This window comes from Nocardia takedensis NBRC 100417, assembly GCF_000308695.1.
GTDB lineage: Bacteria > Actinomycetota > Actinomycetes > Mycobacteriales > Mycobacteriaceae > Nocardia > Nocardia takedensis.
On sequence record NZ_BAGG01000259.1, the window covers coordinates 1 to 57,138 of the forward strand.

The following is a 57,138-nucleotide window of genomic DNA, read 5'->3' on the forward strand; positions in this document are numbered from 1 at the left end:
TTCGACGGCGACCTGTCCATCTCGGCGGTCAACGGACCGCGCGCGGTCGTCGTCGCCGGACCGCGCGAACCGCTGGCCCGGTTCGAGCGCGTGCTGGCCCGCGCCGGAATCATGCGCTGGAACGTCGACGGCGTCGACTTCGTCGCGCATTCGGCCTCGATGGACGGACTGCGCGAACCGCTCGCGCCCGCGCTGGCCGACCTGCGCCCGCGCACGTCGAGGATCCCGTTCTATTCCACGGTGACCGGCGAGGTGGTCGACACCGCCGAACTCGACGGCGACTACTGGTACCGGAACCTGCGCGAGACCGTCCTGTACGAACCCGCGCTGCGCGCCCTGCTGGCCGCCGACAACGACGTGGTCATCGAGGTCGCCCCGCACCCCCTGCTGACCCTCGGCAGCGAGGAGACGGTGGCCGAGGCGGGCGTCCGCGCGGCCGTCGTGGGCACGCTGCGCCGCGACGACGGCGGTCCGCGCCGCATGGTGCACGCGCTGGCCGAGGCGTTTGTCGCCGGAATCGAGATCGACTGGCGGTCGCTGTTCGCGGGTCGCGCGGTGCGCCGCGTCGCCCTGCCGACCTACGCCTTCGACCACGAGCGGTACTGGGCCGTCGGCGAGAAGATCGGCGACCTCGGCGAACTGGGGCTGGCCCGCACCGGCCACCCGCTGCTGCGCGCAGCGCTGCGTCCCGGCGGGGGAGCGGGCCGCGTGTGGACCGGCGGATGGTCCGCGGCCCGGCAAGGCTGGCTGGCCGACCACGTCGTCTTCGGCGAGGTGGTCGTCTCCGGCACCACGATGGTCGAACTGGCCGCCGCCGCGGGCGCCGAGACGGGGTGCCCGCTGGTGTCCGAACTGATGCTCGAAGCGCCGCTGGTCATCCCGGAGGACGCGACGGTCGGCGTTCAACTGTCCGTCGACGAACCGGACGATGCCGGCGCTCGCGCGTTCACCCTGCACACCAGCCTCGACCACGAGCAGTGGACCCGGCACGCCTCGGGCACACTGAGCCCCGAGACCGCCGCGCCGCCCGAAGAACACCGGGACACCTGGCCGCCGGCGGGCGCGACCGAGATCCCGGCCGCCGGATGGTACGAACCGCTCGCCGAGCGCGGCTTCGGCTACGGCCCCGCCTTCCAGGGGTTGCGGTCGCTGTGGCAGCACGGCGAAGACCTCTACGCCGAGATCCGGACCTCCGCGCCCACCAAGGGATACGCGATTCACCCGGCCTTGTTCGACGCCGCCTTCCACGGGGCCCTGCGCGTCCCGGACCGGGACGAGTCCGATGCCGGTGTGGTGCTGCCGTTCGTCTGGTCGAAGGTGTGGCTGAGCCCCGAATCCGGCGCGCCGGACACACTGCGGGTCCGCCTGCGCCGGACGGGACCGGATTCGGTGTCGATGCTCGGCGTGAGCGAATCCGGGCGCGTGCTGGTGTCGGTGGGCGAGGTGGTCTCGCGGCCGATCTCGGTGGCGCAGTTGACCGCCGGGCGACGCACGGCCGACGGCGCGCTCTACGACGTGCGCTGGGCCCCGGCCGCGCCGACCGGTCAGCCGGTCACCGAATTCGCGGTGGTGACACCGGGTTTCGATACCGCGGAACTCACCGGTCTGTCGCAGTACCCGGACCTGGCCTCGGTCGCCTCCGAGGACGGCGCGCCCGCGCCCGCCACGGTCGTCCTGGCGATCCCGCCGGTCGCCGGGGCGGTGCCCGAGGCCGTGCGGCACACGACCCGCACGACCCTCGGGATCGTCCAGACCTGGCTGGCCGCGGCGGCGTTCGCCGAATCGCGACTGGTCGTGGTCACCTCGCGGGCCGTGGCCGTCGAGGACGGCGAAGCACCCGACCTGTCGACCGCGCCGGTCTGGGGTCTGCTGCGCAGCGCGCAGGCCGAACACCCCGACCGTTTCGTCCTCGTCGACACCGACACCGGCGCGGACGGCGTCGTGGGCTGGGCGGGCGTCACGGCGGCGCTGTCCGTCGGCGAACCGCAGGTGGCGATCCGCGCGGGCCGCCCCTCCGTCCCCAGGCTGACCCGCTCGACCGCGCCCGTCGCACCGCTGACCGCCTTCGACGCCGAGTCGACCGTGCTGATCACCGGCGGCGCGACCGGTCTGGCCGCCCTGCTGGCCCGCCACGTGGTGGTCGAGCACGGCGTGCGGTCGCTGGTGCTGGCCAGTCGCAGCGGTCCCGCCGGGGCGGGCGCGGCGGACCTGGTCGCGGAACTGACCGAACTCGGCGCGCGGGTGCGCGTGGCGGCCTGCGACGTAGGCGACAGGACCGCCGTCGCCGACCTGATCGACGGCATCGACGCGGACCGCCCGCTCCGGGTGGTGATCCACGCGGCGGGCGTGCTGGCCGACGCGACGGTCGAGGCGATGACCCCCGACCACCTCGAGAAGGTGCTGGCCGCCAAGGTCGACGGCGCCTGGAACCTGCACGAGGCGACCCGCTGCATGGACCTGGCCGGTTTCGCGCTGTTCTCCTCGTCCTCCGGACTGCTCGGCGGTCCGGGGCAGGCGAACTACGCCGCGGCCAACGTCTTCCTCGACGCCCTGGCCCAGTGGCGGAACGATCAGGGCCTGCCCGGCGTGTCGATGGCGTGGGGCCTGTGGGCGCAATCGACCTCGATGACCCGCGAACTGAGCGATCTGGACGTCTCCCGCCTGGCCGGAACGGGCATCACCGCCCTGTCGCCGGAGGTCGGCACGGCGCTGTTCGACGCGGCGCTGTCCGGAGCGAGCGCCGTGGTGGCCCCACTGCGTCTGGACACGGCCGCGCTGCGGGCCCGCGGGCGCACCGCGGCGCTGCCCGCGATGCTGCACGGGCTGATCCCCGCCGCGGCGCGCAAGGCCGACAGCGGCGCGGCCGAAGCCCTGCGCGCGCGTCTGGCGGGACTGAACGCCCAGCAGCGCGCGCGTCACGTGCTGCGGTTGGTCTCGGCCGAGGCCGCCGAGGTCCTGCACGCGGGCGCGGAGACCATCGATCCCGACAAGGCGTTCAAGGACTTCGGCTTCGACTCCTTGGCCGCGGTCGAACTGCGCAACCGCCTCGCCCACGTCACCGGCCTGACGCTCTCGGCGACGCTGGTCTTCGACCACCCGACCCCGAGCGCCGTCGCCGAACAACTGCTGCGCCAACTCGAACCGGGCACCGCCGCCCGTCCCGCTCCGCGGCCCATCGACGCCGAACTGGACCGGCTCGCCGAACTCCTGCGCGCCGTCCCCGCCGAGGACCGCGCCCGGGTGGCCGAACGCCTGCGCGCGGCCCAGCGCCTGCTCGACGACGACGACGCGAAAGACGAAGGCGGCGAGCGCATCCGGTCCGCGACGGCCACGGAGATCTTCGATCTCATCGACAACGACCTCGGAGTGCGCTGATCATGACCGTCGAGCACACGACAACGGGCCTCACCGCCGAACTGCACCGACTACACGAGGCGGGCGCGCTCGCCGAGGCCGTCCCGCTGCTGCGCGCGGCCGCGGCCCGGCGCACCACGTTCACCTCGCTCGCCACCCATCCGAACCCGCCGAAACCGCTGCTGGTGAGCGAGGGCGAAGCGCCGGTGCTGATCTGCCTGCCCTCGTTCCTCGCCGGATCGGGACCGCACCAATTCGCCAGGCTGGCCGTCAGTTTCGAGCGAAGACACCGCGCGCTCGCCCTGCTGCTACCCGGATTCGAGCGGGCGGGCGCGGTCCCCGCGGACTGGTCCGCCGCGATCGAGACGCTGACCCACGCCGCCCGCACCGCCGCGAGCGGGCGACGCTGCGTCCTGGTCGGCTATTCGATCGGCGGGGTGCTCGCGCACGCGGTGGCCCAACGCCTGGCCGAGGCGGGCCGACCCGTCGCGGGCGTCGTCATGGTCGACACGGTCGATCCCGGACCCGCCGCGCGGGCGGCCTCGTTCCTGTGGGCGCTGGGCAGCGTCCTGGACCGCAACGCCGACGGCCGCCTGGTCACCGACGAGAACCTGACCGCCATGGGCGCCTACCTGGATCTGCTCGACCAGTGGGAACCCGGCCCCGTCACCGCGCCCGTGCTCATGCTGCGCGCCGAGCGACGCGCGGGCGCGGCGGGCTGGCCGAACTGGGATGTCGCCGAGACCACCGTCGCGATCCCGGCCGACCACTTCTCCATCCTCGATCAGGACGCCGCGCACACCGCGCGCGCCATCGAGACCTGGCTGCGCCGCTGATCGTTCGGCGCCGTCAGTCGTTCCAGCGCCGTCAGTTGTTCCAGCGCACCGCCGCCGCGGCGGCGAAATCGCCGGCGTGCGCGAATCCGGCCATCACCACCAGCGAGCCGTCCGCGATCCGGCCCTCGCGGATCGCCAGATCCAGGGTGACGGGAACGGCCGCGCCGTAGAGATTTCCGCACCGGTCGAAGGTGTCCAGATGCTGATCGGCGCCCAGGCCCAGCGCGCGCCGCCAGTTGCGCAGGAACAGTCGATTGGGTTGGTTGGTCACCAGATAGTCGACCGCGCCGAGATCGAGGTCGATCTCCTTGCACAGTTCGCCGACCACCTCGGGGACCAGTCGGTTGCCCCGGTCGATGATCTCCTTGGACTTGTTTGAGTCGAAGACGATCTCCAGTTCGCCGCTGCCCGCCGCCCAGTATTTGCGGCCGTCGCCGGTCGCGGGCGACATGTCCGGCGCGAAGGACGGCGTGTTGCGCACGTGCACGCCCAGTACGGGGGAGCGGTCGTCGGCGGTCACGTAGGCGACGCCGCAACCGTCACCGGCGATGGCGGCGCTCTGCTTGCGGCTCAACTCCGGTTGGGCGAACAATTGGCCCGCGGTGTTCTGCACATTGGCCAGCAGGATGTTGTTCGCCTCGCCCGCCGCGATCATCGCCCGCGCGATCTTGAGCATGTACGGGAAGGCCCCGCAACCGCCGTTGTGCAGGTCGAGCACCAAGGCCGGATCGCAGCCGAGCAGGTGGGCCGTCTCGGCCCCGCATCCGGTGATGCACTCGTCGGGCAGCAAGGTGTTGGTGATGATCAGGTCGACGCTGCCCGCCGGATCGAGCCCGAGTCGCTCGAACATCGGCCGCGCGGCCGCCTCCACCATCTGCGCGGCCCGCTGCGACGGCGCGATCCGATGCCGCTCGTCGGGCAGTCGGAACAGCGGACTGGTCGCCATCGGATCGTTCTCCGCGGCCAGCGGATCCGGGGTGATCACCTCCGGCGGGAGGTAACTGCCGAACGCCGCGATGCTCATCGGATGCACGTGGACTTCCTCTCCCGTGGACTACCGTATTCGAATCGACTATCCCGCACCCGGTCCGCGCGACACCAGTTTGCCGACGCCCGTGGGCGACCGTATCTTTCGGAGTATGGATGTGGTCGTACAAGAACTGATGAAATGTTCTCCCGACGAATATCTGGATTTCGTCATGGATGTCGAACGATATGCCGAGGTCGACGACAAGATCACCAAGATTTTTTGGATCCGCCGCGAGGGCGATGTCGTCCTGTTCCAATTCCGCCCCGCACTGCCCGGGCTGCCGAGGCCCGCGCCGAAAATGGTGCTCCGCTTGACGTTGACGCCCGGTGAGCGCATCGATCTGGCCTTGGCGCCGCTGCCGATGAACAAATTCGGCAACCGTGTCATGAAATACACGGGCAGTTTCGTCTGCACACCGGCCGACGGCGGCACCCTGGTCATCAGTTCGACCTCGCTGGAGATCGTCCCCGCGCTGCGGTGGCTGCTCGAACCCATCCTGCGACGGTCGCTGCCGCCGAACTTCCAGGCCGAGATCGAGCATGCCAAGACCTACATCGAGGCACGCAGCGCCTACAACAGCTGAGCCGTAGCCGGTGTCGGAGCGGCCTTCTCGGCCGCCCGGCGCACCTGGTTGGCGGCATACAGCGCGCGCACCAGGAAAACCGGGTTCAGGGCGGTGAACATCGAGGCGTTGCGGGTGACGGCCTTGGTCACCCGCACGCCCACCCACGAGTCGTAGACCGCCGCCGAGAGCAGCACCTTCATCACGATCGACAGCTTGGGCCGCAGGCTCAGGTCGACGATCTGCGCCTGGTGCGGCCACAGCCGGAATCGGTGCAGGCGCTGGTACTTGCGCGCTCCCGCGTCGATCCCCGTCGCGTTCCCCGCCAGCAGCGCGGGAGTGACCGCGTCGCTGAGCCATTCGGCGGTCTGCATCGCCCACCCCAGCCCGGCGCCCTCGGCCGGATCCGCCGACATCGCCGCGTCGCCGACCAGCGCCAGCCCCGGCACGGTGATGCGCGGGCGGGTGATGCTCGGGTAGTCGCGGTAACCGATCACATCCGAAACACGTTCGGCGCGGCTCAGATCCGGACCGTCCGACAGTCCGGCGTAAGCGGCCAGCAACGCCGCCTCCTTGTCCTCGGCGGCCTCGTAGGTCGGCTTGTCCAACAGGCCGGCCAGCACCACCTGACCGTCGTCCATGGCGCCGACGGAGACGATCTCGGGCATCGTCAACCAGATCCGCATGGTCTGATCGGCGGGCACCTCGACGTTGCGGTAGTAGGCGAACACGCACGCGCGGCAGTTGCGCGAACGGATCCCGCGCAACCCGGCCAGATCGGCGATCTTCGAATGCCGTCCGTCGGCCCCGATCACCAGTTTCGCCCGCAAGCTCCGTTGCGCGCCGAGCACGGTCGCCTCGACGCCGTCGACGCGACCGTCGGCGTCCTTGCTCAGCTCGCGCACCTTCGCGCCCAGGATCAGATCCACCTGCGGCACTTCGGCGGCGGCGGCGCGGGCCAGCGGGTCCAGCGTCTCGCGGCGGATGTTGTAGCCGTGCGGGGGACGGTCGTTCGTGCGCGGCGTGCGCAGCCAGCCGTACGGGGTCAGATAGCCGTCGTGGGAGGGGACGCCGCCTGCGTCCTCGATGAGTTTGTCCAGCCCCGTGCGGCGCATGATCGGCAGCGCGCTGGACCGGATGGAAGAGGTGCACAGTCGCTTGTAGGTGTCGGGATTGCGATGCGCCTCGAGCAACGCGACCCTCGCGCCCGCGCGGCCCAGCAGGATCGCCGCGGTACAGCCCGCGAGACCGGCGCCCACGATTACCACGTCATAGTCGTCGTTCATAGGAACTCTCTCCGAGTGTGGTGGACGGGATGCCCTGTGCGGCACCTGGTTTCCATCCTCGCACCCGGGAGAGTTCGCCGACAAAGTTTCACCGCGCGCGGCGGCGCCCGATCATGCTCGGGCGCCGCGCTTTTCGATATAGTCCTTGGCCTGCGCGATCTCGGTCACGATGTTGTCCGGCAGGTTGCGGCGCAGGATCGGGTCGATCAGCCAGCGCACCGCCGGGGTGATCTCGGCGGTCATGGTCCGGGTGACGAGGGTGCCGTTCTCGACGGGTTCGCATTCGAATGTCGCGTTGAATTTCATCAGCCGATGCCAGAGTTTGCTGTCCGGCAGCGGGGCGAGCCCGACATCCACCCGCACACCGGGGGTGAGAACGCCTTGCGCCACCATCTTGGGCGCGGGGCCGGGAATTCCCGGCATCGCGGGACGGAATTTGAACTCCACCCGATTGCCTTCGCGGCGGACCCAGTCGAACGGGCCGAGTTTACTGTCCACTTCGGCGTATCGTTCGACATCCATCGCGAATTCGAGGAATTCGTCGGGAGAGCATGCAATGGTCTGTTGTGCCCGTGCTTCCACCATGGTGGCGAGTCTATCGGGATTCGGTGCGTCGACCTACTACATCAGCCCGACACCGCGAGATTTCCCAACGCCAGCAGAATCGCGCCCGCCCAGGCCAGTCGACGGCCGAGCAGCCTGCCCAGCAGGGGATTCCGATCGAGCGCGCCGAGCCGGAACTGGAACAGGCGGGCCACGAAGACCGGGCACAGCAGCACGCCGAGCAGCACCGGCAGCACCCCCGCCGCCACGAGGACGGCCACCACGACGAGGTCGGCCACGGCCAGTACGCCGAGCAGACCGATGTAGCGGCGCTCCCCCGCCAGCGTGGCCAGATTGATCCGCCCCGCCCCGCGGTCGGTGGCCATGTCGCGCATATTCGAATACATCGAGACCATCATCAGCCAGAAGGCGAACAGCGCCCCTTCGGTGACCAGGCGTCCGGTGACCCCGCCGGTGAGCGCCCAGAACGGGATCAGCACCAACTCCAGCGTCCACAGCAGCAGCACGGCCTCCTGGAAGCCGATGTGGCTGAACTTCATTCCGTAGGAGTACTGCACCGACACGGCCGCGCCCAGCACCGCGAGGGCGATCAGCACCGGGGGATGATGCGGGGCGACGAACAGTCCCGCGAGCAGCAGCGCACCGCCGACGCCCACACACGCCCAAGCGAAGCGCAGCGCCCGCGGCAGCGTCAGTTCGCCGGTCACCAGCGGCTTCCACTTCGCGCGCCGCAGCGCGCTGGGATCGTCCTGATAGTTCTTGGCGTCGGTGCCGTCGCGGAACCCGGTGATGTCGTCGAAGGCGATCACGGCGCTGTGGATCAGGAAGTAGCCGACCACGATCAGCGCCAGCGCGAGCCAGGTGCCGCCGTCGCGGGCGACCGTCGTCGGCAGCAGCGTGGCCACCAGCAGATACCCCAGGTTGTAGTCCAGGAAGTAGACGTTGGCGAGGTGGCCGTAGGCGCGCAGGGATTTCGTGGTGGGGGTCAGGAGATCGACCAACGCAGTGTTCCTATCCTGAGACGTGTTCCGCTCTCGCGGAGGCGGCGTGATTCCGCTGTCGCGGGGTTGTTCGCGATCGTCAGATGATCTGGATTCGCTGCATGTGACGCTCGGTCGCGCCGGTGAAACGGTTGCGGCCGTGCAGCAGTCCGTGGTTCTCGGCGATGACGATGTCGCCGGTCCGCCAGGCGTGTTCGTAGCAGTAGCGCGGATCGTGCAGGCGCTGGGACAATTCGGTCATCACCTGCACGGCCTCCTCGGAGGACGGCCCTTCGACGGTGAGGAACAACGGATTCCGATACTTCGCGGGGTCCAGCGGTTCGGCGTAGCGGATCGTGGTCTCGCCGGTGGTGGGGTGGGTGGCCAGCACCGGATGGGTCATCGTGCCGCCGTAGTGGGCCAGTCGGTCGGTGCGGTAGGTGACCGAGGTCCGGGACCACAGGTCGCGCAGATCCTCGGGCGCGTCGCGGTAGACGCGGGTCGCGTCGGAGAACACGGTCTCCCCGCCCGCCCCCGGTTCGCAGCCGCGCACACACTGGAACAGGAAGAACCGGGGAGCCCGCTCGGACCACGCGCCGTCCCAGTGGAACGGCACGTCGCCGGAGTCGAAGAGGTAGTTCTTCGGGTCCTCCTGCACCACCAGGTCCAGGATCGTGCCGAATTCCCACTCGACCAGTTCACCGGCCGCCAGGCAGTAGCGCTCGAGGTCGGGGGTGTCGAGCAGGCCGTAGCCGCGCAGGACCAGCACCTTGGCCGACAGCGCCGTGGCGAGCAGACTGTCGACGGGCACGTCGGCGAGGGTCTGCCCGGGCTCGGGCGCCGTCACCAGTCGGCCGAACGGTGCCAGGTCGACGCCCTCGAGCAGCGCCTGCCGCAACTGATTGCTCACGATTCTCCTTCCGGCGCGGCCGGGACCGGCACGACCGGTTCGATCGGTTCCGCGCTGACGAAATGGCTGGGCCTGCTGTTGCGCCACACCAGTCGGGCCCCCGCGCTCTCGGCCTGCGCGCGCTTGACCAGCAAGTGACGTCGCCCGTCGTCGAGCACCACGCCGTGCCACGGCGTCAGCCAACTGTCGGCGGTGCGCAGCAGGTGGAACCCGATCTTGGGGCCGTGATGGGCTTGCGGATGGATCGACAGACGCACCGCGTCGGGGAAGACCTGCTCGACCACCCGACTCCACGCCTGACTGCGCTGCACCACGCCGTAGGCGGTCGCCTTGGCGCGGTTGCGCAGTTGGGTGGTGCTCAGGTCGGGCAGCAGCGCCGCGTCGTCCTCGGTGACGAACCGGTGGATGCCGTTGAACATCTGGCGCACCACCGGATCCGCGCGCACCGAATCGCGGATCTGCTCGACGGATTCGGCGTAGTCGTCGAGCAGTCGGGCGCGGCGTCGATCCCAGGTCAGTCCCGGCATGACGTCGGCCAGCGCGTAGAGCCCGATCGCGCCGCCGCCGATCGCGCGGATCACCCGCAGCAGTTCGGCCGCGTAGTCGTCGACGTGGTCGTCCTCGATGCCGAGGACGTCACTGAACACGTGTCCGTCCGAGCAGACCGTGACCACCGCGCCCGGCCTATACACGGCCGACACGCGTTCACAGAAGCCCTGGATCGATTCGAGCGCGAGTTGTTCGCCCAGATCGGGCAGCCGTCCGATGGTCTTGCGCCGATTGCGCGACTTGGCCGGGAAGGCGGGGATGACGAAATGCACCGGTTTGCCCGCCGCGACGTAGCGGCCGACCTTGTCCAGGTGCGGCGCGAAGCATTCGGCGCACGGTTCGCTCGCGCACGGATCGGTGGGGGCGAGGGTGCGGCGGCGCTGGAACACCAAGCGCAGAACCCGCTCGGCCACCAGTTGGTCGGGGGAGCCGTGCACCGGACGGCGCGCGTCGCCGACGCGGTGCTGCCGGGCGGCCATGGTCCTGGTCACGACACACCTCCGCGGTAGGTCGGAGCCGAAGCGGTCATCAGGACCGGCCCGCTCGCTCGAGATAATCCTTCTCGAACGCTCCCATCATGAACGAGACCGCCTCTACCAGAGGCTGTTCCACCTTGCTCGGCGTCCCGGAGTCGAACGGCGGCTGTGGGTCGTATTCCAGCGCCAGTTGGATGCCCTGCGCCACCTCGGGGGCGACCAGTTCGGCCACCAGCGTCAGCGCCAGATCGATGCCCGCCGAGGACCCCGCCCCGGTGGCGATGCGGTCGCCGAGCACGACGCGCTGATCGGTGGGCTGCGCGCCGTATTCGGCCAGTTCCTTGTGGAAATTCCAGTGTGTCGCGGCGGGCAGACCCGCCAGGACGCCCGCGGCAGCGAGGATGTGCGCCCCCGTGCACACCGAGGTCGTCCACGTGGTGTGCGGATGCGCTTCGCGCACCCACTCCACGATCGGCGCGTTCTCCTTCGCCAGGGTGAGCGAAGCCGGACCGCCCGGAACCACCAGCACGTCCGGCCGCGGCAGTTCGGCGAAGGTCTTGTCGACCTGTAACCGCAGCAGGCCGTGATCGTCTGCCACCGTGTCCTTCTCGGCGGCGCACAGCACCACCTCCACGTTCGGCACGGTCGTGAAGACCTGGTACGGACCGATGGCGTCCAGCGCGGTGAAACCCTGGAACAGGCCGAGAGCGACGATCACGGAAATCCTCCTGGTGGGGACGAACGACTCAGTGGTTCAACACGAGCGGCAGTTCTGCGGGGCCGCGCAACACCAGCGACGGCTTGAACCGGATCTCGGCGCGCGGCACGGCCATCGACACCTCGGAAAAGCGCTCGAGCAGCATCTCCAACAGGATCCGGCTCTCCAGTCGGGCCAGCGCCGCGCCGAGGCAGCGGTGGATGCCGTGGCCGAAGGCCAAGTGCCGCTTGTCCTCCCGGCCGATGTCGTAGACGTCCGGGTTCGGGTACTGCCGCTCGTCGCGATGTGCCGCGCCGACCAGCAGCAGCACCGGTTCGTGGGCGGGAATCGTGGTGCCCGCGATCTCCAGGTCCTCGGTCGCGAAGCGCCACAGCGAACTCGGCTGCGGCCCGTCGTAGCGCATCGTCTCCTCGATGGACTCCGAGACGGTGTACTTGCCCGCGCGGACCTCGGCCAACTGCTCGGGGTGCGCGAGCAGCGCCACCAGCATGTCGCCCATCAGGCGGATGCTGCTCTCGTACCCGGCGACCACCAAGGCCACCGCGGTGCCGACCAATTCGTCCGAGCTCAGCGCCTGGGTCTCGTCGCTGGCCTTGACCAGATCCGAGAGCAGATCGTCGCCCGGATGCGCCCGCTTGTGCGCGACCAGCTCCTCCGCGAACCGCATCAGCGACGACGTCGCCTCGGGAACGTCGCCCAGTTCGGCGGGATCGGCGGTGAACACCAGATCGCCCCACCGCCGCAGATCGTCCTCGTCGCCCGGTTCGGCGCCGATCACCGAGCAGATCGAGCGGATCGACAGCGGCGCGGCCACCCGCGACATCACGTCGACGGGTTCGCCGAGCGGTAGCGGGGTGAGCAGATCATCGACGGTCTTCCTGATGCCGCTCTCCCACTGGGCGATGCGCGCGGCGGTGAAGGTGCCCTGCGCCAGGCGTCGCAGTCGGGTGTGATCCGGCAGGTCGAGGTTGAGCATGGTGCGCTCGGCGACCGTCCCCGCGCCGAAGGCCAGGCCCGCCGCGCGGAAGTCCGGGAGCGCGGTGTTGTAGTCGCTGCTCAACCGCGCGTCGGTGAACCCCGCACGGACATCGGCGAATCGGCTGACCAACCACACCCTGATGTTCACGAACGGGATGGTCACCGGATACACCGGCGCGTTGTCGCGCAGCCAGGCGTAGAAGGGGTACGGATCCTGGAAGAACTCCGGTGTGAACATCGCCGGAACGGAGAGATCCGGTGTGAGGATGTCATCGGGCATCTGACGAAACTCCCTCGTCGATTAGAAGCTGCGCAACGTTAACCAGCGCCGGAGACGAGCGTCAAAGGCCGCCTCGACACCGTCGTCGCAAGCTTTCGCGGCGAACGTGGGATGACTAGCTGAGGTCCTTTCGGATCTCCCGGCGTCGGGAGATCCGGGACCACCGGAGGCCATTCGGTCAGCGAGGTTTTCCCTTGTCGCCCTTGAAGGTTCCGCGATTCGGGCCGATTCGGCGGATCGGTCGGCGCGGCATCCTAGTGCCACGGTATCGTCCGGTCGAGTGAACCTCCACCGCGCGGTCTTCGGGATAATGGGACCAACGGCGACAGTGAGGTGGCACGGTGGGACGTGAGAAGGCAGGCGCGGGCACCCGCGCGGCGATCGCGGCGGTCCGAGCCCTGCTGCGTCTGCCGCCGCCGGTGAAGCGCCGGATGGCGGGCCCGGTCGTCCGTCGTGACGGCCTGGAACTCGACCTGGACGCGCAACTGCTGCTGCGGATCACCGGCGCGTTGCCGCGCGCCCGGCTCGATCCGGTCACCTCGCCGCCGCGGATGCGGGTCGCGGCGCGCCGGATGGCCGCCATCGGCCGCGGCCCCCGCGAATTCCTCCCGGTGCGCGAGACGACCGTGGCGGGCGGGGCGGGCCGCCTGCGCGCCCGCGTGTACCGGCCCGCCGACGCCGACACCGTCCTGGTCTGGTTCCACGGCGGCGGATGGGTCATCGGGGATCTCGACACCCACGACGGCCTGTGCCGCACGCTCGCCGCCACCGCGGGCGTCACCGTGATATCCGTCGACTACCGTCTCGCGCCCGAACATCCCTATCCCGCGGCCGTGGACGACGCGGCGGCCGCGTTCACCGACATCGTCTCGCGCGCCACGGAATTCGGCGCGACGGCGGATCGCGTCGCGATCGGCGGCGACAGCGCGGGCGGCCATCTCGCCGCACTCCTGGCCCTGCGCGACCCGGATGCGCCGCTCGCCCAACTGCTCGTCTATCCGCCCACCGATCTCACCGGAAGCTCGCAGTCGCGTACCACCTTCGCGCACGGATTCGCCCTCACCCGCGCCGACATCGACTTCTACGACGCCTGCTTCCTCCCACCCGATCTCGACCGCGCGAGCCCCGAGGTCTCCCCGCTGTTCGCGCAGACGACCGTCGGCCTGCCGCCCACGGTGATCATCACCGCCGGATTCGATCCGCTGCGCGACGAGGGCGAGTCCTACGCCGAGCGCCTGCGCGCCGACGGCGTAGCGGTCCGCGTGCGCCGCTTCGACGGGTACCTGCACGGATTCGTCAACAACGCCTTGGCGTTCGGCCCCGCCGTCGAGGAGATCGCCGCTCTGTTCGCCGAGACGCTCGCGAAACACCGCGCCCGCCCGGCGCGGGATCCGGAGCTACGCGCCGCCGACTGAAGTCGGGGCTGCACCCCGATTCGGATCAGCCCGAGCGCTATGGGTCACCGCGGTCGCCGGCCTGGCTACCGTGTCCCGGGTGGATCTGAAACTGGACGGTAAACGCGCCCTGGTCACCGGCGGCAGCAAAGGCATCGGCTACGCGGTCGCCCGCGCGCTGGCCGGCGAGGGCGTCGACGTGGTCATCGCCGCACCCCCGAGCCCCTGGAAGCAGCGGCCCGCACCCTCGGCGCGGAAACCGGCCGCCGCGTACTGGCCGTTCCCACCGACACCGGCGACGACGCGCAGGTCCGTGCGCTGGTCGAACGCACCGTCGCCGAACTCGGCGGCATCGACATCCTGGTGAACTCCGCCGCCACCCCGTGGAGCGCGGGCGCGACCGCCGACCTCGCGGTCGCCGACGTCGTCACCTTCCTCGCCTCGCCCCGCAGCATCGCCATCACCGGCGACACCATCGCCGCCGGCGGCGGCGTCCCCGGCCCGATCTACTACTGAACGCCGTTCCCGCTCAACGGAGGTCGTGACGTGCGCGGCGTCGAACGATCGGTGTCAGGCCGGGGGTTGGACGAGGGTCGCCTGGGAGCGTTTGCGGAGGGTGAAGCCGAGGGTTTCGTAGAGGCTGATGGCGGTGGTGTTGGCGGCGACCGCGTGCAGGAACGGGGTTTCGCCGCGGGCGCGGATGCCCGCGCCGACGGCGCGGATGAGGCGGGTGCCGTAGCCGCGGCCGCGGTGGTCGTGGTGGGTGCAGACGGCGCTGATCTCGGTCCAGCCCGGGGGATGCATGCGTTCGCCGGCCATGGCGACCAGTTCTCCGTCGATTCGCAGACCGAGATAGGTCCCCATCTCGATGGTGCGGGGCAGGTAGGGGCCGGTTGGGTGCGGGCGATCAGGTCGAGGATCTCGGGGACGTCGGCGGCGGTGAGACGGACGAGGTCCGGGTCGCCGGCCACGCGGAGTTCAGAGCCGTCCATCTGGACGGAGTCGAAGACGCGCAGCACCGTCCAGCCTTCGGGCGGGACGTGCCCGTACCCGCGTAGGCCCGCGACGCCGGTCGGGCCGAGGATTTCGGCGAGATCGCGCCAGTCCTGATCGTCGAGGACCGGGGGATGGCCGACGAAGGAGGCGACGTCGGGATCGTAGCGGCCGATCCGGCCGACCCATCTGGCGAACCGGCGGTGTTCCCCGCGCAGCGAGGAACGCACCGGGTCGTCGAGCGGATGTAGTGCGACCTCGAGGTCGATCGCCGAATCAGTGGTCAACGCACTCTCCTCCGCGCACGGTCCGGACCGGGAAACGTTAGCGAGACATACGAGATCCGGTCACCGGTTCCGATCACCGCGATTCCGAACGAGGAGCCCGCGGGATCGCCGCGGGCTCCTCGATCCGACCGATCGCGCTCAGCGCGCCGCCACGGCCTCTTCCTCGGTGCGCTCGACCGGTGCGTCGAGGCGGCGGGTGAGGGCCTCGCCTTCGATGTCGAAGGTCGGCACCAAGGGGGACAACCACTTCGGCATCCACCAGATCCGCTCGCCCACGATGAGCATGAACGCGGGCACGATGAGCATGCGCACCAGGAAGGCGTCGGCGAGCACGCCGATCGCGAGGGCGAAGCCGATCGTCTTGAGGATGACGTCGTCGGTGAGGGCGAATCCGGCGAACACGCCGATCATGATGATGGCGGCGGCCACGACGACGCGGGCGCTGTGGGCGAACCCGTCGATCACGGCGCGGCGCGCAGGGGTGCCGTGGGCGAAGGCTTCGCGCATGCGGCTGACCAGGAACACCTCGTAGTCCATCGCGAGTCCGAACAGGATGCCGGTCAACAGGATCGGCAGGATGAACAGCACGGGGCTGGTGGTGTCGAGGCCGATGAGCTGGTTGAGCCAGCCCCACTGGAACACCGCGACGGTCGCGCCGAGGGATACGCCGATGGAGAGCATGAAGCCCAGCGCGGCCTTGAGCGGCACCCACAGCGAGCGGAACACGGCGATGAGCAGGAACACGGCGAGTCCGACCACGACCGCGAGGTAGAGCGGGAACACCGAGGCGAGTTCGTTGGCGATGTCGACGCCCACGGCGGTCTGCCCGGTGACCAGGGCGCGCGCCCCGGTGCGGTCGGGCAGGTCGGCGACGGCGGCGCGGATGTCGGCGACCAGATCCTTGGTGGCCTGATCCGAGGGGCCGGAGCCGGGGAGGACGGTGACGGTGGCGAACCGCACGGTCTCGAGTTGCCGGATGAACGCCTGCTGAGCCTGCGGGCCGGCGCCGGTGACGGCGGGAACGACCGCGGCGATGTCGGAGCCGGGCCGCTGGGCCAGCGCTTGCAGATCGGTGGTGACCTGCTGCACGGCGGCCGCCGGATCGGTGGCTTCGGCGGTGTCGACGACGACCACGAGCGGTCCGTTGGCGCCCGGCCCGAAGTTCTCGGCGATCAGGTCGTAGGCGACGCGGGCGTCGCTGCCCGCGGGCTTGCCCGCGTCGTCGGGCAGGGCGAGTTGCATCGAGGCCACGGGGATCGACGCGATGATCGCGATCGCGATGCCGCCGGCCAGCGCGGCCCATCTGCGGCGGGCGATGCCTTCGACCCAGCGGCGGCCGTGGGTGCGGATCGGCGCGTCGTCGGTCGCCTTCGTCAGGTAGCGGGGCTTGCCCTTCATGACCTTCCGGCCGGCGAAGCCCAGGATGGCGGGCAGCAGCGTGAGGGAGATGAGCACCGCGACGGCGACGGTGAACGCGCCGCCGAGTCCCATCTGGGTGAGGAAGCCGATGCCGCAGACCGCGAGGCCGACCAAGGCGATGATGACGGTGAGGCCGGCGAAGACGACGGCCGAACCGGCGGTCCCGACGGCGCGTCCCGCCGCCTCCTCGAGGGAGCGTCCGGCGCGGACCTCGCTCTGGTAGCGGGACATGATGAACAGCGCGTAGTCGATGCCGACGGCCAGACCCAGCATGGTGCCCAGTGCCGGTGTGGTGGAGGAGAGTTCGACGAAGCCGGTCAAAACGGTGATGGCCAGCATGCCGATGCCGACGCCGACGAGCGCGGTCAGCAGCGGCATGCCCGCGGCGACGAGCGAGCCGAAGGTGACGGCCAGTACCAGCAGCGCGACCGCGACGCCGATCACCTCGGCCAGCGGCATCTCGACCTCGTTGAGCGCGTCACCGCCGATGGCGACGTTCACCCCTGCCTTCTCGGCGGTGTGCGCGGCGTCCTCGAGGGCGGTGCGGTCGGTGTCGGTGAGTTCGTTGGAGGTCTTGGCGTAGCTGACGGTGGCGTAGCCGACGCGGCCGTCGGGCGTGAGGCTGCCCGCGGTGAACGGGTCGGCGACCGAGGCCACGTTCTCGGTGGTCAATCCGCGCAGCGCGGCGGTGACCGCGTCGCGGTAGTCCGATTCGGCGAGGGACCGGCCCGCGGGCACTTCGAAGACCACGCGCGCGGTGGCGCCGTCCGGGGAGGACTGCGGCGCGCGTTCCTCGATCAGGTCGAAGGCCCGGGTCGATTCGATTCCGGAGAGTTCGAATTTGTCGCTGGTCTTGCCCGCCAGCGTCGTCGCGCCGATCGCCAGGGCGGCGAGCAGCACGATCCAGACGGCCGCGACCACCCGGCGATGGACGAACGACCACCGGCCCAGTCGGAACAACTGCCACGCCATGCGCGTCCTCCAAGCACTTATGTGGACCAGGTGGCCCGGTTATGCTCCAGGGTAGAAGTATGCGGACCATGGGGTCCACTTCGGAGAGGCGGATGTGGAGCAACTCACGTCGGAAGCACGGGTCGCCGTCCTGAGACCGGGGCCACAACCAGGCCCTCGTTCCCGACGGCGTCCGGCGGCGGCATGATGGGCGGTATGACGACGAAGTCGCGACCCGAGACGGCGGAGGTCGAACCCGTCGATCCCGGCGAGCGGCCCGGACGCCAACGGCGATGGCGCGCCGACGCCCAACACAACCACCAGCGCGTACTGGCCGCGGCGGTGGAGGTGTTCACCGAACGCGGACTCGAGGCCACCATCGCGCAGGTCGCCGAACGGGCCGGGGTCGGCAAGGCGACCGTCTACCGCAGCTATCCGACCAAGGCCGACCTGGTGCGCGCGCTGGCCCGCCCCTACCTGGACTGGTTCCACGAACTCGGCGCGCTCGCCGCCGAGGCAGCACCCACCGACGCCTACCGCGCGCTCGAGACCCTGCTCGAGCGGATCGCGACCCGACTGGCCGAGGACCGCTTGATGGTGGAGATCCTCGGCGGGGCCGACGACGCCGAGGACGAAAGCCTCGACCACCGACTCGACCACATCCTCGCGCTGGGACGCGCGCAGGGCAGTCTGCGCGAGGACGCCACGGTCACCGACATCTACGTCCTCGTGTCCGGCGTCGGCCGCGCCCTCATCGAACTCGGTGTCCAGGACCCCGAGACCTGGCGTCGTTACGCCCGATTGGCCCTGGCCGCGCTGCGTCCCTGATCGAGAACGCCCCTGATCACGAATCCAGCGGCCGGGCCTCGGCCAGGATCCGGTCGACCGTCTGCCCGACGGTCAGCTCCGAGGTGTCCAGCCACAACCCGAGGCGGGGTGTGGTCTCGCGCAGCACGGCGTCGAGCGCGGCGACGGTGAACGCGCCGTAGGCGGATTTGGCGCGCCCCGCCTCGCGGGCGGCCACGGCCTCGGGTCGCGGCGCGAGCACGACGACGAACAGCGGCCTGGTCCTGATCAGATCGACGGTGTAGGGCAGGAATTCGCCGAGCAGGACGTCCTGCGCGACGGCGGTGAACCCGGCCTCGGCGTAGTCGTCGGCGGTGCGGGCGGTCAGGCGGTGCCGCAGGCGCAGTTGGTCGAGGGCCGCGGCCGTCGGTTCGGTCGACATCTCGACGCGTCCGCCGACCACGGAGCGGCGGAACGCGTCGCCGCGCACGTGGGCCGATCGCGGCAGACGTTCGGCCAGCGCCTGCGCCACGGTGGACTTCCCGGCGGCCTGGATGCCGGTGATCAGGTAGACGGCTGCGGACATCGGGCGATCATGTCAGCTCGCCGCCCGCCTCACCAGCGGATTTCGAGGTGCGGGCCAAGGCGGCGGTGATCTCGCGCGCGACCCGATGGCCGGATTCGACCGCGCCATCGATGTAGCCGGGCCAGCGGGTGGCGGTTTCGGCGCCCGCCCAGTGCAGCCCTCCGACGGGACGCCGCAGCGCGGGACCGAATCGGGTGAGCGCGCCGGGCGTGGTGAACGCGCCGTAGCCGCCGCGACTGTATTCCTCGGCGGCCCAGTCGCGTTCGATGTAGTCGATCGGTTCGGCCGCCCGCGGTCCGAAGTAGCCGACCAGATCCGCCACCACGCGGGCACGACGGTCCTCGGGGGTGAGTCGCGCCGCGACGTCGGCGTGCCTGCCCTCGAGGAAGCCGACGAGGACTCCGGGCGAACCCGCCTCGGGCGTGTTGTCGAACACCGTGCCCAACGGCCGGGTGTCGCTGTTGGCCTGCCCGCTCAGACCCGCTGTGCGCCAGAACGGTTCAGCGTAGACGACATTGACCTTGACGACCCGCCCCATCGGCATCCGTTGCAGGAGTTGGTTCCGGTCGCCGGGCAGTCCGGGCGCGTAGCCGATCCTTGCGGCGAGCGGGGGCGGTACCGCGACCACCGCGCGCCGCGCGCGCACCGTCCGGTCCGCGGCACGGACGAGGACGTCGTCCTCGGACCAGTCGATGTGCGTGACAGCGCTGTTGAGCGCCACCCGCGCGCCGAGCGCCTCGGCCAGCGCCAGCGCGATGACCTGCGTCCCGCCCGCGACCCGATCCTGCTGCGCGCCGTCCGTGACGGTGATCATGGCGTCGACACCGCCCGCCGCGCCGATGTAGTGCGCGGCCCACAGCGCGGACATGTCCGCGGGTTGCGCGGAGAACACCGCCTCGGTGACCAGTCGGAAGAACGCCCGTCCGCCCGAGGTGCGCGCGGTGCGCCGCAACCAGGTCTCGAATGTCTGCGAATCCAAGGCGTCGGCGCGCGCGGCCAGCCACGGATCGGCCCGCGCGACCCGCCGCGCCAACCGGTCCAGCCGCCACTGGGTCTGTCCGACGTCGAGCAGCGTCAGCGGGGGAAGTTTCGGGATGCGACCGGTGTATTCCGTGCGCGCCGTGCGGAACTCGACGATATGCCGCCCGGCCGTGTGGGTCGGGTGGGTGCGCAGACCGAGGTCCTCGATCAGGGCCAGGACCCGATGCTGGGTCGGGCCGACCCACTGGCCGCCGACCTCGATCGGCGTCCCGTCCGGCAGCGCGGCGTTGAGCACCCGGCCGCCCACCCGGTCGCGGGCTTCCAGCACCAGCACCTCGGCGCCGTCGCGCACCAGATCGCGGGCCGCCACCAGGCCCGCGATCCCCGCGCCCACGACGACGACGTCCACCGACTCACCCATACCGCACCTCGACTTCTCCGCGCCAGGTCACCGTCACCGGTCTACCACCGGTGCGCGCGCGACGTCGGCGATACGGCCGAGGTGGATGCGCCGAAATCAGAGTCCGCCGACCCGCGTCAACACCTCCAGGGCGGCGTCGACGGCGCGCCACAGCGCGTCGATCTCGGCGGCCGTGGCCGCGGTGAGCGCGGGGTCCTGCAAGGCCAGTCCGTTGCCGAAGATCAGTACATTCGCGCCGGTGTCCGCCAGGCGCAGCAGATATTCGCTGCCCACACCCGCGCCGAAGACCGCGTCGAGACCTTCGCCGAGGAAGTAGAACCGCCACAGCGGACCCAGGTCGCCGCCGTAGACGTCACGGGTCAGAGCGACGATGAGATCCCCGCTGCGGGCGATCGCGTCCACGATGCGGAAATGGTCGGCGGCGTTGGCCGTGGTGGCGCGCACCGCCGCGACCGAATACGCGAGATCGACCGTCAGATGCGCGTTGTAGCCCGCCATCGCGACCCGCGCGGGCGAGATGTCGCACTGTCGGGTCAGCGCGAAATAGGCGGCCCACGGCGGCGGCGTCGGGGCGCCGGTGAACTCGGCGTGCAGGGTGTCCAGGAATCGCGACAGCAGTTCCAGGCTGATCCGGTGCGCGAACTCCGGGTCGTCGAAGGAGGCCGGGTCGCGCTGCAACGGCATGACCGCCGCCTGTTCCACCGCGTCCAGCCCGATCGCGAACACGCCGCGCCGGTCCCGGTGCTCGACCAGGATCGCGACGATCTGCCGGTGCCGCTCGACCGCCGTCTCCAGACGGTCCAGCGACGACCCCGCCAACGTCGAGGTGTCCGACAGTCGCACGATCGAGGCGATCTCGGCGCTGTCCAGCGGCGTCCCGCACGCCCGGTCCGGGATGTCGGCGCGGGCGGGCGTGACGGACCCGAGCCCGAGTGCCGCCGACAGCACGGCGAGCACCAGCACCACCCGCGAGATCCGCCCCGCGGCGGACCGACGGTCACCCATCCCGCTTGCCCCCGATGTCCGTGCCGTCCAACTCCTCCGGTGATTCCGGTTCGGCGCACCCGGAGGCCGGGACAGACCGTGGTCCTCGGCGAAATCCGGTGCGTCGTAAGGTTCCGCTTCGACCTGCTCGGGTGTTCGCCGGTCCTCGGGTGCCCTCACGGTGTCTCCTCTCCTCTGCTCGGTGCGGTGCGGTGCGGTGCGGTGCGGTGCGGTGCGGTGCGGTGCGGTGCGGTGCGGTGCGGTGCGGTGCGGTGCGGTGCGGTGCGGTGCGGTGCGGCCTTACCCATCGATCGCGATATCACACGACGGCCCGCCGGGCGGGGACCGGACGCGCGACGCGCCGGCGTCAGGCCCGCTCCTCGGCGGCGAGCCGATCGTCGCCGTGGTCCTGAATCCACCGCGCCAACACCGTCATCGGGCCGTCCACCAGACTGCGCCCCAGGTCGGTCAACCCGTATTCGACCCGGGGCGGGGCCTGCGCGTAGCGGCGACGGTCGATCAGGCCGCGGTCGAGCAGGCGCCGCAACGCCTCGGTGAGCGCTTTGTCGCTGACCCCGCCGATGCCTGCGCGCAACGCGTGGCGACGCCGCGGGCCCGCGCGCAACGCGGCCGGCACGACCGGGTCCCAGGTATGTGCGAACAGGTCGGTCGCCGCGCGCAACCGACAGTCCGCGACCAGGTGGTATCCGTTCATCCCGCGATGATCCCTCGTCCGTCGCGCACCGATCGGTGCGTATCGAAGTCCCTACCGTAGCCGTCGAATCGACAACCGACGACACGGAGGAACACGATGCGGATCACGATCCTGGGCACGGGCGCCTTGGCCGCGGCGCTGGGCGGGCGATGGGGTGCGGCCGGCCACATGATCGCCGTCGCCGGACGCTCGCCCGAGAAGGCCGCCGCACTGGCCGCGAGTCTGGGCGGGGAGGTCCGTGCGGTCGGTGAAGCCGGACGCGAGGCCGACGCGGTCCTGCTGGCCGTGTCGTGGACCGGCGTCGAGGACATCCTGCGTGTCGCCGGCGATTCGCTGACCGACACGACCCTGATCGATCCGACCAACGCGGTCGCCCACGGAATCGGTGTCCTCACCACGCCGCCCGACACCTCGGGAGCCCACCGGGTGGCCGCCCTCGCTCCCGGCGCACACGTGGTGAAGGCATTCCACCTCTTCCCCGCCGACCGATGGACCGACCCCGCGAATCCCGCCGTGACGGTGGCGATCTGCGGCGACCATCCGCCGGCGCTGCGCGTCACCGAGACACTGGTCCGCGCCACCGGTTCCGACCCGGTCGTCCTCGGCGGCCTGGCCCGAGCCCGCCAACTCGAGGAAGTCGCGGGCTTCGCGATCGCCCTGGCTTTCGCGGGCATCGACCCGCGCACCGCCCTACCCCCGCCGCGAACCCCGCTTGAACGCGATACCGGTGTCCACCCGGTTGGCGGAGGACCCTCAGAAGTCGGTGTCCCGGGGCCGACGACCGGTGGGCCGGTCCCTGGGACAGGGGATCAGCCTCGGTGGAGCGGGCGACCAGCGGTCGCCTCGCCCTCGAGGAAGCGGGCTGGCTGCGCGAAGCCGGGTTCCCGGCCGTGTGGGTCCCACGCGAATTCGGCGGCGACGGCGCGAGCCTGCGTCAGCTCTACCTGCTGATCGTCGAGCTCGCCGCGGCCGAGTCCAATCTGCCGCACGCGCTGCGGGTGCACCTGCGTTTCGTCGAGGACCGGTGGCGCGAGCGGCACACCGAGCGCGGGCGGGAGTGGCTGCGCTCGACGACTGGGCGGGCTTCGGACAGCGCGCCAGCGCGAGCGGCACCACCATCTTCACCGATGTCGAGGTCGAGTGGCCGCGGGCGCTGTTTCCGCCGCCGGGCGGCACCGCGGGCCATCTGGCCCACTTCCAGCTGACACATCTGGCGACCGTCGCGGGCATCGTGCGTCGGGCCACCGACGACATCGCGGAGTTCGTGCGTCGCCGCCACCGCACCTACCCCGCGGCCAAGGCTGCGGTGGCCGCCGCCGACCCGCTGATCCAGCAAGTCGTCGGACGCAACGACGCCGTCGCCTACACCCTGCGCGCGATCGTCCTCGACGCCGCCGCGTCCTTGGATGTGGCGAGCGAACTGGGCTACGCGTTCCGCCTCACCCCCGAGGGGCCGACGCACGCCGGAGGCCGAGGCCGAGCTCGCCGCGGCGGAACTGAAGGCCGAACTCGACGCATTCCGCGCCCAGTCGGTCGTGCTGAACCTCGGCTTGCAGGCCACCACCGACGCCCTCAAGGTCACGCCGAACTGAACCGCATGGGGTGTCCGGCCGGCTCGGGATGCGTCGGTGCACGGGGTGCCGGAAAGGTCGCCGGGGAGGGGGATCCGTCCGGTCCGGAGAGTCCGTTCCGACCCCCTACCTGGGCGGACGCGGGAAGACGCCGGCAGCGGGTGGCTTCGCGGTGCGACTCTGATGTGGCACCGCGAGACACGGTGCGAGTCCCCCAGGAAAGCTCGAACGAGAAGGATCACCCACATGCTCGACGGATTCACCCAGCTGTTCAACAACCTCTCCCTCTTCGGTGGCGACCTCATCAGCCTCGCGCTCAACATCGGCTGAGTTCGACCACGTCCTCCGGCAGACGAAAGCCCGCATGGTGTTCCTCATCCACCATGCGGGCTTTCTCGTGTCCGGGGTCAGTGCGCGCAGGCCCGCGACAATTCGTCGTCCCACCGCTGCCACTGGTCGTCGAGGTCGGTGCCGCGACTCGCGGCGCAGATCCGGTCGGCCGCCGCGTCGGCGTCGGTGCTCAGCCAGCTCAGGACGGCGTTCTCCCCGCCCGCGCCCAGCATCCCCGTCGGGCTGAAGGCGACCCGCCAGCGGACGGTGCCGCGCGGGGTGAGCGAAGTGCCGATGGCCTGCGGCGCGCGGGGGTCACCGAGTGACCACAGTCGCACCGTCTGGTCGTCGGCTCCGGTGGCCAGCAGGCTGGAGGTGGGGTCGAAGCTGACCGAGCGGATGGTGCTCGAATGCCCGCCGAGCGCGGCCAGTTCCTCGGCGGTGTCACCGGTCAGTCGCAAGACGCGGACGGTCTGGTCGTCGCCGCCGGTCGCCAGCAGGGTTCCGTCGGCACTCGGTGAGAGCGCGTTGACCGAGCCGCGCTGTTCGGCCAGAACCGAGGAGGTGCGCCGGTCGGCGCGCAGATCCCAGGCGTGTACCCGGCGATCGGCCGAGGCCGCGTAGAGCCGCGACCCGTCGGGGGCGAACGCGACGGCGTTGACCCAGCCCCGAGGCCCGGTCAACGCGGGGCGCGCGGTCGGGCGGTCGCGATCGGTCAGATCCCACAGTTGGACGGTGTCGTCGTCGGCGGCGGTCGCCAGCAGTCGCGAATCGGGCGAGAAGGCCAGTTCGTGGGCGTAGCGGGCGTCCGGAACGGACAGCGTCGGCAGCGGTCGCGGCGCGGTCGGCGTGGTCGTGTCGAACAGCAGCACGTCGCCGGTGTCGGCGCGGGTCACCGCGAGGGTGCGGCCGTCGGGCGCCAGGGCGACGTTCTCGATGCGCGTGTCCTCGGTGAGCGGCAGGACCGTGGCCAGCGGTCGCGGCGTCGCCGTGCCTGCATCCCACAGCAGCACCTGACCATCCCAGGAACCGGTCGCCATGAGCGCGCCGGTGGCGTCGTAACTGGGGGCCTGGACCAGTCCGGTGTGTCCGGCGAGGACGGCGGGGGACAGGCTCCACAGTTGCAGGGTGCCTGCCTGCCCTCCGGTCATGACCTGGTCGCCGTCGAGGAAGGCGGCCGTCGCGAGCGCCCCCCGACTGCCGTTCATCGGCTGACCGACGGGCACCGGACCGCGCGGATCGATCACACTCCACAACTTGGCGATGCCGTCCCTGGCGGCGCTGACCAGGGTCCGTCCGTCGGGGGCGAAGGCCAGCGACCAGACGGCGGCGGCGTGGGCCTCCACGGGCGGACCGAACGGGACCGGCGCCGCCCGATCGCGCAGCGACCACAGCCGGAAGGTCTGGTCGTCGCTGCCCGTGGCCAGCGTCGTTCCGTCCGGGCTGAAAGTGACCGCGTGCACGGTCTGCGCCTGACCGGTCAGCGGAGCGCCGAGTTCGCGGGCCGCGTCCGGATCGGTGAGGTCCCACAGGCGCGCGGTGCGATCGTCGCTGCCGCTCGCCAAGGTGTTCCCGTCGGGGGCGAAGGCGACCGTGCGAACCGGTCCGGTGTGGCCGGTGAGGGTCCGCGTCCGGCCGGAGACCAGGTCGTGCAGGCGAACCGTTCCGTCGTCGCCCGCGGTCGCGAGCCACCGGCCGTCGGCGCGCACCGCCACCGCGTAGGCCGCCCCGCGATGGCCGAGATCGATATCGGCCGCGCGCACCGGGTGGGCGGCGTCGGCGACGTCCCAGCGCAGCACCCGTCCCGTCGCGGTGCTCGCGAACAGGGTGCGGCCGTCGGGAGCGAACGCCACCGCCGCGACCCACGACCCGGTGGGCAGCGCCGCGCCCACCGCGACCAATCCCCGGTCGGCGTCGCGTCGCCACAATCGCACCGTGTCGTCGTAGCCGGCGGAGGCCACCAGGCCGGAACTCGAAACGGCCGCGCCGTAGATCGCGCCGTCGTGGGCGGGCACGGTGGCCGCCAGCGGCGCGGACTGCGAGGCCAGCACCAGCCCGCGCGCCCGCGGGTCCTCGGGTCGTTCCCCCTTCGCCACCAGCGCGAGCTGGGCGGATTCGGTCGGGTCGGCGGACTGGTCGTGCTGGGCGGCCGCGACCAGCGCGGCGAACTGCGCGTCGGCGCGCTCGCGTTCGGCGCGCTGACTCTGGCGCATCGACACCACCGCCAGCCCCGTCGTCACCAGCGCCCCGACGACCAGGAACAGCGCGAGCCCACGTTCGGCCAGCGTCCGGCGTCGCCGCGCCGTCTCGGCCGCCGCGAGGAATTCGACGCCCTGCGGCGCGAGCGCGTGCGGGGTGCGCGCCCGCAGATCGCTCGCCACGGCCAATCTGCTGCCCTGGTAGAGCAGTGCTCGATCGCGGCCCGCGGCCAGCCACTCCTCGGCGTCGGTCTGGAGTCGATGCCGCACGATCGCGTCCTCGCGGTCCTCCTCCACCCACTCGGCCAGCCGGGGCCACGCGCCGATCACCGCGTCGTGGGCGAGGGAGGTGCCGTAGACGTCCTGGGTGATGATGCGCGCCTCGGCCAAGGCGTTGAGCACGGTGTGCGCGGACGCGGGGTCCGGACAGCGCCGGATCAGGGTGTCGCGGTCGACGTGTCGTCCGACGGCGGTGCCGTCCGCGACGGGCATCACCAGGTGCAGCAGGATCGTGCGGGCGGTGTCGCGTTCGAGCGGGTCGAAGCTCGCCCACCGCCGCTCGGCGCTGGTCGCGATCGCGCCGCGCACCCCGCCCGCCCGCTCGTAGGCGCGCACGCTCATGACGTTGCCCTCGCGGGACTGCCAGGTACTGCGCAACGCGTGGGCGAGCAGGGGAAAGGTGCCCGCGCGGATGGCCCCGCCGGTTCCCGGACCGCGCACGCCCAGGTCGGCGAGGACGAGTTCGACCAGACCGTCGCCGATCGTCAGCCCCTGTGTGCGGGCGGGTTCGACGATCGCGGCGGTCAGTTCCGCCGCGGTGGGCGGGCCCAGCAGCATCTGGTCGGTCTCGAGCCAGGTCGCCAGCGTCGGATAGCGCGCGGCGGCGGTGTAGAAGTCGGCGCGCAGGGCCGCGACCACCCCCGCGCACCGTCCCGGCTCGGCCGGACCGCGCAGTCCGTCGAGTACCTCGAGATACCTGGTCGTGGATTCGTCGTCGAACGGCGGCAGGAACAGGTCCTCGAGTTGGTCGACGGCGAGGACGAACGGTTTCGTCTCCGAGGCGCGTTCGTCCGCCCACGACGCCAGATCCTCGGCCGCGACCGCCCCCGGCGTCACCAGCAGCACGTCGAACTCGTCGCGGACGCGGGCCGCGAATCCCGCCTGCACCAGCGAGGATTTGCCGACTCCGGAATCGCCGACCAGGATCAGCGGGTGGCCGCCGCTCTTGCCGAAGCGGGTCAGCATCGTCTCGATCTGCTCGTCGCGGCCCGCGAAGTGTTCGGCGTCGCTGATGGTGAGCGCCGCGAGCCCGGGGTAGGGGCAGACCGCCGGTGCGCCGTGCTGGGTGTCCGCGCGTTCCCGCTGCGCGCTCGACCACAACTTGTGCCAGACCGCCATGGAGTACAGCCCCGGGGTCGCGGGCTCGGGCCGGTGCTGCCGCGCGGCGGGGATCAGCACGCTCAGCACGGCCGAGAGCCCGTCGAATTTGGCAGGCACGCTGCGCCCGAGTCGCCAGTCCGAGACGCGCTGTGCGCTGACCTCGCGCCCGCGCGGGTTACGGGCTCGCAACTCGCGGGTCGCGCGCGCGCTGATCGCTTTGAGTGGGGGAGTGCCCGCTGCGGCGTAGAGCAGGTCCAGCCGGTGGGCCAGTTCGGCCCTGGTGGTGGTCACCGCTGCGCTCGCTCCCGTCCGAAACACCCCCGGTCCTGTTCACGTCCGGATCGATGCTACGGATTTGCTGAGAGCTCCGGTATGCCGCACCCGTCACAGTGACGCTCGTCTCTCGGTCGTGATCGAGACGATCGCGACGAGGTTGCCGCCGATGTCTGCGGTCGCGCGGCGTTTTCCTCGACTCCGCGCCGCCCGGAGCTGCGATCGACGCCACATCCGATAACGGCCACATAAAGACAGACCGCGCGGTAGGTTACTCGGTAACGGGCCGCCCCACTGTGATAATTCCGCCTGATGAAGCGTCGCGGGCCGTCGTGTCGGAGCATGGACTCGCACGCCGAATTCCACGCTCTCCGAGCATTTCCCGGAGATATCCGACCGGACGGCATAGTATGGACGCCCCGGGTGACCGCTGGTAGCTGGTGAGGGCCGGATCGGGATTCGTGAGCTTTCCCGATGCGGGTATCGCATGCGCTCACGGGAGGTCGGATGAGTCAGCACCCTTCCCATCGCCGCGTGCGCGCGGCCGGGAGGTCACCCGGGACGGCGCTCGCCTCGGTGCTCGTCGTCGAGGACGACCGGGCCACCGCCGAGATGATCGAGATCGTGCTGGGCGGACAGGGGCTGGCGGTGCACGTGTGTCCGCGCGGTGAACCCGCCGTGGCCATGGCCCAGCGCGTCGAGCCGGTCGTGGCACTGGTCGACCTGCTGCTGCCCGACCTCGGCGGCGCGCACGTCTGCCGCGCGATCCGAGCCAACGCCGCCACCCCGATCGTGACGATGTCGGCGGCCCGCGACCCCGAACTGATCGCGGCCGCCGCGGCCGCGGGCGCCGCCGACCACCTGGTCAAACCGTTCACGATGCAGCAACTCGTCGGCTGCGTGAGCGCCCACCTGCCCGACGCCGCGCTGCCCGGGATGGTGCGCGCGCCGAAACTCGACGCGCGCCCGTCCTCGGCTTCGATCGCCGAATCGATCATCCCGCGACACTGAGCGGTCGCGGCCGGGCTCAGCCGCGCCGCAGCGCCAGAACCGGAATGACGCGCACGCCTTCGGTTTTCGTGGCGTACTCGGCGAAACCGGGGTAGCGGCGGGCCTGCTCGACGTAGACGCGGTCGCGCTCCGCTCCGGTGAGCTCCTCGATCGCGACCGGGTAGCGCTCGGTTCCGCGTTCGATCTCGGCGCGGCCCGCGGCCTTGAGGTTGTGGTACCAGTCGGGGTTGGTCGGCGCGCCCGCCTTGCTGGCGAAGATGTAGACCACGTCGGGATCGGATTCGTCGGCCAGGTACATCAGCGGCGCGAGATGTTCCTGCCCCGACTTGCGACCCCGGTGATGCAACACAACCATCGGCGCCCCCTCGAACTGGCCGCCCACCCGGCCCTCGTTGGCGCGGAACTCCTCGACGATCTTGCTGTTCCAGTCCTGGTATTCGCTCATGGGTCCGATCCTGCCACCCACGTCGGATGATCCGACGAACGCGGGCCGCCCGACTCGGTCGGGCGGCCCGCTTCCCCGGGTACTGAACGACGCCGCCACGTCGTGCAGCATGATCATTCTAGGACGCGGCCGGGCGCGGATTCGGTTGCCGCGCCGGTGAAGTTGAGGGTGGCGGTGGATCGGGTCGGTCCAGTGGACCGCGTCGGGTTTCTCGACGGGCTCGATGTCGAGATGGACCCCAAATCCTCCGGCAGTCCGTGATCGAGGCCGAGTGCTCTGGTCAGATCCCAGCGATGCACCAGCATGTCGGCGAAGTGCACCCCCAGAATCCGCCCCGCCGGCGAGGTCGCGCCGAATTTCGGCACCGCGACCTGCTCGTCGGCGGGACGCCCACGGAACGCCTCGATCCACCGATCGACCACCCGCCCGAAACTCCGTCGCGGATCGCCGTCCAGCGACACCTCGGACCCCGACAGCGGCGCGCTGATCGCCTCGTGCTCGGAATTCATGTGCGCCAACAGGTCCCGAACCCGCCACCCCGCGCACGGCGTCCACCTCCCGAGATCCTCGACGCCCACCGATTCGACCAGCCCCGCCAACTCCCGTAGCGCACGCGCGTCCAACTTGTCCATGTCCACACCGCTCAGACTATACGAACGATCGTTCGTTCTTCTGGACTAGCGGGATCTGCCACGCGCGCCTGACGCCCGAACAGGCCATCCGCGAGTAGGTCGAAAAGGTATGCGCCGACGGCGTTCAGGAGTACATCGTCGACAGACGAACGGCGGCCGATGGCCAAGGCGTACGGGGTGATCTCGACCGCGATCGAGGCCGTGACGGCCACCGCCAGGACGCGGTGCGGACGGCGGAACCAGGGGTGGCGCAACGGGAGCAGGAGTCCGAGGCGGCGAAGACCAGTAGGTTGCCGCCGATCTGTTCGAGGGTGCGGTTCTCGGCGAGCACGTCGGCCAGAGGCATACCCGCCAGTCTCCTCCGGTCCTGCGAAGCCCACGATCGGCTCCACCGACCCCGCACAGGATCTCCGCATTCCGCCGATGGTGCGACGGCTTCAGCGAAGCAGGGCCAAGTGGGCGCGGGGCTGCCAGGACATGGGGCCGGTGGGGAAGTCGAAGCGGATCAGGCGGTGCGGCGGGTCGGCTTCGACGTGGGCGACGGGGCGGGAGGAAACCCGCGATCATCTTCTCGAGGACGGAGTTCAGGCCGGACAGGACGTGGCGGCCCAGCGGCGACCGCGTCGGTGGGCTCGCCCGCGACGACCGTCGGACTCGACTCGCCGGAGTCCGCCGCCGGGATCAGCCCGGCCGCATTCGGGCCGCCTGCTCCAGGCTGAACGAGCGCCCCATCTGCATCGACACCAGGTCGATGCCGAGCGTCTTGGTGACCCGCGCGCCGAGTTCGACGGCCACGCCCATCACGACGGCCGATTCCTCGGCCATCTTGCGGGCGACGAACGCGCCGCGCCTGCCCGGATCGGCCGCCCGCAGCACCGTCAGGTGCACGATACGGCCCATCGCCGCCGAATACACCTGCACCAGGCGCTGTTCGGCGGGCCCCGCATCGATCCGCACGATGTGCGAGTACCGGGCGGCCCCGGGGTCGGCGTGCGCGCCGGACGCCACGCCGGACAGGAACAGGAAGGCGGCGAGCAGTATCCCGCCCGTCCGCCGCGGGTGGTGCGACATCGCGACTCCTCGCGCCGGTGAAACGATTCCGACGCTCAGTCAAGGGCATCGGGTTCCGGCGCAGCGTCGATCCCAGAGATATTGTGGCGGTTGATAATTCGGGGCGGGGAAAGTCGATCCGAATCCCAATCGGGCTCGCCCGACGGCGCGGAGCGGGTGATCAGCGCCGCGTTGAGATACCACCACGACCTGGTGTCGGCGATGTCGAGACCGGTCAACTCGCCCACGCGGCGCAGTCGGTAGTCGATCGTGTTGGGATGCACGCCCATGGCCCGCGCGGCCACCCTGCGGTCGCGTCCCGCCGCGAAGTATTCGCGCAGCGTGCGCAGCAGTTCGGGATGTTCGTCGAGCGGGAGGAGTCTGCGTTGCAGCACGGTGCGCCCGATACCGGGACGGGTGAGTTGGTACTCCATCGCCAGATCGGCGAAACGGTGCAGGCCCGGACCGAGCCCGAGTTGTTCGACGGTGTCGAGCAATTCGTGGGTGTGCCGGGTCGCCGTGGCGATCAGCGCCGTCTCGGTCTCCAGAACCGCGGCCGTCAACGGCACTTGCGCGGCGGCCGACAGATCATCGACCAACGCGTCGGTGTCGGCCTCGGCGAAACGGTCGGCGGGCAGCAGGACGGTGCCGCCGTCGGTCGACAGCAGCGACAGCGCCCGATCGCGCGAGGTGGCGGCCAGCGCCGACTGCACGCGACGCAGTTTGCGCCGGGCCACGACCTGACCGTCGAGACCGGGGCGCTGTTCGTCGGGATGGGCGGGCATCGACACGGCGAGCACCAGGTAGCTCGCGGCCACCGGGATGCCGCTGTCGCGCGCGGCGGCCGAGGTCGGATGTCCGCCCAGCAGCGCGGAGGTCAACGTGTGGACCGCGGTGTGGTGTTCGGCGGCGACACTGCGCAGTTCGCGGACATAGGTCTTGCTGACCGTCGAGGTGAACTGGTTGAGCAGGCGCATCGCGACGGCGATACCGGTGGCGATGTCGAATTCCACGCCGGGATCGGTGCGCGGGAACAGCAGGTCCACGGCGGCCTCGAAGCCGCGGTGGGCGGCGTGCAGGACGGTGTCGATGGGGATGCCGCCGCGCGCCCACCCCGCGGCCGTGGACTCCAGGCGCGCGATCCGCTCGGGCACCGGTTCGCCGCGCAGTTCCCGGATCATCCGGTCCACGCAGGTCCTGGCCAGGTTCGTCAGCTCGGTCGCCGGTTCGCCCGTCGTGGCGGCCGCGCACGGAGCGCCCGACCGCGCGAGATGGGCGAGCACCTCGCGGGCGAGGCGGTGGACCTCGGGCGTCGCCGGCCGGGTGCGCGAGTCGGGCGCGATACTGTCGATCATCACGTGACCTCCTTGTCACCGCCGGGGCCGCGCGGGTGGCTCCGGCTGCGCGGTCGCCGAGGCCGCGGCCCGGACGCTCGTTCTGGAGATCCACGCTAATCCGAGCGGACGCTCACCTTCTACTCCGCTTTCCCGTTCTCGCCGCGTACGACAAATCCGGCATCTACCTGCGAGTTCACCCGGCTGGGTGCGATGAGGGCGATATCGGGAGCGGAAATGAGGAGCGACCGCTCACTTTCCCGGGGCGACGCTCACCGCCGCATCTCGGCGTCGATCCACCGGCCGATCATGCGCGCCGTCATGGCGATCGCCTCCCGGCGTTCGGCACCGTCGACATCCTGCGCGGAGGCGCGCAGCACCGCGGCGAACCCGGTGTTGATGAGGACGAAGGTCATGGTGTCGAACTCGCGGTCGTCGCCCGGCCCGAGCATCTGGATCAGCATGACCTTGACCAGTACGCGCAGGCGCGGCTCGAACTCCGGGAGGCCGCTGCTGTAGAACTGCACACCGGCCACCAGCGCGCGCACCAGCGGGGCCTGCGCCACGAGTTCGACGGTGATCGTGTCCAGCACGCCCGCCATCAGTTGTTCCGGCGACTCCGCCGACGAGTCGAACAGTCGATCGGTAAACCGGCGCTCGATGTTCTCCAACAACCGGCGCAGCAGTTCGTCCACGATGACCGCGCGGTCGGCGAAATACCGGTAGACGGTGCCGATACTCACCTCGGCCTCCGCGGCGATCCGGTTGGTCGAGGTGGCGGCGATTCCGCGCTCCCCGAACAGGCGCGCCGCCGTGTCCAGGATGTGCTCGCGGGTCGCCCGCGCGCGGTCCTGGGTGGGGCGCCGACGCTGTCCGGTCTTCGTGGGCACCCGATTCCTCCTGTCCCGCGGCAGTCGTGCCGACGATACGAGGACCGTCCCGGCCACCGGCCCGCAGGGGATGGGCCCTGGACACTTCATCGGTTCCGGTCGCCCGATTCGGGATGCCTCACAAAAAAACCCGGGCCCGCCACCGTTCGCCCTCGCCGCCCCCGTGACCAGGGGTAGCGTGACCGCCGCACGAGCCAGGGAGGTGCGCACGGTGCGGGATCGAGTCCCCCGGAGTCGCGTCGCGCGCGGCACCGCGCTGGGAATGCTGGTCGCGGGCCAAGCGGTGCGCGGGGCCCGGACGCGCGCCGCCGCCCTCGGCCGACCCGAACGCGCGCGGCAGGCGCTGGCCGAACGCTCCGCCCTGCAAGCCGCCCAGCAACTGGTCACCGTCCTGGGCGGCATGAAGGGCGCCGCGATGAAACTCGGCCAGATGCTGTCGGTCCTCGACATCGACCTGGTCCCCGAATCCCACCGCGAACTGTTCCGGCACAAACTCGCCGAACTGCGCGACCGCGCCCCCCACTTCTCCTTCGCCGCCATGCGCGCGGTCATCGAACAGGACCTCGGGCCGCTGACGGGCGTCTTCGCCGACTTCGACGAGACTCCTGTCGCCGCCGCGTCCATCGGACAGGTCTACCGCGCGCGCCTGCGCGACGGCCGCGTGGTCGCCGTCAAGGTCAAATACCCGGGCGTGGACGAGGCCGTGCACGCCGACATGCGCAACCTCGAACTGTTCGGCAAACTCTGGAAATCCGTGCTGCCCAGCGCCTCGGACTCCGACGTGCTCGGCGAGATCGCCCGCAACATCGGCGCCGAACTCGACTACGTGAGCGAAGCCCGCAACCAGCGTCGCGTCGCGAGTCGCTACCGCGGGCATCCGTTCGTCGTCGTGCCCGACAGCATCCCGGAATTCTGCGGGCCGCACGTCCTGGTCACCGAATTCATCGATGGTTCGCCGTTCGAGGCGCTGCGGTCACTGCCCGACGCCGACCGCGCGCGCGTCGGCGAACTGATCTACCGCTTCTACATCACCTCGCTGTTCACCGACTTCGAGTTCTGCGGCGACCCGCACCCCGGCAACATGCTGCTCGCCGCCGACGGCCGGATCGCCTTCCTCGACTTCGGTCTCTACCACCGGATGGACCCCGCGCACGCCGACTTCGAACGCCGCTGCCTGCTCGCGGCGGGCCAAGGACGCGCCGAGGACCTCTACACCGCCTGGGTCGGGCGCGGGATCATCGACCCGCGCTCCGGTGTCACCGCCGAGGAATGCCTCGACTACGTGTGGGCCGCCGCCGGATGGCACCTGCTCGACGAACCCGTCACCATCACCCCCGAACTCGCCACCAGCGCCGTCGTGCTCGCCGTCGACCCCCGCGCCACCGAATTCGGCGGCGTCCACCGCCAGCGCCTACCCCCCGAACACGTCTTCTCCCGCCGCGCCGACCTGCTCACCTTCGCCGCCCTCGGCCAACTCGCCGTCACCAACAACTGGCACACCCTCGCCACCGAATGGCTCGAACACCGCCCCCCGACCACCGACACAGGCCGAGCCATCGCCACCTGGCAAACCCCCACCCCCACCCCTGACCCTCACTCCGCCAGTTTCTCCAGCGCGCTGCGGGCGACCTTGCGAACCGGGGGATGCCGGTCGTCCACCAACGGCTCGATCAACCGCCGCACCCCGGTCGCCTTCATCTGGACCAGCGCCTTGATCGCCGCCCCGCGTGCGGGGGTGTCCAGATAGCGCACCGCCAGATCGCGCGATTCGTCCGTCTTGACCTTGCCGAGATACCCGACCAGCGGGATCACCGCCGTCCCGTCCTTCGGCAGGTCGCCCATGAGCCGGGCGATGGGCGCGAAGTCCTTCGGTCCGGCGATCATCTTCAACGCCTCGGCCGCCCACGTCCGGACATACTCGGGAACGGGCGGGTTCCTGTCGAACTGGGCGAGCAGCGCCTCGATCGCCCGCTGATCGCCGCGAGCGGCCGGGTCGATGAGATTGCGGATCAACCCCATCCTGATGGTGGCGCGATGCTCGGTCTCGGAACCGGGAATCCGGTCGTCCAGTTCGGTCAGCCAGTCGACGAACACGGGAATGCCCGGCGGAATCGTGCGCGGCCCGTTCGCCAGATCATCCAGCGTGTAACACGGCACACCGACCGCCGCCAACTCCTCCATGATCCGCCGATCGAACCCGCGCTCACCATCCCGGTATCGAGCCGGCAGCTCCGCCATCCACGCCGTACCCCCACCCTCACTACCGTGCGGCATCCGCGCATACGAGATCGTCATATCGGTGACCCGTCGTCCAGTTCCATCCTGATCAGTTGTATTTGACCCGTCTCGATCATGCCCGCGATATCGGGGTCGTTGATCTGGGTTCGATGATCCACGATCAAGGTATAGGTGTAACCGTTGTCCCTGGCCCACTGCTCCTGGATCAGGAGTTGTCGCTTGTTGTCGACGATATCGTTGGTGTTCTTGACCTCGGTGAGCTGGCGGTTCGTCGTATCGATCCGGTCCGGGTCGGAGAAGAGGGCGTTTCCGTCACGATCGATGATGGAGATCCGGCGCTTGGTGACCGACGGATCTATGCCTGCCCTGGCTTCGCCGTCTTCGCCGGCCTTCTTGTTCTGCGTGATGTCGCGGCCGCCGATGTAGCGAGTGCTGCGGGGAGTGCGGCCGAGAATGGACTGTAGATCCGCGGTCTGTGTGGTGACCATGTCGTAGATGCCTTCGTTCGACGCTACTGTCGCCGTGACGGTGGCTTCGATGTCGCCCAGGCGCGCCGAGATCGCCGCGGCGTACTCCGTCTTGTTCGTCGCGATGAGGGCATCGATCGCGGCTTGGGCGCCGTCACCGGCAGGAAGTCGCTCGGCAGCGGCCTTGTCGGCCTCGTACGAAGCGAGCAGGACCCACAGCAGGTTCAACGACGTCCGGCAGTCCTTCTTCGCCGATTCGGCGGTGGTCGCGACGCTCTCGCACGCGATTCCCAGATAGGTAGCCGCGTCGGAGTACGCCTGCATCGCCCGACACAGCGCGGCCGTGTCGGAGACGTATTCGGCGAGGATCGGATCTTGGCTGCGCGCCTCGTCCGGAAACAACTCTCGGACGGATCGGTAGACCTGGTTCGCGTGGTCTTCCGAGATCGCCCCCATCGTCTTCAGCAGCACCCCCGCCTCGGTGATCCTCGCTTCGTCGCAGTCGGCCCACTTCCTGGTCACCTGCGGGGCGACCAGATCCCAGTGGTCGGGATCGCCGCCGGTGCCACCCACCGACAATTGAGTGGGACGCAGACTGATGGTCAGCGTCGTACCTGTCGGCGGGGTTGGTATCGGATCCGGTGCTCCCGAGTGCGAACCGTTCTCCGCGTGTACCAGATTCTGGCCGGCCGTGTGGATCTGTAGACCCAGGGCGTTCGCGGCCATCGCCGCGAGCGAACCGGCCTCGAACAGATCGACCGCCGACTGGTCGAAGCTTTTCGCCCACTGCGGTCCGCCGTAGGGATACAGGCCCGCCGAGCGCGCGACGTCGAGGTGCTGTTGCACGTGTCGGAGGAAACCTTCTATCACCGTACTGATCTCGATCAATCCCGCGCCGACCTGGAAGTAGGTCTCGGCGTTCACCGTCGTCATCGTTCGCGGCCTCTCACGCCCGCATCAGCCGGTTGGCCTCCTCGGCCTCCAGATAGTTGGTTCGGGCCGTCGCGATCTGATCGCGGACCGCGCGTAACTCCGTGACCAGCGCGTCGGTCTTCGTGATCCACAGTGAATGTCTGTCGGAGAAGGAGTCCGCGGTGGCCCCCGCGAACTGGCTCAGCAAGTTGGCGCCGACCGAACCGATCTGCGCGCCGTGGTCGGTGATCGAGGCTATCGCGGCGTCGAGCAGTTCGATGAAGACTCGCATGGCTTCGAGGTCGTAGGAGCGTACGGTCACGGCAGGTCGAGACTGCATTCGGCGCTCGTGATCCGGCTTGCCCTGGTCTCGTCCTGGGTTGCGAAGCTGTCGGCGGCGGTGGCGAGACCCGAAGCCAGCGAGGTCAATTCCGCTATATGCGCGGTGACCCGCGGAGCCAGTTCTTCCCAGACCGCAGCCACATGGTCGGCGGCGCGTCCGTTCCAGACCTCGCGCAACTTGGAATGCTCGAATCGAATGCCGGCCAGAAGATCGTCGAGGAGCACTCGATGCGTGTGGAGTACGGCCGCACCCTGACGCAGAACCGCCGGATCGACTTGTAAGCTCATATCCACCCCGTACTCCCCCAACAGCGTGAGCCTAGCCATTGGCGGGCAGCGCGGGCAAGGTGGCTTTCGCATGGACTGGCGCACCGAGACCACCGCGCAGGTACGGGCGGACTATGACGCTCTGTTGCGCGATGCGGTCGACGCCGCAGCCGAGATGCTTTCGGAGTCGGACTCTTTCGTTCCCTTCATGCTGGTCTTGGAACGCGACGGAGGCAAGAGGTTGCGCCGAACCGGTGGATCGAGCGTGTCGCGAGACGAGTCGGCGGCCACCCGCGCACTCGAATCGGCGCGTGACCGAGCCGACTTGCGGGCTCGAGCGGTTGTGCTGGATGTCACCGTCTCCGCACCGTTCGTAGGTGATGCCGTCAAGGTTGTTCTCGAACATCGCGACGGAATACCGATCGTTGTTCTCGTGCCCTACACGGCGACGGTGGAGGACCTACAGGTCGATCTCGGCGCAGCGCACGCCGCGGTCGGGAGCAAGGTGCTGTGGGGGTGAGCAGGCACGCCGCGGCAGGTCAGTCGAGGGCTCGGACACCGTCGAACATTGTGGTGAAATCCTCACCGAGGCGGTCCATGTCGGCGAGTCTCGTCTTCGCGGAGAGAAAGATCGGATAGGCCACATTCCCGACGACATGGACCAGAACGCGACGGTCCGCCCACCATTGGCCGCCATCGAACACTCCGGTGATCTTCCCGCCCTGGACGCCGCACGTCGTGATCCGCAGGTCGTCGCGGGTTCGCCAATCACGGGCGCTGCTCTCGGCCCGCCGCCGGTTCGGCGCCACGGCGTCTTCCACCGAGTGGACGGGGTCACCGACGTGGACCGTCATCATCGCTGTCGGACTGCGGAAGTCGTCGGTCAGAGTATCCCTGCGTTGCAAGCCGATTCCGTCCCCGTGTTCGTCGGCTCCGCGATTGCGTTGCCAGCCAGGCAATTCGGGTATGCGCACGTCGAACGGGTGGCGCTCGCCGCGACCGAGTACGAATGCCTGCTCGGTCCGATCAGCGGCATCACAAGGGCGGACTTCCGAGGAGGCAGAGGGCGATGTTCCTGTCACCGAATGAGTTCGAGACGAGGTGGAGGAGGCATCCGCGCAGCCGACCGTAACCGCCAGAACGAACGCGAACGTTCCTGCCACCCGATGCCGAGATGACCGACCGTTGCCCATGCGGTGATCCAATCACGGGAACGGCATGTTCCGTGAACCCGGGACAGCACCTCGGTTCCGCGGCAGACGGCTGCCGCCCCGGTCGAAGGATCCGCTGCGTCGGACTACATCCCTTCGGCTGCTGTCCGCCCTGCGTTCGATCCTCAGTGGGTGTCGAGGGGGTCGGTCTGGTGGGAATCGCTGTAGGCGATCCGTTGGGCGAAAAGGGGGCGGGCGGCGATTCCGATCTCGTTGAGGCGGCGGGTGACGTTGCGGTAAAAGCTGGGGCGCAGAAGTTGATCGGCCATGAATCGCGGGACGGGGCCCGGGACGATCGCGTAATTCACGATGATGAACGGGGTGCCGGGTGCGAGTTCGAGCAGCGTCGAGTTCGTCACGCCGAGTACCGAGGCGTACCACTGGCTGATCGTCTTCCACGCCGTTGTCGCGGTTTGCGCGGGCGCATTCCCGACGAAGTGATTGAGCAGGACGGGGCCGTCGGAGCCGTCGGTATCGCCGAAACGCGCGGCGTTCACGGCGTTGGTGACAAGTGCCGGGCTCGGAGTCCGGTGGCGGGCGCGCGCGGCTTCGAATATCTCGCGCACGGGGGCGTCGGAATCGATGAGCAGGATGACGTCGAAGCGCGGGCTGTTGCGCAGTGGCGGAATGAAAGTGGACTCGAACAGGCGCACGGTGCGCACCCCGGCGGTCTCGGCCAATTCGCGGGCGATCGCGCGAATCCCGTCGAGCGCGGCCTTGCGGGTTCGGCTGCTTTTGACGAATGGCCCGAGGGTGTGCAGGTCGATGTTCCAGGCGATGTAGGTGAACTCGGTGGGAATCGTCTCGGCGAACTGCATTGTCGTCTCCTTCGTGGATCCGGGCGGTCTATTCGACTGTCACTTGTTCGCGCTCGTGGATGTCGTCGCTGGCCGTGCGCAGCGACTGGGCGAGCGTGCGCAGGAACTGCATGACCACATCGCGGTGGTCGGGGGCGACATCGTGGAACACGCGGTGCACCGGGCCGCCCGCCCGCTGGTACAGCGAGCGCACCACCTCGAAGTTCGGGGTGGAGGCCACCTGGGCCGAGCGCCGGTCGGCCGGGTCGCTGGTCCGGGTGATCCATCCGCTGCGTTCGAGGCGGGTGAGCACTCCGGTGAGCGTGGCGGCGCGCATCCCGGTCCGTGCGGCGAGGTGACCGGGTGTGCACGCCCCTTCGCGGTCGATCACGTCGAGGACGTCGAGATCGCGGGGATTGATGCCCGCGGCCGCGGCGATCCGGTCGTCGGCGATGCGCAGTTCGATCCACAGGACACGGAAGGCCTCGATGAGTTCTTCGTCTGTCGGAGCGCCCATGTCAGCCACGTCTTCCAAACTAGTACGGATTCCGAAGTATCGCCACCCGCCCGGATCCACCGGGACGGTTCAGCTCGAGCGCAGAGCGCGGACCTGCCCCTTCGCCGCGGGTGGGACGCGCTGGGCGACCGCGCCCGGCAGGTCGGGGGAGTCCGGCGCGCCCGTCCAGGCCAGGTAGCCGTCGGGCCGCACCAGCAGCGCCTTGTTCCGGCACAGCGGGTCGAGGACCACGGTGACCTCGCCCGCGCGGGCCGCCGCGTCGGTGGCCTCGGTGGCCCACGGCGTCGCCAGCACGAAATGTCCGGCGCTCAAATGGGTCCTGATCTCGGCGCCGGTCACGGCCCCGCTCCAGAACGCGCCGACGCCGTCGACCCCGGAACCGCCGCAGGTCGTCTCGATGCCCGACAGCGACTTGGCGATCCCGAAGGCGTATCTGCGCCCGAACGCCCCCGAGTTGTTGGCCACGGCCATGACCAGCCAGCGCAGGGGAGCGGGGATCGAACTCAAGCGGGTCGCCCCGCGCACCAGGTTGCCGGAGTCGACCAGGGCGCGCGCGCCGATGGGCCGCATCTCCGCCTCGTAGTCGGCGAGGAAGCGGTCCTCACCCGAGCGCAGCGTGGCGTGCAGGCGCCACGACAGATTCGCGACGTCCTGGATTCCGACGTTCATGCCGAGTCCGCCCGCGGGCGAATGGACGTGGGCCGCGTCGCCGACGAGGAACGCGCGCCCACTGCGATACCGCGTCGCCTGTCGTTCGTCGCTGTGGAAGCGGGAGATCCACCGCGGCGAATGCAATCCCACCCGGCGCTCGAAAACGATATCGCAGAGTTCACTGAGTTCGGCGAAATCTATGTCGTCGCTGACGTATTGGGGCGTGTCGCTGTTCCAGGCCAGAACGCGATAATAACCGTTCTCGATGGGGCAGACGAAGGAGAATCCGTGACCATTCGCCTCGATGGCCAATCCCTTTTCGGGAGGATAGTCCACCTTCGCGTCGGCGATGATGACCGACGTCAATACGGATTCGCCGGGGAATTCTATGCCGAGCGATTCCCGCACCCGGCTGTGGATTCCGTCGGCGCCGACGACGTAGGCGGCACGCCATTCTCGGTCGACCGGTGGACCGCCGTCCGACTCCGGGGTGGCGTATTTCACTCGGACGCCATTGTCGTCCTGTTCCACACCGGTTACCTCGCAATGGTGGACGAAGGTCGCCCCAGCCGCCACCGCGCGTGCTTCGAGAACTCGTTCGACCACGAATTGGGGGACCACCAACATGAACGGGAACGTCGTGTCGAGTTCGCTGAACTCGATATCCAGCGCGCCGATGAGCGGAAGCGATCCGACCGGCATTCCCGCGTGGATGATCTCGGCCGCGACCCCGCGTACGGCGAGCTGGTCGAGGGCGCGGGCGTGCACCGAGAACGCCCGGGTGAGATTGGATCTGGTCTTCGGCCGCTTCTCCAGGACGACGACCCGATGTCCCATTCCGGCCAGGTCGCCCGCCGCCATCAGGCCGGACGGGCCCGCACCGACGATGACGACATCCGCTTCCGCGCTCGTGACCACCGATTTCCTCCTACGACTACAGAAATGCAATCCGCCGCGTGATACGCGGTCCTGATTCGGCGCGAATTCGTGCGCGACCGAGGACGACTCATGCGGACATGGACAAACGGACGCGCCCGACAGCGTGCTTCGGGGATCACCCGTCGGACCAGTATCGCCCGAACCGGGGAAGGTTCAACTGCGTTGCCTTCTCAGTTGAACGATCAGCTAAAGCCCATCGCCCCCACTGTATTCCGGTTCCGCTGCGGCGATAGCCGATTTCGATAACTGATCCTCCGGGTGGTCGACCTTCTCTGGCGGTCGTGAGAATCATTCGATAGATTTCGATCCCGGTGGCCGGTCCTCGCCAATTTCGTCCCCGACGCAGGTTAGGCATCGGAAACGCAGGGTACTGTCAGAGTGTTGTTTCTCCAGCCCCGGGGGGTGCGTGTCAGTCGAAGTATCGAGATATGTGCGGCCCGCTTCGTTCGGCCGCCCCCGTAGAACATGCTGACCGATTCTGCGCGTCCGTTTTGTCGGTGATGTCCATTTCATCACACGATGTTCGCGTTGTCTCGATCGATGACATGTCCGGCAATTCACCGTTGATCTGCCATATCGGCAACGAAGCCGTGGCCGCGCCCTGCCATTGATCGGGCGGCGGCCGGTGACGGGACCGGCGTTTCCGGATCCGTCGACTTCGCAGGCGATAACGCCGCCGGGAAAGGCTCCTACTCGCCTGCGCCCGGCACGACCTGGAGAGAGGACGCACTGGTCTAGGGCAGACGAGTTGCGAAGAACACGCATACGAGGGGGCAGGCATATGTCGATCGAGTACACCGTGTCCAATGCAGTTGACAGACAGACCTTTCCATCCACCGAAGAAGAACCCGCGCCGACTGGGCAGCCGCCGGGGGGAGACGCGCCGCCCGGGACGGCCTCGGGCGAGTCCGGCGTGGCGGCGACCGACCACGCGGGCCGCGGACCCGGGGTCCACAAGATGCCGATCACCGCGCTGCGGGGCAGTTTCTCACCACGCCTGGGCGGCGAGAACAAGGCGCACATCGAATTGCTGGCCGAGACCGACGCGCCCTTGCCGCCGATCCTGGTCCACAAGCAGACCCTGCGCGTGGTCGACGGCATGCACCGCCTGCTCGCGGCCTCGCTCAAGGGCCAGGAGACGATCGATGTCATCTTCTACGACGGCAGCGAATCGGACCTGTTCCTGCGGGCGGTCAAGGAGAACGTCGAGCACGGACTCCCGTTGACGCGCACCGAACGTCGGGTCGCGGCCGAACGCATCGTCATGACCCACCCGCACATGTCCGACCGCGCGATCGGCCAGCTCACCGGCCTGGCGGCCAGGACGATCGCCTCGATCCGCGGGCGCTCGACCAATCGGCCCGCGCAATCGGAGGTGCGGGTCGGGCGCGACGGCCGGGTCCGCCCGCTGGACAGCAGTCAGGCGAGAATGCGCGCCGCGGAACTGCTCTCCAGTGACGAGCGGCATTCGCTGCGCTACATCGCGCGCACCACGGGCATCTCACCCGCGACGGTGCTGGACGTGCGCAAACGGTTGGAGCGCGGCGATCCCCCCGTGCCCGATCAGTACGCGACGGCCAAGAACGCCGAACCGGAGGCTCCGGTCGCCGAGGATCGCGCCGCGGATCGGGACGCCGAGGCCGAGACCGAGACGATCGATCCCACCGACGTGCTGCCGAAGTTGCTGCGCGACCCCTCGGTGCGCCACAGCGAGCAGGGACGAACGCTGCTGCGGTTGTTGCAGGCCACCGCCATGCTGGAGATGCAGCGCACCGACATGATCGAAGCCGTGCCGCCGCACTGGATCGGCGTGCTCGCCGAGGTCGCGCGGCACTACTCCACGATCTGGGAGAAGCTCGGCGGCGAACTGGATTTCCGGTCGCGGGTCGTGGACCCCTCGGCCTGAGATCCGAGACGGCCTGAGATCCGAGACGGCCTGAGTTCCGACGGCACGACCTCGACCCCGCGCCGTGCGTTGCGGCCCGACGCGGGATCGAGGTCGGTCGTAGGGGATCAGCCGAGCTCGCGCGCCGCCACGGTGGCGAACGCGCGGGTGAACACCTTGGCGCCGTTGCTGGAGGCGGTCAGTTCGATGGTCAACTGGTCGCCGTCGACGGATTCGACCTTGGCCTCGACGTCGATGTCCGCGCCGCCCTCGCGCGGCACCGGGATGGGGGCGGTGAAGCGCACCCCGTAGGAGGTGACCCGGCCCGCGTCCCCGCACCAGTCCACGACGAGTTGGATCGCGGCGCCCATCGTCCACATCCCGTGCGCGACGACGTCGGGCAGATCGACGGAGCGGGCGGTGTGCTCGTCCCAGTGGATGGCGTTGAAATCGCCGCTGGCCCCCGCGTAGCGGACCAGCGTGGCCCGGTCGAGATGGATGCGTCGTTCGCTGATCGGACGGCCCACTTCGTAGGCTCCCTTCATCCTCGGCTCCCTCTGATGACGACCAGGCTGGTGGTGCGGGTGACGATCTCGTCGGCCACCTCGAGTTCGGTGACGAGGGTGACCATCGAGTGGCCGCCGACGTTCTGGGCCCGGTCCAGTCGGGTGTGCGCGGTGACCTCGTCGCCCGCGACGAGCGGTCGGTGGTGCACGATCTGCTCGGCCCCGTGCACGAGTCGGGCGTAGTCGATGCCCAGTTCCTCGTCCGCCATGACGTGGGCCCATCCCTGCTGCGCGATGAGCACGGCGAAAGTGGGCGGCGCGATGACGTCGTCGTAGCCGCGCGCGCGAGCTACCTCGACATCGGTGTGCGCCGCGTCGTGCGCGCCGACCGCCGCGGCGAATTCGGCGATCTTGGCGCGCGAGACCAGGTAGGGCGCGGTCGGCGGATAGACCCGCCCCTCGACCGTCGTGTTGACTGCCATGTTCTCGACCTTTCTCAGTGGCCCATTCCGAGACCGCCGTCGACCGGGATGACCGCCCCGCTGATGTAGGCGGCGTTCTCGCCCGCGAGGAACCGGACCACCCGCGCCACCTCCTCGGGTTGGGCGAAGCGGCCCGCGGGCGTGGCCGCCAGGTAGGTCTCGCGCTGGGATTTCGACAGCGACCGGGTCATCTCGGTCTCGATGAATCCCGGTGCGACGACGTTGGCGGTGATGTTGCGTTTGCCGAGTTCGCGGGTGATGCTGCGGGCCAGGCCGACCAGTCCGGCCTTGGCGGAGGCGTAGTTGGCCTGGCCGGGCGAGCCGTAGAGGCCCATCACACTGGAGACGAACACGAACCGGCCGTAGCGGCCCTGCAGCATGCCCTTGCTGGCTCGGCGCGAGCAGCGGAACGCGCCCGCGAGATTGGTGTCGACGACGTCCTGGAAGTCGGTGTCGCTCATGCGCATCAGCAGGGTGTCGCGGGTGATGCCCGCGTTGGCGACGACGATGTCGATCGGCCCGCCCACGAGGTCCTCGGCGGCGTCGAAGGCGGCGTCCACCGATTCGGTCGAGGTCACGTCGCAGGCGACGGCGTGCGCGCCTTCGGGCCCGGTGCCGTCACGGCTGGCGACGACGACCCGATGGCCCGCGTCGAGGAATTCGCGGGCGATGGCGAGGCCGATGCCGCGGTTGCCGCCGGTGACGAGCACGGTGCGCGGCGGTGCGGTGTCGGTGGGTGCGGGAATGGGGGGTGCGGCGTTCATGGTGTGCCTCCGGCGGCTATTTGATCTCGGCGAGGACGGTGCCCTGGGTGATGGCGGCGCCCGGGGCCACGGCCAGGCCGGTGACCACGCCGGCGCGGTGGGCGTTGACCGGGTTCTCCATCTTCATGGCCTCCAGGACGACGATCAGATCACCCACGCTCACGCTCTGTCCTTCTTCGACGGCGACCTGCACGACGGTGCCCTGCATGGGCGCGGTGACCGCGTCCCCGGTCGCCGCCGTCGCGTTCCCGCCGCTCTGCCGTCGCGGGGTGAGCTTCTTGCGGGGCGTGCCGGAGCCGAGCGAGAATTGTTCCGGCAGCGACACTTCCAGTCGCCTGCCGCCCACCTCGACGACCATCCGCTGTCGCGGCGCGGAGTCCTCGGCGTCGGCGACCCCGCCTCCGACGTGGGGCGGAACGGTGTTGTCCCAGTCGGTCTCGATCCACTTGGTGTAGACGTCGAAGGTCGGCGTGCCGTCGGCGTCGACGCGACCGAGGAAGTCCGGATGCTCCACGACCAGACGGTGGAACGGCAGCACCGTCGCCAACCCCTCCACCCGGTATTCGGCCAGCGCGCGGCGCGCCCGCCCCAGCGCCTGCTCGCGGTCTTCGCCGTGGACGATCAATTTGGCGAGCATCGAGTCGAACTGGCCGCCGATCACACTGCCCGCCACCACGCCCGAATCCACCCGCACGCCCGGCCCGGCCGGTTCCACGTAGGTGGTCACGGTGCCGGGCGCGGGCAGGAATCCGCTGCCGACGTCCTCGCCGTTGACGCGGAACTCGAAGGCGTGCCCGCGCGGCGCGGGGTCCTCGGTGATGGTCAGTTCCTCGCACTGGGCGATACGGAACTGCCAACGGACCAGGTCGATGCCCGCCGTCTCCTCGGTCACCGGATGTTCCACTTGCAGGCGGGTGTTGACCTCGAGGAACGAGACGGTCTCGCCCTGCACCAGGTATTCCACAGTGCCCGCGCCGTGATAGCCCGCCTCGCGGCAGATCCGCTTGGCCGAGGCGTGGATCTCGGCGCGCACCGCCTCGGACAGGAACGGCGCCGGCGCCTCCTCCACCAATTTCTGGAAGCGTCGCTGCAACGAACAGTCCCGGGTGCCGACCACGATCACGTTGCCGTGCATGTCGGCCAACACCTGCGCCTCGACGTGGCGGGCCCGATCCAGGTACTGCTCGACGTAGCATTCGCCGCGCCCGAACGCCGCGGTCGCCTCGCGCACCGCCGAATCGAACGACTGCGGAATCTCCGCGATGCTGTGGGCGACCTTCATGCCGCGGCCGCCGCCGCCGAAGGCCGCCTTGATCGCCACCGGAACACCGTGACGTTCGGCGAATTCGACGGCTTCGGCCGCCGTGGCGACCGGCCCCGGGGTACCCGCGGCCATCGGTGCGCGTGCGCGGTCGGCGATGCGGCGCGCGGTCACCTTGTCGCCGAGGTCGCGGATCGCCTGCGGACTCGGCCCGATCCAGATCAGGCCCGCGTCCTCGACGGCCTGCGCGAAATCGGCGTTCTCGGACAGGAATCCGTAGCCGGGATGGACCGCGTCCGCCCCGGACCGCAGCGCGGCGTCGAGGACTTTCTCGATCGACAGATACGACTGCGCCGAGGTCGTCCCGCCCAGGGCGAACGCCTCGTCGGCGAGCGCGACGAACGGCGCGTGCGCGTCCGGTTCCGCGTAGACCGCGACACTGGCGATGCCCGCGTCCCTGGCCGCCCGGATGACCCGCACCGCGATCTCGCCCCGGTTGGCGACCAGGACCTTGGCGATGGGCCGGGCGGGCGCGCTCACGCGGCCACCTGCCAACTGCGCGCGGCGACGTAGTCGACGCGATTCGGCACGACGCGCAGGCGGCGGACCGCGGTCGGCGGGGCCGCCTCCCGGTGCGCGAGCGCGGCGAGCACGCCGAGCAGGGCGGCGATCTCGTCGTCGGTGGGATTGCCTCGTTCGATCTTCAGTGTGACGGTGTCGGACACGGTCGGCGACCTTTCTGCCGGGGGACTACTGCGGAGGATTGCCGTGCTTGCGCACGGGCAGGTCGGCGTGCTTGTCACGCAGCATCGCGAAACTCCGGATGAGCGTGGCCCTGGTGGTGGCCGGGTCGATGATGTCGTCGACATATCCGCGCTCGGCCGCGTAGTAGGGGTGGATCAACTCGGCCCGGTACTGCTTGATCTTCTGTTCGCGTGCGGTGGCCGGATCGTCGGAATCGGCGATCTCGCGGCGGAATACGACATTGGCCGCGCCGTCGGGCCCCATGACGGCGATCTCGTTGGTCGGCCAGGCGAAGGCCAGATCGGCGCCCACCGACCGCGAGTCCATGACGATGTACGCGCCGCCGAACGCCTTGCGCACCACGATCGAGATCCGGGGCACGGTCGCGTTGCAGAACGCGTAGAGCAGTTTGGCCCCGTGCCGGATGACCCCGTCGTGTTCCTGACCGACACCGGGCAGGAATCCGGGGACGTCGAGCAGGGTGAGCAGCGGGATGTTGAAGGCGTCGCAGGTCTGCACGAAACGCGCGGCCTTCTCCGAGGCGTGGATGTCGAGCGCGCCCGCGAGGGTGCTCGGCTGGTTGGCGACGATCCCGACGACCTGCCCGCCCAGACGCGCCAGCGCGCAGACGATGTTGGCCGCCCAGCCCTCGTGGATCTCGAAACTCTCGCCGTCGTCGACGAGTTCGGCGATCACGGCGCGCATGTCGTAGGGCCGCCCGGCTTCGGTGGGCACCAGGGTGTAGAGATCGTCCGCGCGCCGGTCGGCCGGATCGGCGCAGCGGGTGGCGGGCGGATGTTCGCGATTGTTGGCGGGCAGCATCGACAGCAGGTAGCGCACGTCGTGCAGGCAGGCGGCTTCGTCGTCGTAGGCGAAATGCGCGACACCGGATTTCGCGGCGTGCACGTCCGCGCCGCCGAGTTCGTTCATCGTGACGCTCTCACCGGTCACGGCCGCCACGACGTCGGGTCCGGTGACGAACATCTGCGAGGTCTCGCGCACCATGAACACGAAATCGGTCAGCGCCGGGCTGTAGGCCGCGCCGCCCGCGCACGGCCCGAGGATGACGCTGATCTGCGGGATGACACCGGATGCCCTGGTGTTGCGGATGAAGATGCCGCCGAAGCCCGCCAGCGCCGAAACCCCTTCCTGGATGCGCGCGCCCGCGCCGTCGAACAGGCCGACCAGCGGCGCGCCCGCTGCGATGGCCATGTCCATCACCTTGTGGATCTTGGCGGCATGTGCTTCACCGACCGTGCCCGCCAACAGCCGGAAGTCCTGCGCGTAGACGAACACGGTCCGGCCGTCGACCGTACCCCAGCCCGTGACGACGCCGTCACCGGCCGGGCGGCGCGCCTCGAGGCCGAAACCGTGCGCGGTGTGGCGGCGGAACGGTTCGATCTCCTGGAAGGAGTCCGCGTCGAGGAACAAGGCGATGCGCTCGCGCGCGGTGAGTTTGCCGCTCGCGTGCTGACGTTCCGTCGTAGCGGTGTGGTCACCATCGGCGGCCGCGTGTCTGCGCAGCCCGAGCTCCTCGACCAGCTTGTGCATCTGGGTCTCCGTACGTTCGTCGAATGAGGGGCGGCGCGAACGGCCGCACCCGATGTGAATATGCCCCGAGCGAAGGTCGTGACTGGCGTCATCAAACCTCGGATCGAGTATTGATCGCAATGTCGGCAAATGTGTTCAACAGCTGCGGATATGCAGTTGAACCCCCGATGTGCGGCGCTTGTTGAACAGTGACGGCCGGCTCTAAATTCGAGTCGTCACCAGTCAGCGCGAGGGAATTATGGACAATGAATTGAGCGCCGAAGTGAATGACGGGAACACCACTGTCACGGAAGTCCCCGTACTCGTCGTGGGAATTGGCCCGACCGGTTTGACGCTGGCGGCCGAACTCCGCTTGTGGGGTGTCGACTGCCTGGCACTGGGCACGTCGGTCACCCCCGAAACCGAATCGCGGGCGCTGGGTTTCACCTCCAGCACCCAGGAGATCTTCGCCCACCGCGACATGCTCGCGGAATTCGGCGAACTGGAACGGGTGCCCGCCGTGCATTTCGCGGGCATCGTCATCGCGGGCGAGCACCTGTCCTCGCCCTACCTGCCGGTGATGCGGTTCCCGCAGTACCGGACCGAGGAAGTGCTGCGCACCAGGGCGCAACGCCTGGGCGCGAAGCTGCTGCGCGGCTACACCGTCAGCGAGATCCGGGAGACCGCGGACGGTCTCGAGACGGTCGCCGCCGGACCCGACGGGACGATCGTGGTGCGGTCGCGCTACGTCGTCGGATGCGACGGCGCGCACAGCAAGGTCCGCGCCATCGCGTCGCTCGATTATCCGCTCACACCACCGACGGTGCAAATGCTGTTGGCCGATGTCGAACACGCAGGGCTACCGAACAATCAATTCGGGAAGAAGACCGCCAACGGCATGGTGATGTCGGGTCCGCTCGACGAGCGGATCGACCGGCTCATCGTGTGTGATTTCGACGCGAAACCGCTGGAACGCGGTGTCCGGGTGGAGGAGCGGCATCTCCAGGACGCATATCGGAATGTCACCGGGGATGAATTGCCGTCCGGAAAGGTCCGCTGGGCCAGTTATTTCAACGACGCCTCCGGAATGGCACCGTCGTTCCGCAAGGATCGGATATTCCTGGCGGGCGACGCCGCGCACACCCATTTGCCCGCGGGCGGACAAGGGATGAATGTCTCGATCCAGGACGCGGTGAATCTCGGCTGGAAACTGGCGGCGGAAATCCAGGGCTGGGCTCCGGACGGACTGCTCGACACCTACGACACCGAACGTCGGTACGCGGCGGCGGATCTGTTGGCCGACACCCGGGCCCAGGGACAGTTGTTCCTCAGGGGCGCGGAGGTCGACCCCTTGCGCGAGGTATTGCGCGGGCTGACCGCCGTTCCCGGCGCGGCGGAGATCCTCGCCGACGAGGTCAGCGGCATGTCACTGCGCTACGACTTCGCCGACGGCGGACCGGAACCGATCGGACGTCTGCTGCCCACCCGCGACCTGCGCGTTCCCGGCGCGGACGGACCGCCCGTCGGCCTGCTGCGCGGCGGGAAGGGCGTGCTGCTGACCACCGACGGCGGACGGGCGGACTCCGCCGCGCTGCGCGGTCGAGCCGACCGCGTCGAGGTCAGGACCGCCGCGACGCCCGAGGGCGTCGAAGTGCTGGTCCGGCCCGACGGATACGTGGCCTGGACCTCGCGGTCCGACCAACCGCTGGACGCGGCGCTGCGGCGCTGGTTCGGCCCCGAGCGGTGACATCGACGTCCACCGCGGTCCCGAGAAAACCGAAAGGAATACCCATGTTCTCCACCCTGATCATCGCCAAGTTCCAGAAGCCCGACCTCGAGTCGATCGCCGAACTGTTCGGCGAGTTCGACAAGACCGAGATGCCCGAGCGCATGGGAACCCTGCGGCGGCAGTTGTTCAACTTCAACGACCTCTACATCCACGCGCAGGACTTCGCCGAGGACCACGGGGCCGACCGGGTCGAACAGGCGCGCACCGATCCGCGGTTCATCCAGATCAGCGCCGACCTGCGCCAGTTCTTCGACCCCTACAACCCGAACTGGTCCGGCCCGCAGGACGCGATGGCCTCGTGCTTCTACCGGTGGCAGCGGTGACCGTCCGCCGCTGGGATGTCGTCGTGGTCGGCGCGGGCCCGGTCGGAAGCCTGCTCGCGGGCGCGCTGGCCGGGCACGGGGCCTCGGTGCTGGTTCTGGAACGCGATCGTGAGATCCCGGACCAGACCCGCGCCAGCACACTGAATTCCCGCGCCATGGAGATCCTCTCGGCCCTGGGCGTGCCCGGACTCGAGGATCATCCGCGGTCGATGTTCGGTCACTACGGGGGCGTCCCCGTGGATCTCGAACACCTCGACAGCCCGTGGGCGGGTCTGTGGACGATCCCGCAGCCCCGCCTGGTGCGGATGTTGCGGGACTGGGCCACGGGCAACGGCGCCGTGATCGACTCCGGTGTCGCCGTCGTCGGCGCGCGGATCGCGCCACCGTCCGTGCTGACCGACACCGCCGACGGCGTGACCCACGAGAGCCGGATCCTGGTCGGCGCGGACGGGCGCGAGAGCACCGTGCGCGCGGCCCTGGATTTCGGCGTCACCACGACGCGGGCCAGTCGGCACATGGTCCGGTGCGACGTCACGGGAATCGAGGTGGCGCGCAGGCGATTCGAGCGGCACGGCGACGCGGTGGCCGCCGCGGGGGCGATCTCCCCGCGCACCACCCGGCTGATGCTGCACTGCCCGCACTACGACGCCTCGGCCGCACCGAGTTTCGCGGAGGTGGCCGGGGACTGGCTGGCGGCGACCGGAGAGCGCGTCGACGGCGGCGAATGCGTCTGGCTGGACACCTTCTCCAACGCCTGCGCGACGGTGCGGGACTGGCAGGTGGGTTCGGCGTTCCTCGCCGGGGACGCGGCCCACGACCAACCGCCCGTCGGGGGCAGTTCGCTCAACACGGGCATCCAGGACGTCTACAACCTGGCCTGGAAACTCGCGGCCGTGCTCGGCGGCGCGCCCGCCGAGGTGGTCGAGACCTACGGTCCCGAGCGGGCGGAGGCGACGGCCAGGATGCAGGAGGAGGTCCGCGACCAGGAAGCGGTGATCTTCGGTCCCGACCGGAGTCGCGCCGAAGTCCTGCGCGAGCGCCTGGCGGGGTCGGCGAGCTTCCGCGAGGACATCGCGCGGTCGATCGCGGGCCTGGACACCCGGTACCCGTCGAGTACCGGTGTGGGACCGCGGATCTCGCCCGCCGCGCTGTCCCGGGAACTCGGGCGACCGCTCGCTCCGGACGAAGAGTCGGCGCTCGGTCGCCGGACCATCCTCGTGACCGATCCGGGCACGCGGAACCTACGACTGACCATCCGACCCGACGGGCACGCCGTCCAGGGTCCGGGCGGGTCATCCACCGTTCCCGGCGAGGCCCTGCCGCGCCGGTCCGCACATCCCACCGATCCGGTGGTCCTGAAAGCGGGTAGCCATGCCTAGCACTTCTCGCCGTGCCGTGATCACCGGCGTCGGCGTCATCGCACCAGGGGGTATCGGAACCAAGGCGTTCTGGGCCCGTATGACCGCGGGACGCACCGCGACCCGCCCGATCTCGTTGTTCGACCCCGCGCCGTTCCGCTGCCGCATCGCCGCCGAGGTCGATCTGGACCCGGATCGGGAGGGGCTGTCCCCCAAGGAGGTCCGCCGCCTGGACCGCGCCGGCCAGTTCGCGCTGGTGGCGACCCGCGAGGCCATCGCCGACAGCGGTCTGGACGAAGTGGCCGACCGCTCGCGGATCGGGGTCAGCCTCGGCAGCGCCGTCGGCAACTCGACCCGCATGGAGGAGGAGTACGTCGCCATCAGCGACGGCGGCCGCGACTGGCTGGTCGATCACCGCTACACCGTCCCCTACTCCTACTCCTACATCGCCGCGAGTTCGCTGGCGGCCGAGGTCGCCTGGGCGGCGCAGGCCGAAGGGCCCGCGGTCGTGGTCTCGGCGGGTTGCACGTCCGGTCTGGACGCGGTCGGCCACGCGGTGCAGTTGATCGAGGACGGTACGGCCGAGGTGATGATCACGGGGTCCACCGACGCCCCCATCACCCCGATCACCATGGCCTGCTTCGACGCGCTGAAGGCGACCACACCGCGCAACGACGACCCCGCCGCGGGCTGCCGCCCGTTCCACCGCGACCGCGACGGCATCGTGCTCGGCGAGGGATCGGCGGTGTTCGTGGTCGAGGAGTACGAGCACGCCAAGCGGCGCGGGGCGACCATCCTCGCCGAGGTCATCGGCTACGCCAACCGGGCCAACGCCTACCACATGACCGGCCTGCGCAAGGACGGCCTCGAATTGGCCGAGGCGATCCGCGCGGCCCTGGACCAGGCCCGGGTCGACCCCGCGAGCATCGACTACGTCAACGCGCACGGCTCGGGAACCCGGCAGAACGACCTGCACGAGACCGCCGCGGTGAAGAAGGCGCTCGGTCAGGCCGCCTACGGGGTGCCGATGAGTTCCATCAAATCGATGGTCGGCCATTCGCTGGGCGCCATCGGCTCCATCGAGATCGCGGCCTGCGTCCTGGCCATCCGGGACGGGATCGTCCCGCCCACCGCGAATCTCACCGAACAGGACCCCGAATGCGATCTGGACTACGTGCCCTTGGTGGCGCGTGAACAGCGCACCGACACGGTGCTGACCGTCGGCAGCGGGTTCGGCGGGTTCCAGGCGGCCATGGTGCTCTCGGCCCCGGAACGGAGGACGCCGTGACCACCACCATCGTGACCGGTGTCGGGGTCGCCGCCCCGAACGGCGTCGGCACCGAGGAGTACTGGCGCGCGACCCTGGCGGGGGAGAGCGGGATCGGACCGATCGAACTGTTCGACGCGAGCCCGTACCCGGTGAAGTTCGCCGGGGAGGTCGACCTCGACGCGGCGGCCTACGTCCCCGGCAAATTCCGCGCGCAGACCGACCACATGACCCAGTTGGCGATGGCCGCCACCGTCATGGCCCTGGCGGACGCGGGCGCGGAACCCGCCGCGCTGCCCGAATTCGACATGGGCGTCACCGTGGCGAACTCCTCCGGCGGAATCATGTTCGGCCAGCGCGAATTACAGCAACTCTGGTCGCGCGGCCCGAACCACGTCTCCGCCTACATGGCGGTGGCCTGGTTCTACGCCGCGACCGCGGGCCAGTTGTCGATCCGGCACGGGATGAAAGGGCCCGCGCTGGTGCTGGCCGCCGAACAGGCGGGCGGCCTGGACGCCGTCGCGCACGCCCGGCGTCAGGTCCGACGCGGCACCCCGCTCATGGTGACCGGCGGCAGCGACGCGTCGATGTCGCCCGGCGGCCTGGCCTTCCAGATCGCGACCGGACTGCTGAGCACCAACACCGACCCGTCGCGGGCCTACATCCCGTTCGACCGCGAGGCCGGCGGATACCTGCCCGGCAACGGCGGCGCGATCCTGGTCGTCGAGGACGCCGAGGCCGCCCGCGCGCGCGGCGTCGAGCGGCACTACGGCCGGATCACCGGCTACGCCGCCACGTTCGACCGCCTCGAGGAGACCGAGGACGCCGTCAGCGACGGCACCGCCTACGACCCGCCGCGCGGCAGGCGGGTCTCGCGACTGCGCCGCGCCATCGAACTGGCCCTCGCCGACGCGGAACTCACCCCCGCCGAGATCGACGTCGTCTTCGCCGACGCCTGGGGTCTGCGGACCGCGGATCGCGAAGAGGCCGAGGCGATCTCCGGGGTGTTCGGTCCGCGCGGCGTTCCCGTCACCGCGCCCAAGACCATGACCGGGCGACTCTACGCGGCGGGCGGTGCGCTGGACCTGGTGACCGCCCTGCTCGCCATCCGGGATCAGGTGATCCCCCCGACCGTGAACGTGACCGACCAGGACACCGGCTTCGCGCTGGATCTGGTCCTGGCCGAGCCGCGTCCACATCCGATCCGCCACGCCCTCGTCCTCGCACGTGGGCTGGGCGGATTCAATTCCGCGGTCGTCGTGACCGCACCGCAGTGACCGACACACCATCGCAAAGGAATTCGACATGTCCGTACTGACCGCCGACACCCTCAAAGAGACCATGCGCCTGGTCGCCCACGACCCCGACCTCGCCCTCGGCGACGGCTTCCTGGAGACCGAATTCGGCGAATTCGACTTCGACTCGCTGGCCGTGCTCGAACTGGTGACCCGCATCCAGAAGGACTACGGCCTCTCGGTGCCCGACGAAGTGATGGAGAAGCTCACCACGCCGGGCGAACTGCTCGACTACGTGACCAGTCAGCTCGATGTGGGCCTGCGATGACACGCCACAGCCGCATCGCCGGGATCGGGGTCTACCGGCCGCGTCGGTCGGTGCCCAGTTCCGAGATCGCCGAACGCCTCGGCCTGAGCGAGGAGTGGATCCGCAAACGCTCCGGCATCGAACGGCGCGGATACGCCGGACCCGAGGAACCGCTGTCGCTGATGGCCGTCGAGGCGGCCACGGCGGCCCTGCGGCAGGCGAATCTCACCGCGGACCGGATCGGCTGCGTGGTCGTCGCGACGACCACGCACCTGGTCCAGATGCCGTCGCTGGCCTCCGAGGTCGCCCACGTCATCGGGGCGACCGAGGCGGGCGCGTTCGACATCTCGGCGGCCTGCGCCGGCTTCCCCTACGCCCTCGCGCTGGCCTCGGACATGGTCAAAGCGGGCACCGCCGACCACGTGCTGGTCATCGGCGCGGAACGCATCACCGACATCCTCGACGACCAGGACCCGGCCACCGCGTTCCTGTTCGCCGACGGCGCGGGGGCCGCGGTCGTCGCGCCGTCGGACGTCTCGCGCATCGGCCCGGTCGTGTGGGGCAGTGACGGCTCGCGGGCCGGCGCGGTGGGCATGACCGGCTACTGGGACCCCGCGCTGCGCACCGACGCGTCGCTGCCCTGGCCGCGCCTGGGCATGAAGGGCTGGCAGGTCTACCGCTGGGCGGTGTCCGAACTGGCCGAGGTGGCCAAACGCTCGGTGGAGATGGCCGGGATGAAGGTGACCGATCTGGACGCCTTCGTCCCGCACCAGGCCAACCGCCTCATCACCGACGAACTGGTGCGCCAGATCGGGTTCCGCGAGGACGTGGTGGTCGCCTACGACATCACCGACACCGGCAACACCTCGGCGGCCTCCATCCCGCTCGCCCTGGACCGACTGGTCACCGACGGTGCGATGACCAGCGGAATGAACGCACTGACGATGGGCTTCGGTTCCGGTCTGGTCTACGCCGGCCAAGTCGTCGAGATCCCCTGAAGGAGTGACAATGACAGTCGAGAGCAAGCGGGTCGCCCTGGTCACCGGCGCCACCAGCGGAATCGGGTTGGAGATCGCGCGTTCCCTGGGCGCGGCGGGCCATCGCGTGTTCCTGTGCGCGCGCCGGGCCGAAGAGGTCAAGACCACGGTCGAGGCGCTGACCGGCCAGGGATTCGAGGTCGACGGCGCGGTCGCCGACATCTCCTCCGCCGCGGACGTGAAGTCCCTGGTCGCGGCGGCGGTGCAGCGGTTCGGCGAGATCGACATCCTGGTCAACAACGCGGGGCGCGGCGGCGGCGGGGTCACCGCCGACATCACCGACGAACTGTGGACCGCGGTGATCGACACCAACCTGACCGGCACCTTCCGCGTCACCCGCGAGGTCCTGACCTCGGGTGGACTGGCCGCGCGCCCGTGGGGGCGGATCATCAACATCGCCTCCACCGGCGGCAAACAGGGCGTCATCTACGCCACGCCGTACTCGGCGTCCAAGCACGGCGTGGTCGGTTTCACCAAGGCGCTGGGCCTGGAACTGGCGGGCACCGGGGTCACCGTGAACGCGGTGTGCCCGGGCTACGTGGAGACGCCGATGGCCGCCAAGGTCCGCCAGGGCTACGCCGCGGGCTGGAAGATCAGCGAGGACGAAGTCCTGGACCGCTTCCAGGCCAAGATCCCGCTGGGTCGGTACTCCACGCCGAAAGAGGTGGCGGGCCTGGTCGGCTACCTGCTCACCGACACCGCCGATTCCATCACCGCGCAGGCGATCAACGTCTGCGGCGGACTCGGCAACTACTGACAGGAGCACTGCCATGCAGACTCGCCGGACCGAGCACGTCGTCACGGTGCCCGCGGACGCCGACACCGTCTACGACTTCATCGCCAGGGCCGAACGGTGGCCGGTGATCTTCACCCCCACCGTCCACGTCGAATACCTGACCCCTGGTGATCAGGCCGAACAGCGCCTGCGGATCTGGGCCTTCGCCGGGACCGAGGTCAAGAGCTGGGTGTCGCACCGGACTCTCGACCCGGGCGGCAGGCGCATCGAGTTCCGCCAGACCAGTCCGGTCCGCCCGGTCGCCTCGATGCGCGGCGAATGGGCGATCACCCCGGTGGACGACACCTCGGCGAAAGTCGTGTTCCAGCACTGGTTCACCTCCGAGGACGACAGCGCCGACACACTCGACAAGATCGAGG

General features: G+C 69.9%; 53 protein-coding genes and 3 pseudogenes (1 of these 56 only partly in view). 21 read left to right on the top strand and 35 right to left on the bottom strand.

What is annotated here, in order from left to right; genetic code table 11:
* The coding region (locus ON30_RS32055) for a type I polyketide synthase (protein ID WP_040713724.1) at positions 1-3,375 on the top strand (3,375 nt) is incomplete at its 5' end.
* A gap of 2 nt (positions 3,376-3,377) precedes the next feature.
* Positions 3,378-4,190 carry an alpha/beta fold hydrolase gene (locus tag ON30_RS32060; RefSeq protein ID WP_040713726.1) on the top strand — a complete coding sequence of 271 codons (813 nt, stop codon included), beginning with the start codon at positions 3,378-3,380 and terminating at the stop codon, positions 4,188-4,190.
* 31 nt (positions 4,191-4,221) lie between these two features.
* On the opposite strand, the gene ON30_RS32065 is transcribed toward ON30_RS32060, so the two are convergent.
* A complete protein-coding gene (locus ON30_RS32065) occupies positions 4,222-5,214 on the bottom strand; it encodes a 3-oxoacyl-ACP synthase III family protein (RefSeq protein ID WP_040713801.1) in 993 nt (330 codons plus the stop codon).
* Between the two features lie 115 nt (positions 5,215-5,329).
* On the opposite strand from ON30_RS32065, the gene ON30_RS32070 reads away from it, so the two are divergent.
* Positions 5,330-5,803, top strand: coding sequence for an SRPBCC family protein (locus ON30_RS32070; protein WP_040713802.1), 474 nt, complete (start codon positions 5,330-5,332; stop codon positions 5,801-5,803).
* Here the strand turns inward: ON30_RS32070 and ON30_RS32075 are convergent.
* The 7 genes from ON30_RS32075 to ON30_RS32105 all read right to left on the bottom strand — a co-directional run bounded on the left by ON30_RS32075 (position 5,791) and on the right by ON30_RS32105 (position 12,523).
* A complete protein-coding gene (locus tag ON30_RS32075; RefSeq protein WP_040713728.1) occupies positions 5,791-7,068 on the bottom strand; it encodes an NAD(P)/FAD-dependent oxidoreductase in 1,278 nt (425 codons plus the stop codon). The genes ON30_RS32070 and ON30_RS32075 overlap by 13 nt on opposite strands.
* Positions 7,069-7,179: 111 nt before the next feature.
* Positions 7,180-7,653 carry an SRPBCC family protein gene (locus ON30_RS32080; RefSeq protein WP_040713732.1) on the bottom strand — a complete coding sequence of 158 codons (474 nt, stop codon included), beginning with the start codon at positions 7,651-7,653 and terminating at the stop codon, positions 7,180-7,182.
* Positions 7,654-7,694: 41 nt separating this feature from the next.
* On the bottom strand, positions 7,695-8,633 hold the full coding sequence (locus ON30_RS32085; protein WP_051030285.1) for a UbiA family prenyltransferase: 939 nt from the start codon (positions 8,631-8,633) through the stop codon (positions 7,695-7,697).
* Positions 8,634-8,712: 79 nt separating this feature from the next.
* The gene (locus ON30_RS32090) at positions 8,713-9,522 is read right to left on the bottom strand and encodes a TauD/TfdA dioxygenase family protein (RefSeq protein ID WP_051030286.1); all 810 of its coding nucleotides are present in this window, start codon (positions 9,520-9,522) and stop codon (positions 8,713-8,715) included.
* On the bottom strand, positions 9,519-10,562 hold the full coding sequence (locus tag ON30_RS32095; protein WP_245554312.1) for an L-tyrosine/L-tryptophan isonitrile synthase family protein: 1,044 nt from the start codon (positions 10,560-10,562) through the stop codon (positions 9,519-9,521). The genes ON30_RS32090 and ON30_RS32095 overlap by 4 nt, the downstream gene beginning before the upstream one ends.
* 37 nt (positions 10,563-10,599) lie before the next feature.
* Positions 10,600-11,265 (bottom strand): DJ-1/PfpI family protein, encoded by a 666-nt coding sequence (locus ON30_RS32100; protein ID WP_063719989.1) that lies wholly within the window; start codon positions 11,263-11,265, stop codon positions 10,600-10,602.
* Between the two features lie 28 nt (positions 11,266-11,293).
* Entirely contained in the window at positions 11,294-12,523 is a 1,230-nt protein-coding gene (locus ON30_RS32105) for a cytochrome P450 family protein (protein WP_051030287.1), read from the bottom strand.
* 341 nt (positions 12,524-12,864) lie between these two features.
* Between ON30_RS32105 and ON30_RS32110 the strand changes: the two genes are divergently transcribed.
* Positions 12,865-13,938, top strand: coding sequence for an alpha/beta hydrolase (locus ON30_RS32110; protein ID WP_051030288.1), 1,074 nt, complete (start codon positions 12,865-12,867; stop codon positions 13,936-13,938).
* 79 nt (positions 13,939-14,017) lie between these two features.
* Positions 14,018-14,433 (top strand): annotated as a pseudogene (locus ON30_RS38240) (SDR family NAD(P)-dependent oxidoreductase).
* A gap of 54 nt (positions 14,434-14,487) precedes the next feature.
* On the opposite strand, the pseudogene ON30_RS32120 reads toward ON30_RS38240, so the two are convergent.
* Together ON30_RS32120 and ON30_RS32125 are read right to left on the bottom strand one after the other, a co-directional pair.
* Positions 14,488-15,197, bottom strand: a pseudogene (locus ON30_RS32120) (GNAT family N-acetyltransferase).
* Between the two features lie 138 nt (positions 15,198-15,335).
* Positions 15,336-17,588 carry an MMPL family transporter gene (locus ON30_RS32125; protein ID WP_040713734.1) on the bottom strand — a complete coding sequence of 751 codons (2,253 nt, stop codon included), beginning with the start codon at positions 17,586-17,588 and terminating at the stop codon, positions 15,336-15,338.
* A gap of 195 nt (positions 17,589-17,783) precedes the next feature.
* Here ON30_RS32125 and ON30_RS32130 point away from each other — a divergent pair, with 195 nt between their 5' ends.
* Positions 17,784-18,395: a TetR/AcrR family transcriptional regulator gene (locus ON30_RS32130; RefSeq protein WP_063719994.1), complete on the top strand. Its 612-nt coding sequence runs from the start codon at positions 17,784-17,786 to the stop codon at positions 18,393-18,395.
* Between the two features lie 16 nt (positions 18,396-18,411).
* On the opposite strand, the gene ON30_RS32135 is transcribed toward ON30_RS32130, so the two are convergent.
* From ON30_RS32135 to ON30_RS32150, 4 genes are all read right to left on the bottom strand, one after another.
* Positions 18,412-18,939 (bottom strand): AAA family ATPase, encoded by a 528-nt coding sequence (locus tag ON30_RS32135; RefSeq protein WP_040713736.1) that lies wholly within the window; start codon positions 18,937-18,939, stop codon positions 18,412-18,414.
* A 7-nt stretch (positions 18,940-18,946) separates the two neighbouring features.
* On the bottom strand, positions 18,947-20,341 hold the full coding sequence (locus tag ON30_RS32140; RefSeq protein WP_040713739.1) for a flavin monoamine oxidase family protein: 1,395 nt from the start codon (positions 20,339-20,341) through the stop codon (positions 18,947-18,949).
* A 96-nt stretch (positions 20,342-20,437) separates the two neighbouring features.
* A complete protein-coding gene (locus tag ON30_RS32145) occupies positions 20,438-21,346 on the bottom strand; it encodes a DUF5995 family protein (RefSeq protein ID WP_051030290.1) in 909 nt (302 codons plus the stop codon).
* A 346-nt stretch (positions 21,347-21,692) separates the two neighbouring features.
* Positions 21,693-22,040: a winged helix-turn-helix transcriptional regulator gene (locus tag ON30_RS32150; RefSeq protein WP_051030291.1), complete on the bottom strand. Its 348-nt coding sequence runs from the start codon at positions 22,038-22,040 to the stop codon at positions 21,693-21,695.
* 96 nt (positions 22,041-22,136) lie between these two features.
* Here ON30_RS32150 and ON30_RS32155 point away from each other — a divergent pair, with 96 nt between their 5' ends.
* Positions 22,137-22,991 carry an NADPH-dependent F420 reductase gene (locus tag ON30_RS32155; protein WP_063719990.1) on the top strand — a complete coding sequence of 285 codons (855 nt, stop codon included), beginning with the start codon at positions 22,137-22,139 and terminating at the stop codon, positions 22,989-22,991.
* 455 nt (positions 22,992-23,446) lie between these two features.
* Positions 23,447-23,632 carry a hypothetical protein gene (locus ON30_RS32160; protein WP_040713745.1) on the top strand — a complete coding sequence of 62 codons (186 nt, stop codon included), beginning with the start codon at positions 23,447-23,449 and terminating at the stop codon, positions 23,630-23,632.
* Between the two features lie 386 nt (positions 23,633-24,018).
* Here ON30_RS32160 and ON30_RS32165 read toward each other — a convergent pair whose 3' ends face one another.
* Complete coding sequence (locus ON30_RS32165) at positions 24,019-27,810, bottom strand: nSTAND1 domain-containing NTPase (protein ID WP_051030292.1); 3,792 nt, start codon at positions 27,808-27,810, stop codon at positions 24,019-24,021.
* 489 nt (positions 27,811-28,299) lie between these two features.
* On the opposite strand from ON30_RS32165, the gene ON30_RS32170 reads away from it, so the two are divergent.
* Positions 28,300-28,803, top strand: coding sequence for a response regulator (locus ON30_RS32170; RefSeq protein ID WP_157184020.1), 504 nt, complete (start codon positions 28,300-28,302; stop codon positions 28,801-28,803).
* A gap of 16 nt (positions 28,804-28,819) precedes the next feature.
* Here the strand turns inward: ON30_RS32170 and ON30_RS32175 are convergent, their stop codons facing one another.
* The 6 genes from ON30_RS32175 to ON30_RS32195 form a co-directional block, all read right to left on the bottom strand.
* The gene (locus tag ON30_RS32175; protein ID WP_040713821.1) at positions 28,820-29,248 is read right to left on the bottom strand and encodes a nitroreductase/quinone reductase family protein; all 429 of its coding nucleotides are present in this window, start codon (positions 29,246-29,248) and stop codon (positions 28,820-28,822) included.
* 113 nt (positions 29,249-29,361) lie between these two features.
* A complete protein-coding gene (locus ON30_RS32180; RefSeq protein WP_051030294.1) occupies positions 29,362-29,880 on the bottom strand; it encodes a maleylpyruvate isomerase family mycothiol-dependent enzyme in 519 nt (172 codons plus the stop codon).
* Between the two features lie 11 nt (positions 29,881-29,891).
* On the bottom strand, positions 29,892-30,296 hold the full coding sequence (locus ON30_RS42455; protein ID WP_373282668.1) for a VanZ family protein: 405 nt from the start codon (positions 30,294-30,296) through the stop codon (positions 29,892-29,894).
* A 265-nt stretch (positions 30,297-30,561) separates the two neighbouring features.
* Entirely contained in the window at positions 30,562-30,951 is a 390-nt protein-coding gene (locus ON30_RS32185) for a hypothetical protein (protein WP_040713749.1), read from the bottom strand.
* 35 nt (positions 30,952-30,986) lie between these two features.
* A complete protein-coding gene (locus ON30_RS32190) occupies positions 30,987-32,285 on the bottom strand; it encodes a PucR family transcriptional regulator (protein WP_063719991.1) in 1,299 nt (432 codons plus the stop codon).
* 251 nt (positions 32,286-32,536) lie between these two features.
* A complete protein-coding gene (locus ON30_RS32195) occupies positions 32,537-33,154 on the bottom strand; it encodes a TetR/AcrR family transcriptional regulator (RefSeq protein WP_040713751.1) in 618 nt (205 codons plus the stop codon).
* A gap of 262 nt (positions 33,155-33,416) precedes the next feature.
* Between ON30_RS32195 and ON30_RS32200 the strand changes: the two are divergent.
* Positions 33,417-34,724: pseudogene (locus tag ON30_RS32200) on the top strand (ABC1 kinase family protein); the annotation flags it as partial.
* A gap of 23 nt (positions 34,725-34,747) precedes the next feature.
* Here ON30_RS32200 and ON30_RS38630 read toward each other — a convergent pair.
* The 4 genes from ON30_RS38630 to ON30_RS38245 are packed head-to-tail and all read right to left on the bottom strand — an operon-like array spanning position 34,748 to position 37,422.
* Complete coding sequence (locus ON30_RS38630; RefSeq protein ID WP_085999448.1) at positions 34,748-35,392, bottom strand: HEAT repeat domain-containing protein; 645 nt, start codon at positions 35,390-35,392, stop codon at positions 34,748-34,750.
* Between the two features lie 53 nt (positions 35,393-35,445).
* Positions 35,446-36,792 carry a putative toxin gene (locus ON30_RS32205; protein WP_040713761.1) on the bottom strand — a complete coding sequence of 449 codons (1,347 nt, stop codon included), beginning with the start codon at positions 36,790-36,792 and terminating at the stop codon, positions 35,446-35,448.
* A gap of 13 nt (positions 36,793-36,805) precedes the next feature.
* Entirely contained in the window at positions 36,806-37,093 is a 288-nt protein-coding gene (locus ON30_RS32210; protein ID WP_040713764.1) for a WXG100 family type VII secretion target, read from the bottom strand.
* A complete protein-coding gene (locus ON30_RS38245; protein WP_157184022.1) occupies positions 37,090-37,422 on the bottom strand; it encodes a WXG100 family type VII secretion target in 333 nt (110 codons plus the stop codon). The genes ON30_RS32210 and ON30_RS38245 overlap by 4 nt, the downstream gene beginning before the upstream one ends.
* A 49-nt stretch (positions 37,423-37,471) precedes the next feature.
* Here ON30_RS38245 and ON30_RS39865 point away from each other — a divergent pair, with 49 nt between their 5' ends.
* Complete coding sequence (locus ON30_RS39865; protein WP_040713769.1) at positions 37,472-37,900, top strand: hypothetical protein; 429 nt, start codon at positions 37,472-37,474, stop codon at positions 37,898-37,900.
* Between the two features lie 19 nt (positions 37,901-37,919).
* Here ON30_RS39865 and ON30_RS32225 read toward each other — a convergent pair whose 3' ends face one another.
* From ON30_RS32225 to ON30_RS40540, 4 genes are all read right to left on the bottom strand, one after another.
* Complete coding sequence (locus ON30_RS32225) at positions 37,920-38,543, bottom strand: hypothetical protein (RefSeq protein WP_157184023.1); 624 nt, start codon at positions 38,541-38,543, stop codon at positions 37,920-37,922.
* A 173-nt stretch (positions 38,544-38,716) separates the two neighbouring features.
* Entirely contained in the window at positions 38,717-39,409 is a 693-nt protein-coding gene (locus tag ON30_RS32230) for a hypothetical protein (protein WP_040713772.1), read from the bottom strand.
* A 28-nt stretch (positions 39,410-39,437) separates the two neighbouring features.
* Positions 39,438-39,905 (bottom strand): MarR family winged helix-turn-helix transcriptional regulator, encoded by a 468-nt coding sequence (locus ON30_RS32235; RefSeq protein WP_051030295.1) that lies wholly within the window; start codon positions 39,903-39,905, stop codon positions 39,438-39,440.
* A gap of 69 nt (positions 39,906-39,974) precedes the next feature.
* Positions 39,975-41,504, bottom strand: coding sequence for an FAD-dependent monooxygenase (locus ON30_RS40540; protein WP_281004779.1), 1,530 nt, complete (start codon positions 41,502-41,504; stop codon positions 39,975-39,977).
* 904 nt (positions 41,505-42,408) lie between these two features.
* Between ON30_RS40540 and ON30_RS32245 the strand changes: the two genes are divergently transcribed.
* Positions 42,409-43,401, top strand: coding sequence for a ParB/RepB/Spo0J family partition protein (locus tag ON30_RS32245; protein WP_218006332.1), 993 nt, complete (start codon positions 42,409-42,411; stop codon positions 43,399-43,401).
* A 107-nt stretch (positions 43,402-43,508) separates the two neighbouring features.
* Here ON30_RS32245 and ON30_RS32250 read toward each other — a convergent pair whose 3' ends face one another.
* From ON30_RS32250 to ON30_RS32275, 6 genes are read right to left on the bottom strand one after another with little or no spacing between them, the layout of a single operon-like run.
* Positions 43,509-43,925 (bottom strand): MaoC/PaaZ C-terminal domain-containing protein, encoded by a 417-nt coding sequence (locus ON30_RS32250; RefSeq protein ID WP_040713776.1) that lies wholly within the window; start codon positions 43,923-43,925, stop codon positions 43,509-43,511.
* A complete protein-coding gene (locus ON30_RS32255; RefSeq protein ID WP_040713777.1) occupies positions 43,922-44,368 on the bottom strand; it encodes an FAS1-like dehydratase domain-containing protein in 447 nt (148 codons plus the stop codon). The genes ON30_RS32250 and ON30_RS32255 overlap by 4 nt, the downstream gene beginning before the upstream one ends.
* Before the next feature lie 14 nt (positions 44,369-44,382).
* Positions 44,383-45,132 (bottom strand): 3-oxoacyl-ACP reductase FabG, encoded by a 750-nt coding sequence (gene fabG, locus ON30_RS32260; protein WP_051030296.1) that lies wholly within the window; start codon positions 45,130-45,132, stop codon positions 44,383-44,385.
* 16 nt (positions 45,133-45,148) lie between these two features.
* Entirely contained in the window at positions 45,149-46,933 is a 1,785-nt protein-coding gene (locus tag ON30_RS32265; RefSeq protein WP_040713778.1) for an acetyl/propionyl/methylcrotonyl-CoA carboxylase subunit alpha, read from the bottom strand.
* Positions 46,930-47,118, bottom strand: coding sequence for an acyl-CoA carboxylase epsilon subunit (locus ON30_RS41560; RefSeq protein ID WP_040713779.1), 189 nt, complete (start codon positions 47,116-47,118; stop codon positions 46,930-46,932). The genes ON30_RS32265 and ON30_RS41560 overlap by 4 nt, the downstream gene beginning before the upstream one ends.
* A gap of 25 nt (positions 47,119-47,143) precedes the next feature.
* Entirely contained in the window at positions 47,144-48,688 is a 1,545-nt protein-coding gene (locus tag ON30_RS32275; RefSeq protein WP_040713780.1) for an acyl-CoA carboxylase subunit beta, read from the bottom strand.
* A gap of 238 nt (positions 48,689-48,926) precedes the next feature.
* Between ON30_RS32275 and ON30_RS32280 the strand changes: the two genes are divergently transcribed.
* The 9 genes in view from ON30_RS32280 to ON30_RS32320 are tightly spaced (at most 44 nt apart) and all read left to right on the top strand, a layout consistent with a single transcriptional unit that may run on beyond the window.
* The gene (locus tag ON30_RS32280) at positions 48,927-50,414 is read left to right on the top strand and encodes an FAD-dependent monooxygenase (RefSeq protein WP_051030297.1); all 1,488 of its coding nucleotides are present in this window, start codon (positions 48,927-48,929) and stop codon (positions 50,412-50,414) included.
* A 44-nt stretch (positions 50,415-50,458) separates the two neighbouring features.
* Positions 50,459-50,779 (top strand): TcmI family type II polyketide cyclase, encoded by a 321-nt coding sequence (locus ON30_RS32285; protein ID WP_040713782.1) that lies wholly within the window; start codon positions 50,459-50,461, stop codon positions 50,777-50,779.
* Positions 50,767-52,158, top strand: coding sequence for an FAD-dependent oxidoreductase (locus tag ON30_RS32290; protein WP_157184025.1), 1,392 nt, complete (start codon positions 50,767-50,769; stop codon positions 52,156-52,158). Before ON30_RS32285 ends, ON30_RS32290 begins: the two co-directional genes overlap by 13 nt.
* On the top strand, positions 52,151-53,425 hold the full coding sequence (locus tag ON30_RS32295) for a beta-ketoacyl-[acyl-carrier-protein] synthase family protein (RefSeq protein ID WP_040713784.1): 1,275 nt from the start codon (positions 52,151-52,153) through the stop codon (positions 53,423-53,425). The genes ON30_RS32290 and ON30_RS32295 overlap by 8 nt, the downstream gene beginning before the upstream one ends.
* Entirely contained in the window at positions 53,422-54,681 is a 1,260-nt protein-coding gene (locus ON30_RS32300; protein WP_040713786.1) for a ketosynthase chain-length factor, read from the top strand. The genes ON30_RS32295 and ON30_RS32300 overlap by 4 nt, the downstream gene beginning before the upstream one ends.
* A 28-nt stretch (positions 54,682-54,709) precedes the next feature.
* Positions 54,710-54,967 (top strand): acyl carrier protein, encoded by a 258-nt coding sequence (locus tag ON30_RS32305; protein ID WP_040713787.1) that lies wholly within the window; start codon positions 54,710-54,712, stop codon positions 54,965-54,967.
* Entirely contained in the window at positions 54,964-55,944 is a 981-nt protein-coding gene (locus ON30_RS32310; RefSeq protein WP_040713789.1) for a ketoacyl-ACP synthase III, read from the top strand. Before ON30_RS32305 ends, ON30_RS32310 begins: the two co-directional genes overlap by 4 nt.
* Before the next feature lie 10 nt (positions 55,945-55,954).
* Complete coding sequence (locus tag ON30_RS32315; RefSeq protein WP_040713790.1) at positions 55,955-56,740, top strand: SDR family NAD(P)-dependent oxidoreductase; 786 nt, start codon at positions 55,955-55,957, stop codon at positions 56,738-56,740.
* Positions 56,741-56,753: 13 nt separating this feature from the next.
* Positions 56,754-57,138 carry the beginning of an aromatase/cyclase gene (locus tag ON30_RS32320; RefSeq protein WP_040713791.1) on the top strand. Its footprint extends 545 nt past the window's final position, so only the first 385 of its 930 coding nucleotides appear in the window; the start codon lies at positions 56,754-56,756; the stop codon falls past the right edge of the window.

Coding starts and splice junctions, on each gene's coding strand:
- ON30_RS32060 (WP_040713726.1), top strand. CDS start 3,378: ATGACCGTCGAGCACACGACAACGGGCCTCACCGCCGAACTGCACCGA.
- ON30_RS32065 (WP_040713801.1), bottom strand. CDS start 5,214: ATGAGCATCGCGGCGTTCGGCAGTTACCTCCCGCCGGAGGTGATCACC.
- ON30_RS32070 (WP_040713802.1), top strand. CDS start 5,330: ATGGATGTGGTCGTACAAGAACTGATGAAATGTTCTCCCGACGAATAT.
- ON30_RS32075 (WP_040713728.1), bottom strand. CDS start 7,068: ATGAACGACGACTATGACGTGGTAATCGTGGGCGCCGGTCTCGCGGGC.
- ON30_RS32080 (WP_040713732.1), bottom strand. CDS start 7,653: ATGGTGGAAGCACGGGCACAACAGACCATTGCATGCTCTCCCGACGAA.
- ON30_RS32105 (WP_051030287.1), bottom strand. CDS start 12,523: ATGCCCGATGACATCCTCACACCGGATCTCTCCGTTCCGGCGATGTTC.
- ON30_RS32125 (WP_040713734.1), bottom strand. CDS start 17,588: ATGGCGTGGCAGTTGTTCCGACTGGGCCGGTGGTCGTTCGTCCATCGC.
- ON30_RS32130 (WP_063719994.1), top strand. CDS start 17,784: ATGACGACGAAGTCGCGACCCGAGACGGCGGAGGTCGAACCCGTCGAT.
- ON30_RS32135 (WP_040713736.1), bottom strand. CDS start 18,939: ATGTCCGCAGCCGTCTACCTGATCACCGGCATCCAGGCCGCCGGGAAG.
- ON30_RS32140 (WP_040713739.1), bottom strand. CDS start 20,341: ATGGGTGAGTCGGTGGACGTCGTCGTCGTGGGCGCGGGGATCGCGGGC.
- ON30_RS32145 (WP_051030290.1), bottom strand. CDS start 21,346: ATGGGTGACCGTCGGTCCGCCGCGGGGCGGATCTCGCGGGTGGTGCTG.
- ON30_RS32150 (WP_051030291.1), bottom strand. CDS start 22,040: ATGAACGGATACCACCTGGTCGCGGACTGTCGGTTGCGCGCGGCGACC.
- ON30_RS32155 (WP_063719990.1), top strand. CDS start 22,137: ATGCGGATCACGATCCTGGGCACGGGCGCCTTGGCCGCGGCGCTGGGC.
- ON30_RS32160 (WP_040713745.1), top strand. CDS start 23,447: ATGTGGCGAGCGAACTGGGCTACGCGTTCCGCCTCACCCCCGAGGGGC.
- ON30_RS32170 (WP_157184020.1), top strand. CDS start 28,300: ATGAGTCAGCACCCTTCCCATCGCCGCGTGCGCGCGGCCGGGAGGTCA.
- ON30_RS32175 (WP_040713821.1), bottom strand. CDS start 29,248: ATGAGCGAATACCAGGACTGGAACAGCAAGATCGTCGAGGAGTTCCGC.
- ON30_RS32180 (WP_051030294.1), bottom strand. CDS start 29,880: ATGGACAAGTTGGACGCGCGTGCGCTACGGGAGTTGGCGGGGCTGGTC.
- ON30_RS42455 (WP_373282668.1), bottom strand. CDS start 30,296: ATGCGGAGATCCTGTGCGGGGTCGGTGGAGCCGATCGTGGGCTTCGCA.
- ON30_RS32185 (WP_040713749.1), bottom strand. CDS start 30,951: ATGTCGCACCACCCGCGGCGGACGGGCGGGATACTGCTCGCCGCCTTC.
- ON30_RS32190 (WP_063719991.1), bottom strand. CDS start 32,285: ATGATCGACAGTATCGCGCCCGACTCGCGCACCCGGCCGGCGACGCCC.
- ON30_RS38630 (WP_085999448.1), bottom strand. CDS start 35,392: ATGGCGGAGCTGCCGGCTCGATACCGGGATGGTGAGCGCGGGTTCGAT.
- ON30_RS32205 (WP_040713761.1), bottom strand. CDS start 36,792: ATGACGACGGTGAACGCCGAGACCTACTTCCAGGTCGGCGCGGGATTG.
- ON30_RS39865 (WP_040713769.1), top strand. CDS start 37,472: ATGGACTGGCGCACCGAGACCACCGCGCAGGTACGGGCGGACTATGAC.
- ON30_RS32230 (WP_040713772.1), bottom strand. CDS start 39,409: ATGCAGTTCGCCGAGACGATTCCCACCGAGTTCACCTACATCGCCTGG.
- ON30_RS32235 (WP_051030295.1), bottom strand. CDS start 39,905: ATGGGCGCTCCGACAGACGAAGAACTCATCGAGGCCTTCCGTGTCCTG.
- ON30_RS32250 (WP_040713776.1), bottom strand. CDS start 43,925: ATGAAGGGAGCCTACGAAGTGGGCCGTCCGATCAGCGAACGACGCATC.
- ON30_RS32255 (WP_040713777.1), bottom strand. CDS start 44,368: ATGGCAGTCAACACGACGGTCGAGGGGCGGGTCTATCCGCCGACCGCG.
- fabG (WP_051030296.1), bottom strand. CDS start 45,132: ATGAACGCCGCACCCCCCATTCCCGCACCCACCGACACCGCACCGCCG.
- ON30_RS32275 (WP_040713780.1), bottom strand. CDS start 48,688: ATGCACAAGCTGGTCGAGGAGCTCGGGCTGCGCAGACACGCGGCCGCC.
- ON30_RS32280 (WP_051030297.1), top strand. CDS start 48,927: ATGGACAATGAATTGAGCGCCGAAGTGAATGACGGGAACACCACTGTC.
- ON30_RS32285 (WP_040713782.1), top strand. CDS start 50,459: ATGTTCTCCACCCTGATCATCGCCAAGTTCCAGAAGCCCGACCTCGAG.
- ON30_RS32295 (WP_040713784.1), top strand. CDS start 52,151: ATGCCTAGCACTTCTCGCCGTGCCGTGATCACCGGCGTCGGCGTCATC.
- ON30_RS32305 (WP_040713787.1), top strand. CDS start 54,710: ATGTCCGTACTGACCGCCGACACCCTCAAAGAGACCATGCGCCTGGTC.
- ON30_RS32310 (WP_040713789.1), top strand. CDS start 54,964: ATGACACGCCACAGCCGCATCGCCGGGATCGGGGTCTACCGGCCGCGT.
- ON30_RS32315 (WP_040713790.1), top strand. CDS start 55,955: ATGACAGTCGAGAGCAAGCGGGTCGCCCTGGTCACCGGCGCCACCAGC.